The organism is Candidatus Eisenbacteria bacterium (assembly GCA_018831195.1).
Classification (GTDB): domain Bacteria; phylum Eisenbacteria; class RBG-16-71-46; order CAIMUX01; family JAHJDP01; genus JAHJDP01.
On record JAHJDP010000065.1, the window covers coordinates 57,672 to 115,342 of the forward strand.

Consider the following 57,671-nt stretch of genomic DNA (forward strand, 5'->3'; position numbering starts at 1 on the left):
GCCGGTCGGTGGTTCTGGGGATGAGTATCCGCGTTAAATTGCTTGGACTGATACTGACCCTGGTTCTTGCTCTTGGGCACGCCATCACGTTTCAAGCGAGGCATGCCGTCGAGAAAACCCTCCGCTCTCACTTGGCCGTGGAGGGCTCATCCATCGCTCAAAATGTGGCGGCCCGGGCCACCGATCTCATCCTCGTCAATGATTTGTTTACTCTCAAGGAATTGTTAAAGGATATTCGGGGAGGTTGTGAGAATATCCGCTATATCTTCATCCTGGATCCTTATGGGTATATTTTGGCGCACACCTTCGGTGAGGGTTTCCCGGTGCCCTTGATAAACGCCAATGAGCCGACCGCCGCCGGCTTTGATCGGACCGTTAAACTGAAAACAACCGAGGGATTGATTTGGGATACCGCCGTGCCGATTTCCAACGGCCGTGTCGGTGTCGCCAGGGTCGGGATTTCCGACGCCGATCACCGGCGCGACATTACGCATCTGACCTTGCGCCTCATCACGACCACTTCTGTGGTTGCATTCATTGCTATTCTCAGCAGCAGTTTCCTTGTCTGGTTTATTACACGCCCGATCCGCTCTCTGGCCGCTGCGGCCGAGGCTGTCGGACGGGGGGATTTTTCCCACCGAACGGGGATACGGACGCGTGATGAATTGGGCGCCCTGTCCAAGACCTTCGATCAAATGACCGCGGAGTTGGCTAAAGTTCGGGCGGAACGCCTGGCCTGGGAACGCTTGCACAAACAGTTGCTCGAGAGGGTCATCCGGGCTCAGGAAGAAGAACGCAAACGGATTGCGCGGGAATTGCATGATGAAACGAGCCAATCTCTGACCTCGCTCATGGTCGGTCTGCAAAGAATTCAGCAACTGCATCCAACTCCGGAAATCCAGGCTCAGATGGAGGAATTGAGGAGTATTGCTGTAAGCACCCTCGACAACCTTCACAATTTAGCCCAGGAGCTTCGTCCTTGCGTGCTGGATGAGCTGGGCCTGGTCGCCGCTCTGGAAAAGTATGTAAACGAGTATCGAAAACGATATATGCTCGAAGTCGACTGCGTCACCCGTGGTATTGATGATCAGCAGAGCCTGCCTTCTGTTATTGCGACAGCCATTTACCGTATCGTGCAGGAGGGCTTGACGAACGTCGCAAGGCATGCAAATGCTGCTTCGGTGAGCGTGCTCTTGGAAAAAACGAAGGATCGGACACGCATTTTTATTGAGGATGACGGATGTGGTTTTATGCCGGAACAGATCGATGGATCGGGTGATCATCTCGGCCTGTTTGGCATCAAAGAGCGGGCGGAGTTGTTTGGTGGAAGGTTCATCGTGGAATCCCGCCCCGGCGCCGGGACGTGTTTAAGGGTCGAGATCCCCATAGATATGATTCCCTTGGGTCGCATCACATGGAATCCGAACGAGTTCAAAGGCGACAAAACACCAGAGGTTTGAAGTGGCTGAGACAAGCATACTTATCGTGGATGACCACGCCGTTCTTCGCACCGGCATCCGGCTGATGCTCCAAAGCCAGCCTGACTTCCGCATCGTGGGAGAGGCGGTGGATGGTGAGGCTGCGATCAGTTTGGCCCGGAAGCTGAAACCCGATGTCATCCTGCTTGATCTCAGCATGCCGCGACTGAGCGGCCACAAGGCGCTGCCGGCCCTCCGGAGGGCTTCGCCTCAAAGCAAGATTCTTGTTTTAACAATGCATGACGACAAAACCTATCTGCAGGCCGCGTTCAAGGGGGGGGCCAGAGGGTATATTGTTAAGAAGGCCGCTGATATCGAGCTCATCTCGGCCATTCGGTCCGTTTCCCGTGGAGAGATCTATCTTCACCCCTCAATGATGGGCGATGCCCTGGATGATCTCCTGCCGCAAGACCAAACCGCTCAGACCGAAGAGAAGGGCCAGTGGGAGAACCTGAGCATTCGTGAACGAGAGGTTCTGCAGTTTGTGGCTCTGGGCTATACGAATGCGGAAATTGCAGAAAAGATCTTTCTCAGCATTAAAACCGTCGAAACCTACCGGGCCCGCGGCATGGAGAAGCTCAACCTACGAACCCGTGCGGCGTTGGTCAAGTTTGCCCTCACCCACGGCCTACTGGATGATTAACCTGTAAACGAATCCTTCATTCTGCCTTCATCCTACCTCCGTACTATGATTTTGGGGGTTTTCCCTGACAAGCAATATGCCGGGGTAGGGGTTCTCCTGCTACCGAAACCGGCCTGTGATCGGCAAAATTAATGATGAGGAAGTTGAAATATTAGGCGGATAACTACCGGGCCGCTTTTTTCGCGCCGTGGGGCCGTGAACTCAGGATGGCGGATATGATGAATTCAAAGGTAAAGACCGGCGGATGGGCATGGCTCTGCCTGCTCATGCTCTGCCATCCGGTCGTTTCTCATTCCGTCATGATCCTTGAATATGAAACGTTATTGACCGGGGAGCCGGAGGCGGTCCGGCCCGCTTCGGTGACCCTCGATCTCCATTCCGGCGGAATTTGTATAACCGATGAGGCCTCCCGCGTCATCGATATCTTTGATGACCGCGGCTTTCATCTGTACCGGACGGATGCGACCTCGAACATCTCAACCCCGAAAGATGGGTCCATCGATTCTCATGGTGGTTTTGTATTTACCGATATCGCGGCTGATGGTACGCGCACGATCGAGCGTCTCAACTATCTGGGAGAGCCCGTTGCCTATGAACCCGAGATTCCCCGTGCGGGGTGGGCTCCGCAGCACTTGATCATTGCCGGTGACGGGCACTACATCACCGTCGACCGGGCCGGACTTCTGGCCAAGCATGATTCCCAATCCGGCTCCTTGATCTGGATGCTGGAGCTGGTTGATCCCCAGTCGGAAAACGCGGACATGCTCGGCCGGCCTTCAGAAGCGCCGGACCACAGGCTTTACATTCCAGGCAGCAAGATCCGGACAATCTTTGTTGTCTCGCCCGACGGCAAGTTATTGGACTTCTTCGGTAGGCGTGGGACACAAAGAGGTGAGTTCACTTTTCCGATCGGAGTCGCCTTTGATCCGGTGGGGCGTGTGCTGGTTCTTGATCGGATGCGTCACAAAATCCTTCTCTTCACATCCGCGCATGAGTTTGTGGATGAGTTTGGAAGGATGGGCGATGGACCGGGGTATCTGTATCACCCGCTGGCGATTGCCTCCTCACCGGACGGCCGCGTTTTTGTAGCACAGGGCTTCGAGGGACGGGTACAGATTTTCCGTCTCTCGGATACCGCATCCGCCCCGAGCGCTTCAAACCTATCGAGGCCATCAGCGGAGAGAGAGAAGACACCTGCTGGAGAGAGGTGAGCTTTAAGAAGTTAGAGAGCCTTGGCTGCGTGTAAGGGTGCATGCAGCATCAGCCACTAACAAAACACAACAGGAGAGAGGAAAAGATGAGATTAGTCCAGATACTCGCGGTGGCGCTATTCCTCGTTGCATGCGTGACGATGAATGCGCTTGCCTTCCACGATGGTGGTGTGGCGGAGTGCGCTGGTTGCCATACCATGCACAACAGCCAGGATGGTGCGCCGATTGATGCCGATCATCCAGCAGGCAATCCGTATTTGCTGAAGTTTGCGAACTCTACGGACATGTGCCTTTCATGCCATGCCGATTACGGACAGTTTTACAGCGGTGAGGGCTACGGCCCTGGTGGGGATTTCTACTGGGTCACCAAGACATGGGAATGGTCGGCTCACGGGCATGCTAATGCCAGCACCGGCGACAGCCATGGCCACAACGTCATCTCCCCCGCCGGAGGCATTTCCGCCGACGCGACTTTGTCAATGGCGCCCGGTGGTGATTTTGACAGCGATTACCTGACCTGCACGAGCTGCCACGATCCCCACGGCAACCAGAATTTCCGTATCCTCTATGGCTCGGCTATTGGACCCGTCTATGACGGCGGACGTTACAACTTCACCGAGGAAGCCCCGATTGCCGAGGGCAACTCCCGGAGAACGTATGTCGGCAGTGGTGGGGAAGAGACACACACCCAGCATACGATCTATAAATCCGGCATGAGTGAGTGGTGCGCGAATTGCCACGAGACATTCCACGCCGGCAACACAACCAACTTTGTTCACCCGACCGGCGAAGATATGGGTACCGCCGCCTCCTCCACTTACAACGCCTATATCAGCTCCGACGAACCGACCGGTGGGAATGCCTCGACCGCATATAACGGTCTCGTTCCTTTCGAGGCGGTTAACGTTGTCTTTGATGATGTCGATCCCGGTGATTACACCCAGGGCCCGACCTCCGCTGATCAGGTGATGTGCGTCACATGCCACCGTGCCCACGCCACCCCGTTTGCTGACATTGGTCGCTGGGACTTTGGCACGACCTTCATTGCCGAGTCACACCCGCTTGCCACTGACACGGGTGCCTCTACCGAGGATGTTGCCAACAAGTATTACCAGTACACTTTCTCGACAAACCAGCGTTCACTCTGCAACAAGTGTCACGTGAAGGATGCGGGCGACGCTCCTCTCTGATATTGGTGATTCCCGGTCTGATCTCCGGGGCTTGAGCTGACCGCTTGAGTGAAGACGGCCTCCTCTTACGAGGGGGCCGTCTTCGTATCAGCCGGAGCCCCCATCCTCCTGTTTTGGGCCGTCATACCTTGGAATTTTATGGATCCTCTATGGCCGATTCCTGAATCTTTTGGCCCGCCATAAGGAGACTTCTTGACAATGGGCCGGCAAATTCGGATCATAAGCGGAGCTTTGATCATGATGTTCAGTTGGCAACGCATCGCCATGGAGAGGGAGGAAAGAGATGAGCAGGTTAGGTATCTTGGGGGTGGCGCTTATTGCCGTTACTGTAATCGGGGCTTTCTTCTGGACATCTGTCGCCGTTCAAGCGACCGATGCGGAAAAGAAGGAGTTCCAATATATTAGCTCGGCAAAGTGCAAGATGTGTCACAAGGGCGAGAAGAAGGGTGAAATTTTTGAGAAGTGGGAAGCAGGCCCGCACGCCAAGGCTTTTGCGTCCCTGCCGGAAGCATCCCAGAAGGATGAGAAGTGTCTTGGCTGTCACACGACTGGATTCGGAAAGGGCGGCTATGTCGCGGGCGCCGAGAATGCCGCTGATTTCGCCCATGTCGGTTGTGAGGCCTGTCATGGTCCGGGAAGCGAATACAAGTCAGCGACGGTCATGAAGGATCATGCTCTCTCGGTCGCGGCCGGAATGATCGAGGTCGGAGAAGCTCAGTGTAAGATCTGCCACACAGAGGCTCTCCCCGAGGCGTGTTGGGGCGAAGCGAAGGCCGCTCCCAAATTCGATTTCGCCGTGGCTTCAAAGAAGGTTGATCATAAAATCGCCAAGGCTGAGTAGAGACTTCCTCGCAAGGGCAAGGAGGCTGCCTGCTCCCTGGTGGGCCATCATAAAATAAGAGCAAGGCGTGTTTCCGTCTTTTCAAGTCTGAGCTCCCGATAATAATCGGGAGCTCTTTCTATCCTGCTGAGCAAAGATAGTTAACGCGTTTAATAGATATGATTATGCTATCTTATTCGTATTGATATGGAGTCTCTTCATCCTGGAGGGGTTGTTCCGAAGCTTGTCCGTCCCTTGGGCTGAAGCGTCCCACCATCACTCACATTATCCTGTGCGAGTCCCTCTCATATCTTGACCCTAAAAAGGGTATTTGATAATTTTAGAAAATCTGATTCGCATTATTAGTCCAACGACCCAACGACCCAAAGGCACCGGGTTTCTAGCAAAGGGCCACGGTTGGCAAAAACAAAATGGCGACGATCATAGAAATTTTCGGTAGTGTGCGCAACTACTTCACGAGGGCGCTGCGTCATCCCTTGGGTTTCCTCGGGCTCAATGGGGCGTCTCTCAGCGGGGTGTTGCTGGTGACGCTGCTTGTGTTGGATTTTACCGGCTATCATGGAAATCCCTATCTTGGAATTTTAACATTTCTCATTCTGCCGATAGTCTTCGTCTGCAGTTTGCTTCTCATACCCATTGGAGAGTTCCGGTACAAGAAAAGGCTTCTTCGTAGAAAGCCATCCAAAGAGCTCCCGCTTTATCTGTCGCTGGATCTCAATAATCCTCGGCACAGGAACCGTTTTACGGTCATCGCCATTCTGACACTTGTGAACTTTACCATTCTTGGAATTGTCTCTTTTCGAGGTATGGAGTTTATGGATTCTGTTCATTTTTGCGGCGAGACCTGCCATCAGGTTATGAATCCCGAGTGGGTTGCCCATCAGAATTCCCCCCACGCGAGGGTGCTCTGCGTCGATTGCCATATCGGCTCCGGCGCCGATTGGTATGTGAAAGCAAAATTGTCGGGCGTGCGGCAGGTTTTTGCGACCCTATTCAATACCTTCCCGCGGCCGATACCGACCCCCATTCACAACCTCCGGCCCGCCCGCGATACATGCGAGCAATGCCATTGGCCCGAAAAGTTTCATGGGGACAAAGTCAAAGTCATCCCGCATTTTGAGGATGATGAGGCGAATACCGAGCTAAAAACCGTTCTTTTACTGAAGGTCGGGGGCGGTGTCGCTGGGAACCAGGACCGGGGTATACATTGGCATGTACTGAATCATGTCGAGTATGATTCGGATGAGTCCCGGGAGAACATTTATAATATCCGTGTTATACAGTCTAATGGCGACACACTTCGGTATGCTTGGAAGGGTAAAGAACCTCCCAAGAACGAGATTCTCGAACCACGCGTCATGGACTGCGTCGATTGCCATAACCGGCCCACGCATATATATTCTATGCCCGACGCAGCATTGGATAATGCATTGTTCTGGGGTGTCATACCCCAAAGCCTGCCGAATATCCGGGGGATTGGGTATCGGGTTTTGACGACCAAGTATGCTTCGAGGGAGGACGCCGCGATTCGTATTCCCGAACTTCTGCGGGCAGGATACCAGGATAAACACCCGTCGGTTCTTCAGGAGATGGATCCGGAATTGAGCAGAACCGCCCAAACACTGGTCGGGATATATAATAAAAACATCTTTCCCAGCATGAATGTTGATTGGGGCACCTATCCCAATCATCTGGGACATGAAGACTTCCCTGGTTGTTTCCGGTGCCATGATGAGGAGCATGTCGCTGAGAATGGAGATGCCATAAGCCAGGATTGTTCTACATGCCATACTCTTCTTGCGATTGAGGAACAGGATCCAAAGGTCCTGGAAGTGATCTTTCCAAAAGAGTAATTGAGAAAGAAAAGGCGCATCAAATATGAAGCCGTTCAAAATATTCAAGATCCTGGGTCTTTTGGGTGTTGTCTATTTTGCCGGCTTTGCAGTAACCGGTATTCGGCTTGAGCCCGATGCGCAGGCGCAGGAGCTCGCTGTTGAGGAAGACAATTATTGTTTTGAGTGCCACAATGATCCGACATTTCTTTCTGATAATGAAATCGGCATATCGCTGTACGTCGATCCGCAATCGTACAGCCATTCGATCCATGCCGGGAATGGATGCGTCTCATGCCATCAAGATGTCGATCCGGAGGATCTTCCGCATGAATCGGGGCTGGAACCCGTCGACTGCGGTGGTTGCCATGATGGTGTAGCCAAGATCTACGCCGCCAGCTCTCATGGTATGGCGCATGCGCAGGGTGATCCGGATGCTCCCCTTTGCAGCGATTGCCATGGCAAGCATGATATCCGCTCTTCAGATGATCCATCATCAATCACTAATATCTCACAAATACCAAGAATGTGCGGATCCTGCCACCGGGAAGATACTGACATGGTTACCCGGCATGATATCGATCAATCGAATGTCATCCAAAATTACTCAATGTCGATTCACGGGGAAGGCCTTTTTGTGCGCGGTTTGACAGTGACTGCAGTTTGTACAAGTTGTCATACGGCGCACAATGTCCTGCCTCATGAGAACCCCGCGTCGACGATCAACCGTAAGAATATCGCCGCGACCTGTATGAAATGCCACGGGCGTATCGAGGATGTTCATCTCAAAGTCATTCGCGGGGAATTGTGGGAAAAGGAGCCACACGTCATTCCCTCCTGTGTTGAATGCCATTCTCCCCATGATATCCGGCGTGTGGTCTATGAAGACGCGCTTAATGATGGTTATTGCATGGGTTGTCACGGGAGCCACGATCTTGTGCGCACCCGCGAAGGCCGAACGGATACGCTTTTTGTCGACACTTCCGAAATTCTGATTTCGGCCCACGGGCCGCATACACCCTGCGTGCGGTGTCATGTCGGGGTCGATATCCGCCTGAATCCCGTCTGTAAAGACTCCGGTCCTGTGGACTGTTCGATCTGCCACGCGAAGGAGGTCGAGAGCCACTCAAAGAGTATTCATGGCCGGCTCAAGGCCGAAGGTGATCCCAATGCGCCCGGCTGCACTGATTGTCATGGAGAACATAAGATTCTCCCCAAGGAGAATCTCGATTCCCCCATATTCGCACGGAATATTCCGCAACTTTGCGCCAATTGCCACCGGGAAGGACAGAAGGCCGCGGCCCGGCTTCACGCTTCACAGACTGAGGTTGTTGAACATTATAACATGTCCATTCATGGAAAGGGTTTGAATGAGAGTGGATTGATGGTCACGGCAATGTGCACCTCCTGTCACACGGCGCATGACATCTATCCCGCAAAAGATCCCGCGTCATCGGTAAATGCCACCAATATCGCGAAGACCTGCGCCAAATGCCACCTGGGCATCTATGAGCAGTTTAAGAAGTCCATTCACAGCCCGGAGGTCTCGCATACAGATAAAAGACTGCCGGTATGTTACGACTGCCACCAATCCCATACGATTGAGCGAGTGGATGGAGAGGATTTTCGGCAGATTATTACCACCCAATGCGGCCAATGCCATGAGGAGGTTACCGAAAGCTATTTCGAAACCTATCATGGCAAGGTGTCCAAGCTCGGGTATGCTTCGACGGCGAAATGTTCTGATTGTCACGGGTCCCACAATATTCTTCCCCCTGATGATGTCAAATCAACATTGAGCCGGGCCAATGCCGTGGCGACCTGCGCGAAATGCCACCCCGAATCGAATCGTAAGTTCACCGGCTACCTGACCCACGCGACGCACCATGACAAGGCGAAATACCCGCTGTTGCACGGCACCTTCTGGTTCATGACGATTCTCCTGGTGGGCACCCTCGGATTTTTCGGCATTCATACCTTGCTCTGGATACCCCGTTCTTTCCGTGAACGCCGGCGTCTCAATCGGCAGAAAAGATCCGGGCCTGAACAACAGATCCTGAGGTTTGAAATCTTCCCACGTGTCCTGCACATTATCGTGATCATCAGCTTTATCGGTCTCGCTATGACCGGCATGATTCTCAAATTCGCCAATCAAACATGGGCGTCGGGGCTGGCCAGGTTTCTGGGAGGATTCGAATCGACGGGAGCGATCCATCGCTTTTGTGCGGTTTTGACCTTCGCCTACTTCCTGCTCCATTTCGTTCACCTACATCGTAAAAAGAAGGAATCGGGCCTGTCCGCCTGGAAATTCATTTTCGGTTCCGGAAGCCTCTTGCCGAATAAAACAGACCTGAAGGAATTCTGGCAAACGACCCTGTGGTTTATCGGTTTGGCCAAGCGGCCGCGTTACGGTCGTTGGACCTATTGGGAGAAGTTTGATTATCTTGCCGTTTTTTGGGGCGTCGCCATGATCGGCTTCACGGGACTTATGCTGTGGTTTCCTGAATTTTTCACCAGGTTCCTTCCCGGACGCTTTATCAATGTGGCAACGATCATTCATAGCGACGAGGCTCTTTTGGCCACCGGTTTTATCTTTTCTGTACACTTTTTCAACACTCATTTCCGGCCGGAGAAATTTCCCATGGATCCGGTCATCTTCACGGGCGTCGTCTCTTTGGAGGAGCTGAAAAATGACCGTCCGCGGGAATATGAAGAGCTCGTTGAAAGCCGGAGACTAAAGACATTGGAAGTGCCGGAGCCACCGCGGTGGCTCCGCATAGCCGCCAGGGTTTTCGGGTTTTCAGCCCTTGCTTTCGGGCTTGCCCTGATCGGTTTGATCATCTGGTCTATGTTGTTCCAGTATCGCTAATCCTTCTGGGGTTCTGTCATGAGGAATTGTTATATTGGCGGGATCGTAGCGTGAGCGCCGAGAATCGTACCTTGCGATGAGACCGGCGATCATCTAACTTGAGGGGTTGATCGTGTGGAATGGCAGCTTAGGTCCGATCCGCCACAGGTGTGGAGTCCTTGGAACTTATCCCGGCTGATGCAGCTAGTTAGGTTATTATATGCGTGAAAAATCTAGAGCTCACCCCATCATAAAGATCCTCAGCTCGATGTATTTGACGGTGGCCCTCCTCTTTATCTTTGCCGCCGCCATCGCCATCGCAACATTCATTGAATCCGCCCAGAGCACCGATGCGGCGCGGGCCATGGTCTATGGCGCAAAATGGTTTGAGATTCTACTCGCCTTGCTAGGTCTCAATCTGGTCGTTTCCCTCGTTTCAGGATTTCCTTTTCGAGCCAACAGGTTGGGATTCGTCATCGCGCACATTTCGATGATCGTGATTCTCATCGGCGCCGGGATTACCCGTTTCTTTGGATATGAGGGCGTCATGTCCATCCGTGAAGGATCATCCACGGATTATATGTATTCCAGAAAAGAGCACATTGAAGTCCAAACCGGAGGGCAATCCGCTTTTATTCCCGTATTTTTGTACAAGTCAGGCCAAACACTCCACCGCAAGGTGTCGGTCGGATCGCAAGAATTGGATATCTCGATCGCCGATTACTGGCCGCACTTTGAGAATTTAGTTGTGGAAGGGGAGGGTGGGGTCCCCACGATTAAATTCAGCGCCACCGGCTCGCGGGGAATGGAAATTCAGACATTGAGCCGGGGCGAAAGATTGGCCCTGCCCGGCGCTGAGGCGCGGTTTTTAAATGGCGCGTTGAACGATTCCCCTCCGGCATCGCCCTACGGAAGGCTCGAGGTCATCTTCAACGGTGAAACCCGCACTATGGATGTTCCAAGGACCCCCCCCGCAGAGATGACCATCAGCGGCTACCGGTTTCTTATTTCTGAATTTCACCCCAGTTTCAGGGTCGGAGCATCCCCCTCCGCATCGGATGAGATGGAGAATCCGGCGATCCGTGTGGAAATCGAAGGGCCTGATGGGGAGAAGGGCCGGCGATTGCTGTTCGCCTTCCATCCTGATTTTGATATGGGGCATGCCGGCGGCGAGGCCTCTTTCTCTGAAATTGAAATGAAGTACCAATACAACAGTGAGCTTTACTTTTCTTACGAACCCGGCGGCGAACTCGCGGGCCGGGCGACTTTTTCCCTTGAGATTCGCCCCAAGAATCCTTCCGAGCCGCCCCGGAGCGTCGCGGCAGGAGAGGATTTCACCCTGGCTCCCGATGAGACGATACGATCGGCGACCTTCGTCCTCGCGCTGATGGAGGTTTGGCGGTCCGCCGTGACCCGGCCCGGCCTCAGTGATGACGAGAGTAAAATGCCGGCGTCCAGGGTTGCGGTGACGGACCATGCCGGCAACCGGGCCGAAACAATTTTGAGCCATGGCGATGATTTGACCTGGCTTGATCTCAGCGGACATGAGGTCGGAATTAGGCTGGGAGCAAAGATTATAAAACTCCCCTATACCATTCACCTGGATGATTTTGTGTTGGTCACCTATCCCGGAAGCTCCAACCCGGCGAGTTACGAAAGCCGCGTCCGGGTATTTGATGAGGAAGCCGGTGTCAACGGGCGGGCGGAACGGATTTATATGAACCATCCCTTGACATTCCGGGGATATAAACATTTTCAATCGTCCTATGACCAAGATCGCCGCGGAACGATTCTATCGGTCAATTACGATCCCGGGAAAACGCCGACATATATCGGGTACCTTTTTCTGGGCATTGGATTTCTCATCACACTTTCACGCAAACTCATCTGGCCGAAGATGAAAGAAGAGTAGGAGATTATTTCATGGCAGCAGCCGGCAGGATTCAATGGCTTCTCGTTCTTCTCTTGGTTCTCCTTGTTGGGACGATCCAGGGGCAGACTCAAGATGTTCCACCACCTCCACAGCGCGATTTCCTCTCAGATGAAGCCAGGAATGCTTTGAAGGTCCTCATGGTGCAGGATTATCAGGGCCGTATGAAGCCCCTCGATACGTTATGCCGGGAGATGTCGTGGAAAATCAGCAAGCAGGCCAAAGTCGACGGCTGGGAACCGGTGGATATGTTTATGAGCTGGATGGTCAACCAGACCTATTGGGTGGATCAACCTCTGCTCGCTGTAAGAAATGACCAACTTAAGAGGACGCTGGGTCTTGATCCTGAACAGGCCGAAGGGAAGGTGCATATTGTGCCTTCCAGTCTCATTACCCAGACGGGGCAATATCAGTTGGAATCGATGGTGGAAGAGATCCATCGCACACCAGGTAATCTGCGCACGAAGATGCAAAGGAAACTGCTGCAATTCGATGACCGATTCAACCTCTTCTTTATGAGCCTGCGCGGCCAGACACTGAGAATATTCCCCTTGCCGAATGATGACAACAACAGCTGGCTCAGCCTGCGGGAGGTTCTTCCCTCTCTTGATGCCGCTACGCAGGCAGAGTACCAGCAGGCTTACACCGAATTGATTTCAGGTATTCAGTGGCAGGACAATGAGCGTGTCATCGCCGGCACGAAGGCGGTTGCAAAGATTCAAGAGAAGTACGGCGCATCGGTCATGCCATCGAAGCTGGCGGTCAGATCCGAACTTATACTCAATCAAACCGAACCCTTCAAGGTGGTGATCTTCCCCTATCTTGCCGCCTTCTTGATCCTGTTTGGCGGCTATTTCTATAGTCTTGCCCGGCACAAGGGGGCGAAGTTTCGCTTCAGGCATCCGCTCTATTTTATCGGAAGCATGGTCTTTTTGATCTCCATTCTTATACATCTTCTGGGTTATCTCATGCGATGGATCGCTTCAGGCAGGGCGCCGTTGAGCAATGGGTATGAATCGCTGATCTTTATCAGCCTGATGGTCGGTATCGTCGGCTTTTATTACGAGTTGCGCGACCGCCGCGGCTCCGTGGGGGGATTGGGAGCGCTGCTGACCCTTGTCATTTTGGGCATAGCCATGCTTCCCACTTTTGATCCGGCTATCAGCCCGCTTGTGCCGGTTCTGGCGTCCGTCTGGTTGATCATTCATGTGACGATTATCACAGCCAGCTACGGCTTTCTCAGCCTGGCAGCCCTCATGTCGATGACGATGCTCATTCTGCATTGGTTCAAAGGTCCGAACCGAAAGACGTTACGAGCGGCCATTCTCAATATGAGCCAACTGCACTGGAGTGTGATGATTGCAGGATTGGCCTTTTTAAGTGTGGGGACTTTTCTGGGTGGTGTCTGGGCCAACGAATCCTGGGGTCGATATTGGGGTTGGGACCCAAAGGAGACGTGGGCTCTTGTCACGATTCTCGTCTATGCCTTTGTTGTCCACCTTCGCTTTATTGATAAAACAAATAAACCCTTGCTCATCGCCGCCGGAAGTTTTATCTCGATATCGTCCGTTATCATGACATATTTCGGAGTAAACTATTTTCTCTCGGGTCTCCACTCGTACGCCGAGGGAGATGTATCCAGCGTTCCATCCTGGGTTTATTTAGGCGCCATCGCCATGCTGCTCATTGTCTTCATCTCGTTCATCAGGGATAAAACCCGCCATTGGGATGAGATAGCGGAGGGCTGATAGGCCCTCTGTCCGGCCTATTCCGGGGGGTGTCAGAATGAGTTCAAAACATCGAGTTTCCGGGCGGCGGCACATGCTTTCCCTCCTGCTGCCGGTTCTACTTCTCGCCCATGTTCCCGCTGCATTATCGCTGACGCCGGTTCGTTTTGCCGTGATCGGAGATCGATCTTCCGGCCATGTTCCGGGAATCTATGGACGGATCGTCCGTGAGATCGAGAGATTAAAGCCGGACTTCGTTATGACGGTTGGTGATATGATTGAGGGCGGTATAGAAGACTCGCTGACGATTGAACAATTGTGGGCGGATTATCTTGAGCTGGTTGAACCGCTTTCTATGCCCATACATTACGCCCCCGGGAACAATGACATCTGGAGCGATCTCTCCGAACGGATCTATCGGCGGTACGCCGGGGAGCCTTACTATTCATTCACTCACGAGTTCTTGCATTTCGTTATCCTTGACAACAGCCGGATCTCCAATAGTACAGAGTTTTCAAAGGGGCAGATTGAATGGCTGGAAGCGGATCTGAAACAACACCAGGATGCGCTGTACACATTGGTCTTCTTTCATAAGCCCTTTTGGAATGAAAGCATTGTCGTCGATGCTCCGGATCTTCTGCATGAGATCTTTGTCAAGTATGGGGTCGATGCCGTTTTTTCAGGACATTACCACCAGTATTTCAGCGGCCGGTATGATGAGATCATTTATACAAATATGGGAAGTTCCGGGGGCGGCACAACCCCATCCCCAAGCGGTCTGAAGTATCATTATGCATGGGTCACGGTCGATGAAGCCGGTATTCATATCGCCCCCATCCACATGGGTTCCGTCCTTCCATGGGATATCTTGACCGCCGAGGAGCGCAAACTTTGCCAGAGACTCGAAAGGGAAGGGCTCACCTTCAAAGAGCCTTTGCCTATCGATGAGAACCGTCAATCCGTCGACGGGCGAGCGGTTCTGGTTGTTAACAACTCCTTTTTGCCGCGCCCCGTGAAACAGATGATCAAATGGACGATCCCCGCGGGATGGCAGGTATCCCCTGAAATGGTGGAGATCGATCTGCCGGCCGGCGATTAAGCCGCCTACACATTCAAGCTCTCCTGCGCCGGGCCTCCTTATCCCGTGCCCGCGGCGTCGCTCGAGTTTACTTATGCCGAGAACAAGTCGATCCCGATCTCAGCCGGCGTGAATTTGATTCGTTCGGCGGATTGCATGAAGGTTTCTTCGGCTATTGCGATAGACGGGCGCGTGCTGGAGCCGTCTTGGAAGAATCCGGCGGCGGTTCTCTATCATCCGCAAGGAGGTGCGGCAACGATAGATCCCGTTGAATTCTATTTTGCATATGATGAAGCCCATCTATATCTGGCGGCGGTCTGTCATGACGGCCAAATTGATTCCCTGATCGCTCAGACGACGGAACAGGATAGCCCTGTCTATCTCGAGGACTGTGTCGGCTATTTTATTGAGCCGGATCCTGAGGAAGGGGCGATCTATCAAATCTATATCAATCCGTTGGGTACGGTTTACGATCAGCTCATCCGATGGAACAAGGACGGATATGCGCAGAGTGACCGGGATTGGAATGGTGTCTATGAGATACAAACATCCATTGAAAATTCAAAATGGACCGTCGAGATTTCAATCCCGCTGGAACAATGGAATGTTAAAGCAAAGCGCGATGATATCTGGAGGGTTAACTTCCGCCGGAAGCAAAAACGGTTCAATGATGCAGCGGATTGGCAGGTTCCGATTGATTATAATCCAGAGACATTCGGGAAACTCATTATGAGAGTGGCGCCATGATTGTATCCGCCTTTGCAGGCGGCATGGTTATCGGGGAGGCCGCCGTGATGGGTGGTATCTAATGGATTCGACACAAAACCCCTCATATTCCACCCATCCGTCCGCGGATCAGCGCACCCATGTCATTCATATCGAAAAATGGGGAAAGCCGGATGTCCTGGTGGGAAGAGACATCCGTCTTCCCGCTCCCGCTCCCGGTGAGGTTCACCTAAAGGTAAAGGCCGCCGGTGTCAATTTCGCCGACTTGATCATGCGGATGGGACTCTATGGAACCGTTCCGCCCCGCCCCTTCAGCCCTGGTTTTGAGGTGGCCGGGGAAATCGTTCGAACCGGTGGTCAAGTTGAAGGCTGGAAAGCGGGCGATCGCGCTATTGCCCTGATGCGCCACGGCGGCTACGCGGGGGATGTCATCGTGCCGGCCGATCAGCTCTTTCCCTGGCCCGAAGGGATGACAGCGATCGAAGCCGCCGCCATCCCGGTGACTTTTCTGACAGCTTGGATCTGCCTGTTCCGCGCGGCCTCTGTCCGCAAAGGGGAGAAAGTGTTGGTTCTCGGAGCGGGCGGTGGTGTGGGCACAGCGGCGGTTCAGCTGGCCGTCAAAGCCGGATTGGAGGTCATCGGGACCGCCGGATCGGAAGCCAAGCGGCGCTTTGTCCGTGAACGGTTGGGTGCGAAGGCCTGTTTTGATTCACGGGGTGACTGGGAAACCGGTGTGCGGGGAGTTGTCGGCAAACGGGGTCTCGATGTGGCATTGGACCCGGTGGGAGGGAGATCGACCCGCGCCTGCCGCAATCTCCTATCCCCCCTCGGCCGGTTGGTTTTTTATGGAATGAGCCGGGCGGTGCCCGGCAGCCGGCCCAATAAGCTTCGCGCCGCGCTCGCCTGGTGGCAGACACCTCGTTTTCATCCCATGGATCTTATCCGGCCGAATCTGGGTCTTCACGGTGTTCATCTTCTTCATCTCGGCGGGAAGGAAGAGATTCTTAGGGAGGCCTACATGGAAATGCTTCCCTCCTTTGAGACCGCGGAACTGGCGCCGGTTCTGGACAAGAGTTTTCCTCTTACGCGGGCCGGCGCGGTCGATGCCCACCGGTATCTGCATGCGCGGAGAAATTTGGGGAAGGTCGTGCTCGAAGCCTGAGTCACTTGATGCCGTGCTCTCTTTGAGATCTTGCCCGGCGCCCCAGTATACGATTAAAGTTATCTTGTAACGGGGTGGCACTGTATCTCATTGAAGATGAAAACGGCAGTCCTGGGAGATGAAATCACGATGGAGAAGAGCTCTTCCCAAAATGATTCCGCTGTGATCGGCAGGATCTTTCAGTTCAAGATCATATTGGATGGAATCAAGCCGCCGATATGGCGCAGAATTCAGGTATCGGAGAGGATAACCCTCCACACCCTGCATATCGTTATTCAAAACGTTATGGGATGGGAAGACAGGCACCTCTATGAATTCAATCACGAGGGCGCCCGTTTCACGGCTATCGAGGTCGATTCCGAAGAGGAGTCCTTGGCGGCCAACACGGAGTCGATCCGTCTAAAGGATCTTCATTTAAAAAAAGGAGCCACAATCTCATATGTCTATGATTTTGGTGATTATTGGAGTCATGAAATCATCCTCGAGGAATTCCCTTCAATAGATCCAGCACAGGCTTATCCCGTCTGTATTTCCGGCGCCCGGGCTTGTCCGCCGGAAGATTGTGGAGGGTTGCCGGGATATGAAGAACTCCTCGAGGCGCTCAGTCATCCCAAACATCCCGAACATGAAGAGATGAAGAGAAGGCTTCATCGGAAATTCAATCCCGAACTGTTTGAAACCGAGAAGGTCAATCAGGAATTGAGGAATGAATTTACGCCGGGTGTATAAAGAGGCATTTCGAGTATTCAGGCGGCCTTGTCAAGAAATGAGCTTTCGACCGTATCAAACCGGGCTGTAAAGTAGAAGGTGCTTCCCCGGCCGGGAGCACTTTCAAACCAGAGATTCCCGCCCATCAATTTCGCCATGTGTGAAGATATGGCCAGACCCAGCCCGGATTTTGAATGGTTATGAGTTGAGGAAGAGCTGACTCTGTGGAAGGGCTCCAAGATCCTCTTTTGATAATCTTCGGGGATGCCGATCCCCGTATCCTTGATGGAGAATTGAAGAGCAACGATGCTGGCTGGAGCAATTTGAGGCATGGTGACACTGAGTTCAATATAACCTTCTTCCGTAAATGTCACGGAATTATCCATAAGGTTCTCGAGTATTTGCTCCAGGTGCTTTGCATCTCCGGCGGCGGCGATGGGAATCTGTGGATCAATATCGATTTTCAGAAGGAGGCCTTTTTTTTCAGCGCGATTGCGGAAGGATTGAAACACCGAATTGACAACATCGCGAATGACAAATGGGGCGGAATGGAGATGTACTTTGCCGGCCTCAATCTCCGCCGCATCGAGAATCTCATTAACTAAATTCAACAGGGATTGCGCCGATGACTCCACAAGCTGGAGCTGCGTCCTCTGCGAATCCGAAAGATCCGTCTGCAGTAGGAGACCGATCATTCCGAGGATGCCGTTCATGGGCGTACGGAGTTCATGACTCGTATTGGCTAAAAATTCATTTTTTGTTCTATTACGAGCTTCCGCCTCTTCCTTGGCCCGCAGGTATTCAGCGTTTTCCTTTTCCAACTTGGCGGTTTTTCTCTCGAGGCTATGGAGGCGCTCCCTGGTATACTCCTCGAGAATATCGTCGGGTAGTTCAGACCAATCGGCGCCGTGTCCCGGCTGCAGACCGGTCTTGGGGCGCTCCCGCGGCGACACGCCGGGGCGTTCATTCGGAAGTGGGATATCCATCATGATGGACCTTCCTTGATTTCTCTCACATCCTTCTTCACTCTTTTTATTTTCGGCCGCAAAGAGCCTTTTCTTTAAGAATCCTTGTTGTGTCCTAACTTATTTGTTTTCAAGTCATTACAATGTTCTGGCCCCGGGGGAGGGGGACATGCGGCCGTGAAATGAATATTTGGTGATTCTGTCGGTATTCTTATCCGAAGAGGCTGTGCGAAGGGTCTGGAATCCACACACGGGGACGTCGGTTTTCTGAAACAGTCGCAGGAAAGGTTACGTAACTTAGGGCAGCCGGGTCTAATTCCTACCGAGGTTTCCCACTGCCGGGTACACTGAGGAAATGCCCATCGCGTTCCGGGATGGGTGGTATAGGGGGTCAACGTCTCGGAAAGGAGAGTTTGATGGAATCGGTGATCAGTGCCGTACGCTGTCATATCAACCACAATATCCACCGCCAAATCCACCGCCACGCACACATCCGGGGGGCCATCCTGTGTCTCATCGGTGCTGCCATTCTACTGACTCCAAGCTTGGCCCGGCCCGAAGAAGAGGCCCTTGTCAACGGGGTTGTTCATATCAGGAACGGATCCACACCCCAGAAGGGGATTGATACATATCACCTCGAGGAACTCTGGCGTCTCGGCGGCGCGGATGATGAAACCATCTTCGGATTGATTTCACAGGTCATCTCGGACAGCGAAGGCAACCTCTATCTTCTCGATACACAGCTATCAGAAATCCGGGTGATCTCGCCGGATGGAGCGCCGCTCGGGACCTTGAGCCATGAAGGAGACGGGCCGGGAGAAGTCCGCCAACCCTTTGATCTGGATTTCATGCCGGACGGCACTCTCGGCATGGCGCAGATGTTTCCGGGGAAAATCGTAAAGGTCGACAAGGAAGGCCATCCCGCAGGTGATCTTGCGGTCGGTGGGCAGGATCCGACGCAGGGAGGTTTCGCGGTTTTACTCGATGTCAGCGTCAAAGGTGGAAACCTCTTCCTTGCAGGTATTAATATCACGATGGCGGAAGGTATCCAGAATTTAACAAGTTTTTTGTCTAAGTATGCGGAAACAGGTGAGGAAAAAGTTCGATATCTGGAGAAAGCAACCACGCTCGATTTTAGCAACATTGAAATCATCGAACGTGACCGGTATTTTGTCTTTCCCCGCCGCTGGGATGTTGACGCGGAAGGTAATGTTTATGCCGCCGCCGAGCGGGATCGCTATGCCATTCATGTTTGGACGCCGGATGGCACGCTTAAACGTGTCATTGAACGCGAGTTCCAGCCGTGGAAGAGAAACGAGAAGGACCTGGGGCGGATACAGGCGGTCATGAACGGCCAGACAAGCCGCTTTCCAACGGAGGTCAAGACCGAGATCGAGGAGTATGAGGTTGCGATCAATACAATCCACATCGACGGGGATGGGATGATTTGGGTCATTTCCAGCCGAGGAAATCACGATCAACCCGATGGAATCATGCAGACCTATGATCTCTTCTCACCCGAGGGGCATTTTGTAAGGCAGGTTGCCATCGCCTGCGAGGGGCGCGGCGAGGATGACGGATTGATCTTTGTGGAAAACGATAGGGTCGTTTTGGTCAAGGGATTGATCGACGCGGCGGTCAGCCTTCAAGGCGGTGTCGGAGCGGGCGAGGACGATGAAGCTGAACCGATGGAGGTTATCTGTTATAGAATCCAAAAATAGGATTCTGAAGAATGAGGTTTTAGGATTGAATGAATCCCGAACCACCAATCGGGGCGGAATTTCAGCTAGGAGAGCCAAGGGGTCTAAATTCAGGGGGTGTCGTCCATGATCGGGTTACGGAGTAAATTTGTGATTATGCTGCCGTTGTTATTGGCGGGGGTCGGTCTATCATTGTTCTGGACTTCCAGTCAGGCCGGCGAAGAAGTCAAAATTGACGGTGTGATCCACGTTCAAAACGGGGACAAGCCTGAAAATGGTATCGAGACGATTCAGTTGAAGGAACTATGGCGGGCCGGCGGCGAGGACGATGAGGTTTTCTTCGGCACGATAGGACAGGTCTTGTCCGATCCCGATGGAAATATTTATCTGTTGGATAGCCAGCTATCCGAAGTTCATGTCTATTCCCCGGAGGGAGAGTTCCTCAAAACGGTAGGCGGGGAAGGCGACGGCCCGGGAGAGGTGAGAAATCCGAGCGATATCTTCTTCCTGCCCGGCGGGAAAATGGGAATAGCTCAGCAGTTTCCCGGCAAGGTCATTATGATCGACCTTGATGGCAATCCGGCAGGATCATTTTTGATTGGTGCGGGGGATCCCGGTGAGGGGAACTTCTCGGTTCTGATACGGGGGCGATCCACGGGGGACGAGGTGGTGCTGGCCGGGATCCATATGACCTTCCAGGGCCAGGGTGTGAACAATCAAACCTATTTCCTGTCCCGCATTGATTCGGAGGGAAAAGAGCTCCAGCGTTATCTCAGCAAAGAATATGCTGTCAATTTTGCGGACTTCCGGCTGGATGAAATGGGAATGCACTTCGCGTGGGGACTCTACGATATCAGCTCCGATGGGAAATTGTTCGTAGCCCCGCACCGGAATACCTATGAAATCCAACAGCTCAATGCTGATGGAAAACTCGAGCGGATCATCGAGCGGAAATATACAAGTTTAAAGCGTAATGATAAACAGACCCACGCGGCGGAGCTGATCTTGGAGGGAGTCGCCCAGAACTATCGAGTTCCCGTTCTAGGGATCAGTGTCGAGGATACCGAGCCGGATATATCTTCTCTTCAGCTTACTTCAAATGGTGAGCTGTGGATTCGTACGAGCCGGGGTGACAACGATCTGCCGGAAGGTGTTCTGACAGTCTATGACGTCTTTGATCCCAAAGGAAATTATGCGAAACAGATCCAATTGAGCGCACCGGGCGATGCATCGCAAGACGGCGTGTTTCTTTTGGACGGCGGAAAGGTCGTTGTTGTGACGGGTATTCTCGGAGCCTTTCTTTCCCAGCAGGGCGTGTCCGGCGGGGATGAGCTGACGGAAGAGGAGGCGCATCCGTTGCAGGTGATTTGCTATACAATGTAATTTGTACTAGTGATGTATACTTGAAATTTGTGCCTGCAATTTGTCTTTGAAAGGGTTCGTTGATTAGAGAGGTCTTGAATGTTCAATATAATTCAGTATTTGTACCCAACCTCCCGGATGTTGAAACCCCGGGTTGTCGTTGTACTCTGTCTGTTTTTGGGGCTGTGTCTGATGACCCCCTCTTTTATGGGATGTGGGGGCGATAAGACGTCTGAAACCAACGGAACAGATAGCACGCAGGCTTCAAGCGAGGCGGAGGCCGACACGACCGGTGACAGCGAATCGCTGCAAAAAAAGGAAAAGGAAATCACCGTCGATGCGGGGGAGGTCCGGCGGGCTGAAATGGTCATACCGATCTATGCCGACGGTGTGATACGAACCCCCCGTTTTGTTGAGATTCGGACCAAAGTCGGCGGCGAATTGATCAAAATGCTCGTTCAAGATGGAGATCGCGTCAGAGCAGGCCAGCTCATCGGCAAGATTGATCAGCGCGAGTACTCAATCAATCTAGATGAAAGCCGCTACAGCCGGTTTAAGGCCCTATCCTCAATTGCGGCGGAATCGGATACTTTTACAGTCAACAAACAGGCCCTCCAGGAATTCATTCGAGCAAGGGAAGAACTCGATAATCAATTCAACAACAAACAAATTTCCCAGGAGGAGTACCGCGTCCGCCGTTTTGAGCTTGAGGTCGAGGCTCTTCAAAAGGGTGCTTTCCGGCAGGAAGTCTTTGAACAGAGGACAGGTTTGGCCGAGGCGCGGCTTGCGGAGGAACGGGCAACGTTGAATCTTGAAAACACAGAGATACGCGCCCCCTTCGACGGCGTGGTGCAAGGTCTATCCGTCGTTCTCGGTGAAATCGTAAGTGCCGGGACGCCCATATGTACAATTTATAACAATGATCGCTTGGAGGCTGTCGCGAATGTTCTCGAGGCCGATCTGGGCAATCTTGTCGAGGGGCGGCCGGCATTGCTTGTTATTCCAGCGACGGGAGACACTCTGCAGACTCGAATCGCCGTCATCAGCCCCAATCTCGATGAGGCGAGCCGCACCTGCGAAGTGATTATACGATTTGATAACATCGGGGGCCGGCTCCGGCCCGGGATGTTTGTCAGGGCGCAAATCGCCGGCTGGATTCATCCCGACAAATTAATGGTCCCAAAGGAAGCCATACTGCTTCGGGACAATCGCCCCCTGGTCTTCAAGGTCATGGAGGATCGGGCTCAATGGCTCTATGTCGATACCGGTCTGGAAAACGACAGCTGGGTCGAAATCCTCAAAGTCCATAGTGGTGGTTCACTCGCACCCGGCGACCGCGTTGTCGTCAGTGATCATTTGACCCTCGCGCATGAGGCCAGAATCAAAATCCGCAAGACAAGACCGCCCAAAGACCGGTGGGATTTTGCGATCGGCATGACGGAGCAACCCTCAAAATGATTAAAGCAGCGGTAAATCGTCCGGTAGCCATTCTGATGCTATTTATCGGCTTGGTCCTTATCGGTTTCCTTTCCCTCCGACGACTTCCGGTTGATCTCCTCCCATCAATCAATTATCCCAATCTCACGGTCATCACGAATTATGAGGATACCCCCGCTGATGATTTGACGCGGTTGGTGACCCAGCCCCTCGAAGAGGTCATCACGGGTCTGGCCGGCGTGCGACGGGTCATTTCAAAAACGAGGGAAGGGGTTTCCACCATCACCGTGCAATACGAGTGGGGCACGGAGATGGATTTCGCCAACCTGCACCTGCGTGAAGCAATTGACCGCGTATCGTACAACGAAGATTTTCCGGATGACGCCGACCGCCCCTTGATCCTTCGATGGGATCCCAGCGCCAGACCGATCGCCATTCTCGTGCTTTCAGGAGATGGCGCCCTCGCCCGCATGACGGATTTCGCCCGCGATGTTGTTAAACCGGCTATCGAGCAGATACAGGGCATCAGCCAGGCCGAAGTGATCGGCGGGGCGGAGCGGGAAATTCTTGTCCGGCCCAATTTCGAAAAGCTGAGATTGTACGGTATCACGATGGAGGACATCCGGAGGGCCCTTCAGATTTCCAATGTGAGTTTTCCCGGCGGCCGGATACGCCGGGGACCCTTGCATCTCCCGCTGCGAATTCTGGGTGAATTTGAAAATTTGGAGGAGATCGGCGAAACGGAAATCCCGACGGCCGGCCCGGGCGTGACGATAGGTGATGTGGCTGAGGTGGTGGACACAACAAAAGAACCTGAGGGGATGACCTTGATCTCGACCCATGAGGTTGTATCCCTTCATCTCTACAAAGAAGTCGGCGCCAATACGATAAAGTCAACGGAGGAAGTGGATAAGATCCTTGGAATTGTAAAGGACGAGTATCCCGACTTTGAATATCAATTTGTCTATCGCGATGCGGACTTTGTGAAAGAATCATTCCGAGGGCTCCGGGATTCACTGCTCTATGGAGCGCTGCTGGCCTTCTTTGTGTTGTTTTTCTTTCTTATGGATGTTCGCAGCCCGATTGTTGTCGGATTGGCGATTCCTGTCTCGGTGTTCGCGACCTTCGCCTTTCTCTACTTTGCGAAGGTGAATCTGAATCTTATGTCATTGGGTGGATTGTCGTTGGCGGCTGGTATGCTTGTGGACAACTCAATTGTCGTACTGGAAAATATAAACCGGCATATCAAGGACCGGAAACCGGGTGTAAGCCTCACAGAGATCGCCATCAGGGGTACGCAAGAAGTCGCATCCCCCGTCATTGCCGCAACCCTGACAACGGTGGCCGTCTTTTTCCCCGTCATCTATGTTCCGGGAATCGCCGGGGAGTTCTTCAGGGATCAGGCGCTGACGGTCACCATCTCACTCCTTATTTCCATATTCGCCGCCTTGCTGCTGCAACCCATGCTGTCCGCCCGGATTTTATCCGACCAAATCGCACAGCCTCGGGGATTTTTTAAGGCGTCGGATGTGATGTTCCGAAGACTCATGAATATTTACCACACGGCTCTGGTCTGGGTTTTGTCTCATAAACGGGGTTTTCTTGTCGTATTGATTCTCTGTATGATTGTTTCCGGCTGGATCGGCGTTCAGATGCGCAAGACATTTTTGCCCGAGCGGAATCGCGGCGATTTTACAATAGCCCTTGAGCTTTCCGCTGGATCACCTTTGGAGCAGACTGAAGTCATTGCTGAGGAGATAGCCGGATTCCTCTCCAATATGAAAGAAGTTGATACGGTCTACTCACAGGTCGGGGTTACGGAACGGACATTGGCGGCGCTCAAGGAGTATACCGCCGCCAATACAGCCAGGATTCGTGTTTTGCTGCATCCGCGCCGGGACAGCCGCCAAGAGATGGAGAGCGTCAAGGAACGATTAAAGGAATATCTCGAAGGTTTGGGCGGCGTACTCTATGTCTTCCGCGATGAGGGTATCGGATTGCGCGAGATACTCGCCAGCGGGGAAACAGCGTTCACATTGGGGATTGTCGCCGATGATCCATCCGATGCATTGAATATGGCTGAGGGTCTTCTTCCCCGTCTCCGCCGGGTCGAGGGATTGACCGATGTGGAGATGGATCGGGTCCTGGGTAATCCTACCGTGGAGGTCTCGATCGATCGGGAGAAAGTTCTGCGGTTTGGATTGGAGCCGGATGTGCTGGCCCGTGAACTTCGAGCGCGAATTCAGGGTGTTGTCGCGACGACCTACAACGAGGTTGAGCAGAGAATTGATATCGCGGTGCGTTTGCCTTTGGATCAACGTCGCGATCTTGATGAGGTCTTGGCCTCGCCGGTGAGCGTAGCCGAAGGGAAGACGGTGCCGATCGGTTCTTTCATATTGTTGTCGGAAGATCGTCCGGTGCGGGAGGTTGTCCGTCACAACCAACGCCGGCAAATTACAATCAGCGGTGATGTCAGCGGCCGCCGGCTTTCGCAGATTTGGGAAGATGTGCATCTCATCATTAACAGCCTGAGTGTGCCGTCCGGCGTCAGTTTTATTTCGGGGGGTGAGCAGGAGGAAATCAACCGATCCTTCCGCGATCTGGGCTGGGCTTTGCTGTTGTCGGGTCTCTTGGTCTACATGATTTTGGCGGCGCAATTCGAATCGCTTCTTGACCCCCTGATTATTTCCGCGGTTCTTCCGATCGGCGTCATGGGGGCCGTTCTGACGCTCTTTCTCAGCGGGCATTCAATAAATGTCATTTCGCTTATCGGGTTGATCGCCCTGCTGGGTATCTCCGTCAACGACGCCATTGTCAAAGTCGCGACGATACGCAGGCTGCGTGAGGACGGGATGCCGGGCCGCGAGGCGATTCTTGAGGCAAGCCGGCTCAGGTTCCGGCCGATTCTCATGACGACCCTGACGACTGTCCTGGCGATGGTGCCCATGGCGATCGGTATCGGGACAGGAGAGCAGATACAGAGGCCTTTGGCCATAACCATCATCGGCGGTTTGAGTCTGGCGACCATCCTAACGCTTTTCCTGACACCCGTAGCGTACGAGGGATTGCATCAGCGGATAGACCGCGCCTATGACAAATCAACGGCCGGTTCGAAGGGTAAAGAAAAATAGGAGCCGGGGGCTGGAGGTGACGCATGATACGGTTTTTTATCAACCATCCCGTCGCTACCTGGATGCTCTTCGCGGCGCTGATGATATGCGGCGCCTACGCATTGCCGCGCTTGAACATCGAAGCGATGCCGGAGACGGAATTGCCTTCATTGACCATACACACTCGATGGAACGGCGCCTCCCCCAGCGCCGTCCAGCGATCCATTACGATTCCGATAGAAGAAGCGGCCCGCAAGGTGCATGGTATCGAGGAACTCACCTCAAGGTCATCTCCCGGCCGCAGCCAGGTTACGGTATCTTTTAGACGTGATACAAATTTGGAATTCGCCCGGCTTGAAATTTCAGAACAACTCGGTGCTGTGCGCCGCAACCTACCATCGACAGCAGGGCAGCCGGTCATTGAACCCTACGTTCCAGAAGAGTTTCGAACCGAGGATTTCTTCACTTTCAGTCTGATATCAACGCTCACAACGAATCAGTTGAGGGAGGAAGCCGAGGCTTGGCTTGTTCCCCGCCTCTTGTCGATTCAGGGCGTGGCCGATGCAGAGATGCAGGGCGGTTCCCGGCCGCTTGTAAAGGTGCTTCTCGATTTGGAGCTGATGGAACGCTATAATCTGACGGCAGATGGAGTGTACAGCCGGATCGAGGCGCTCGATGATATTCTTCCGGCCGGAGCGATAAGGCGCTCGGGGCTGGAGCTCAGTGTCAGTGTTAAAGATTCAATCACACTGGCGCGACTCAGCCGGACCACCTTGCGCACCATCCGCGGCCAGCCGATCACCCTGACCCACATAGCTGAGATAACGCCGAGTTTCGAGGATCCGGCTTATTTTGTGCGCATCAACGGCAAGAATGTTATACAGGCGGTTGTCGCAAAGCGGAGTGGACAAAACGCCGTGAGTGTGAGCCGGCGTCTAAGAAGTGCGTTGCCCGATATCGAAAAGGAGCTGCCCTTTCCCGTGACCTTCGAGATCGATGAGGATCAAGGAAAGGCACTGGAGGGCAAGCTTCATGAGCTGGTCTATCGGTCATTGATTATTTTGGGGCTGCTCTTTGTCCTGCTGGCGATAGCCCTTCGCCGAGTTCGTTTGACGGCAATCGTCATCTTCTCGATTCTTCTCGCTATTGTGATTTGCCTCTCGCTCTTCTACTTCTTCGGCATCTCTGTCAATTTCATCACCATCAGCGGATTGACGGTCTGTTTCGGCATGCTTCTGGACAACAGCATTTTGGTGCTGGACGCCATTCACCGGCGTCTCGCCGGACTGACCAACGGCAAGAATGCACGGGAGGCTCTGGTCAGCGGAACACGCGAGGTCGCGTTTCCAATACTCGCCACGACATTGACAACGGTCGTAGCGTTTCTTTCTTTTATTTTCCTATCCGGCCGGCTTTCCCTTTACTATGTACCCCTTGCCGTGAGCATCGGCATCGCGATGCTGGCGTCGATCTTTGTAGCCTTCTGCTGGATTCCTGTGGCTCTGAGGAATGAAGCTCAAAAAGAGATCGGCAAGGCGGGCGGCCCTTCTCCGGAGTCCGAGAGCGGCGGCGGACGTCTATTGTTGCGTTGGTGTGTCGGTGTGCTCGGTCTGTCGGTCATCGGCTGTGTGATTTTCGCGATCCTGAAAGATGTCGGAACGTTGATTGATCATTGGGCCTGGTGTGCCGGAATCCTCGGTGTTTTATTCATTGTCGGCGCCTTCGTCAGCTACGTGGAAAAAATCACCGCTTTTCACCTGCGGTTCTGGTGGTATCCCATTGTTTTGATGCTCGGTCTTTTTGCCGGGGGTTACTATATCTTTAGAAACGAAATCCATCAGGGCGGTTTCTGGCGGCAGGGCGAGGAAGAACAACTGGGTGCCTATATCGAGCGTCCGGTCGGCACGGATGTTCTTCTTTCTTCCGAAACCATGAAGTTGTTCGAGGCCGAGTTGCTTCCCGTGCCTGAAGGGGTGCACATGAAATCGTGGAGTTGGGAGAACCGCGGCTATCTGGAAGTTAAATTCGAGCCGGAACTCCTTCGGTCTGAATACCCCGAGCTGTTCCGTAACAGGCTGATCCTGCTCGCCGAGGAGCTGGGCGGCATGTTCATATGGATTGACGGGTTTGGAGATCCATATCTGAAAGGTGGTCGAGGGGGGGGGCTTGGCAATTCCCGGATCAAGATCACCGGGTATAACAGCAAGGTCCTGGATCAGATTTGTGACGGAGCCATGACGCGCTTGAATCAAAACCGCCGTGTGCGCAACATCCGGATTGCCAGCGGCGACCGGTTTGACCGGGCCGCCGCGGATGAATCGGTGATTTTCATTCACCGGGACCGCCTCGTCGCCTATCACCTCAGCGTTGGAGAAGTCCTGGGCTATCTGCGCCGGCTCCTCGGAATCGAGACTCCGTGGCACATGATCGTCGGCGGAAAAGATCAGCGGCTGATGCTGTCCTTCTCCGATGCCGAAAATATCCAATATGAGCAGGTTATCGGCAAAACGATGACGACACCGAACGGGGAAAAAGTCCGGCTGGCGGATCTCATTACCCTCGAAATGCGGCCCGTCATCGGATCGATCAACCGCGAAGATCAAAAATACTCGCGCATGCTCAATTGGGAATACATTGGAACAGATAGGATGCGGCAGCATTACATTAACGATATTCTCGATGGCATCGAGCTTCCTTATGGTTATACATCGGAAGATGTCTCCGGTGTCAGGATGACCGAGGAGGAAGAAGAGCAGATGCGGACGGTTCTAATATTGACGCTTGTCTTTATTTTTATGACGCTCGCGGCTCTCTTTGAAAGTGTTACACTGCCGATGCTTGTCATTATTTCGATACCGATGGCCCTCACGGGCGTGGTCGGGCTTTTCTGGATCACCGATTCTACATTTGACTCATCCGCAAAGATTGGTCTTGTCTTGCTTTTCGGCATCGTGGTCAACAATGCTATCCTGCTGATCAATCGATTCAGACTTCAGCTCCGCGAGTTGGTGGAAGAGAAAGGGTATGGTCCGGATCTGGTTCCCGCGAAAAACAGGCTTGGAGCCGTCGATCTATGGCGGCTGCCGGCCGTTGAGCGAAAAGAGCTGCTGCGCCGGGCCATCTGTGACGGCACGCGGATTCAACTGCGGTCAATCCTCCTAACAAGCGGCACCACCATTGCGGGTTTGCTGCCATTATTGATAAAGATCACTGATACGTCGGAAGGCAAAGATATTTGGGAAAATCTTGCGCTCTCCTCCATCGGTGGATTAACCAGCAGCACCGTCCTGATCATCAGTGCGATCCCCGCCATTTACTGGGTTATGTCCCGGTTTGGATGGGTCGTTATCCGGCTTTGGCACAGAGTCCGCAAAAAGGCACTTCCAGAGGCGCCATCGGCGGAACCTGAACCGGATTCGGTGACCGGGTAAAAAGCGGGTTCCCCTATTTGTGCGGCTCCACACGGCCGCCAAGGTGTTTGCCGAGGAATTCCTCCATAGCCCGGTAGAATTCGAATCGATTCTCCTCGTTCATGAAGCCGTGGCCTTCATTGTCTTTTAGCATATATGGCACATCGATGCCTTTGGCTTTGAGGGCTTCAACAATCTGATCGGCCTCGGCCTTCTTTGCTCTCGGATCATTGACCCCCTGCGCGACAAAGAGAGGGGCTTTGATCTCATCGGCGTGGAAAAGGGGTGAGGCCCCTTCCAATAACTCCTTGTCTTTTTCGGGATCCCCGATCATCTCATAGAACATTTGGCGTCCCAGTTCCCAATAAGGTGGGATGGAACTGAGTGTTGTGAAGAGATTGGACAAGCCGGCCATGCTGACACCGCAGGCATAAAGATCGGGTGTAAAGGCCAGACCGGCGAGCGCGGCATATCCACCGTAGGATGTGCCATAAATACCGATCCGGGTGGGATCCGCGATCCCTTGATCTATTAGATATTGGACACCGTCGGTGATATCGTCCTGCATTGTCAGGCCCCACTGTTTGAAACTCGCGGTCCAGAATGCTTTTCCATATCCCGTGGATCCGCGGAAATTCATTTGAAGTACGGCATATCCGCGGTTAACTAAAAATTGCAGTTCCGGATTGAATCCCCACCGATCACGGGCATGCGGTCCGCCGTGCGGATATACAACCACCGGCAGGTTTTTGGGTTCTTTCCAGCTCGGAATTGTCAGATAGCCGTGAATCGTCAGGCCGTCGCGGGACTTATACGAGATAGGTTCCATCGAACCCATCTCCTTCTCATTAAGCCACGGACTTATATCGACAAGCTTTTGAAAGTCACCTGAGGAGCGGTTATAAAAGTAGTAGGCGCCGATTGATTTGTCGCTGTAGGTCCGGACCAGAACCTTTGTCTCGTCTTTGCTCGCGCTTACAACATTGACTTCGTATCCGGGCAGCTTGGCTTCCAGCGTCTCTTGCAGTTCACGCCGATCATCATCAAGAAAATGGAAATGGCGTTTTTCGGTAGTATATGTGGCGGCGGTGATGACCTTGCGCGCCTTGGAGTGCATCAGGTAGTCGACATCAACATCCGGGTTCTCATAGATGAGATCCAAAGGCTTTGCATTGGCAATGTCGTAGCTGAAGATGGCTGACTTGTCCCTGTCGATATTGGAGCGCACATAGAGATTCTTGTTGTCAAAGGTAAAAAAGAGGGGGGCGATCGTATCCTTGAAATTCGTTGTGACGGCTACATGGAATGGATCGGATTCTGTCTCCCGGTAAAGGATGCTCTCATTCACGCCGTCGGAGGTCGTTGCAACTCGAACCTTTCCTTCATGATCGGTGAGCCATAAGGAGATATTGCCGGGGTTTTCGGCGGCGAGGGCCATATCGCCCGTATTGATGTTTATCCGGTATACATCAAAGACCCTGGGATTCCGGCGATTCATGGAGATGAGCATCTCATCATCGATATCTTCCAGTTCGTCGACAATGCTCACCCTGACATTTTCAAAGGGTGTCAAGTCTTTTGGATTTGAGCCGTCGATATCCACCGCATAGGCGCGGAAATTTTCATCTCCCCCGGTATCCTGTATGAAGATGATCCGGGAATTATTGGCCCAAGCATATCCCATGATGTCGCGGGCCGTGGCTTCGGTGATGCGTGTTATCTCTTCAGATCCGATCTTCTGGATATGTACATTCATCCGGTTTTCCCAGGGCATGAGAAAGGCGAGATGCGCCCCATCGGGTGAAAGTTGGAAACGCGCCTTTTGAGGATTCCTGAAGAAATCCTCCATAGGAATCAGCCGGACTTCTTTGTCGATCGTTTGGGTCGCGCATCCCATGATCCCCAGGAAAAGGATACTAAGTAGTCCGCAGAATATTATTCTTCGCAACATTGAATGGCCTCCTCATCGATTTGGAACAGTGGAACTCTATGAGAGCCTACCACGATTGCCGCGGGGCGCCAATTAATTGTGTGTCATGCAGACCCCACTCGTTTAATAGGTTATCGGCTATCGAGATGGATCCAGCCCTTGCCGGGCGGCCTGAACATTTCTTGACGAAGTCCGAGCGGCGGTGTTTATTCACTTCAGATCCATTGTTTTCTATTCCCGGGGGGGGCTATGTCTGAAAAGAGTTCCGCACCATTTGGCGGCTCCGCGCCGCTGCACCCCGACCAATGGGATGAGTCCTATTGGAAGGAGAATGTCTTCAAGGGTCGCCGGATGAATGAATTCACGCCCCGGGCCGTTATTGTGGGGTGTCTCATCGGCATTTTGCTTGTGGCGGTGAATATCTATATGGGGCTCAAGACCGGCTTTGGCGAGGGCGGTTCGATCATCGCGGCCATCATGGGGCTGATGATCTTCCGCGCCTTCAAGGCCAGATATACCCTGTTGGAAAACAACATCACACAGACAGCGGGTTCGGCGGCCGGGTCCATCGGCAATATTGTTAATGTCGTGCCGGCTTTTGTCATCATGGCCGCCGCCGGGACGATACCCGCCCCAATGACCTGGTGGCAGATCATGCTCTTCGTTTTTTCCACCTCATTGCTGGGGGTTTTCTTTGCGATTCCCCTGCGGAAGCAAGTTGTCGTTGTGGAGAAGCTCCGTTTCCCATCAGGGACCGCCTGCGCGGAGATCATGAAAAATCTGCATGACAAGGGCGATCAGGCAAAGCAACACGGCGGCGTGCTGGGGTGCTTCATTTTGGTGTCGGCACTGGTCAAGTGGCTTCAGGAGGGGGTGCCCCGTGTGCTCAGCGGGATATCCCTGCAGACCGGCGCCTGGATGGGGATCGCATCCGAGCGGCTGCTGCTCGGCATCGCCTGGGATCCGCTGCTGCTGGGCGCCGGCTTTCTCGTGGGGCCGCGAATCGGGATCTCCATGTTGCTGGGAGCGGTTGTCGCCTGGCCGGTGCTCGGCCCCATCCTTGTGAATGGCGGTGTGATCGCATTGGCCGAGGATGCTTCAGCCTATCGGACGATCATGGCCTGGACGATGTGGCCCGGGGTCATGATCATGATATCCGCCGGTCTGACGGCCCTGGTGATGAAGTGGCGCGTGGTTGCAGGCACTTTCCGCTCCATGATGGCGATCGGCGGCGGGGGGGGTGAATCCCAAATTGAAATGGGTTTCAGACCATGGCTGACCTGGCTGGGGTCGTCCACTTTAATCTGCCTGCTTGTCATGCAGTTCGTCTTCGGCATCCCCTGGTGGATGACCATCCTTTCGGTGATCCTCTCCTTTATCATGGCCGCTATCGCGGTGCGCTGTATCGGCCAGACAGAGGTGAACCCTGTTTCGGCCTTCGCCAGCATGAATCAATTGATAGTCGGGGCGATTATGCCGGCCAACATTACAGCCAACCTTACCATGGCCGGAGTCGCCGGCGCCGGCGCCTCCGAAGCCGGAGATATGATGCAGGATCTGAAAACCGGGTGGCTTGTGGGCGCCACACCGAAGAAACAGGTCTTTGCACAGATTATCGGAGTCTTGGTCGGCTCGGCCGTTGCCGTTCCCATGCTGCTGCTCATCTTCAGCACCTATGAATTGGGAACAGAGGCGATGCCCGCTCCGGCCGCTTTCCGATTCGCCGCCCTGGCGGAGCTCTTTGCCAACGGTTTTGGTGCGCTGCCGGGTTACGCGGTGATGGCCATGATCATCGGAGCGGTTTTGGGCATTGGGCTGGGCGTTCTCGAAAGCTCTCCCAAAACCCGCCGATGGGTGCCGTCGCCCGTCGGAATCGGTGTCGCGATGATTATTCCCTTCAGTTACTCCTTCGCCATTTTTCTGGGAGCGACAATCTATTTTATTCTGAAACTGGCAATGCCCGAGAAGATGGAGGAGTACCAGTTTGTCATAGGGGCATCGGGTATCGCCGGGTCGAGTCTCATGGGGATGATCATAGCCTTTCTTATTTGGCTGGGGATGCCGGGTTAAAGAAAAGAGTGATTCAAAATGACTCATCAAGAGTTTTCGCTAACAAGAACGGGCCGGCCGGCATGGGGCTTCATCTGTCTGATTTTGCTGTTGGTCGGGACGCTTTACGGGAGGTGTGTTGGGCGGGAGGACCTGCCGATAGATCTTTCGGCCCTTGAACAAATCCCAGAGGTTAGGGTTTCTTCCATCCATAATCTCTTTTCCCGCGAGCAACTCGCCATGGCCGTTCAGGGTGGGGAGACCGGACTCATTATCGATTTTTCGCATGTGCGGCTTCTGCTCGATGAGACCTCCATCGATCCGGCCAAGATCTATGGTTATGTCCACGCAGGACCTTATCCCTTTGAGGGGGGGGAAACAAAATTTAGTTATAAGCGTTTTCGTATATCGACATCGCTGATTGACGGCCGCTGTCTGTTGCCTGTCGGGCAGTTTTTGCTGACGTACAACAGTGAAGATTGGATCACTCGGGGTCAAATCGTTATCCGCTTTCAGCTCTTTCTCCAAACCGAGGAAAAAGATCGTTTCCTCGGTCTGTATGACATCTTTGCCGCATTCCACCAAACCGCTGAGGGTTTCGCGGTCGAGCCGTGGCTTTTGGAGGGGCCGTGCGTCAACCTGATCGAAAGCGGGCATCCCGATGAAATTCTTGTGTCCTTTGTGACAAACAGTCCGGTCGAGGCCGCCGTCCTTCTGAGTGACGGGAGAAGGTTTACCAGCAACCGCGCAAGTGATCATAATGTTAAGCTAACTCGATTGAAGCCGGATACAAAGTACCAATATCAGGTTAGGATCGGTGATCAATGGACCAAATTCTATTCTTTTAAAACAGCTGCTCCACGGGGCGCTTATCCGGTTGTGTTTGCGCTCTGCGGCGATAGCCGGTCGGGTCACGGCGGCGGGTCCAGAAATTTCATGGGAGTGAACTACATGACGCTGGAGAAGCTGGCGTCACTAGCCTATCAAAAAAATGCAGCCTTCTTTCTCATGGATGGCGACCTTATCACCGGATACACGACGAGTCCCGACGATTTCCGGATGCAGCTCTATGGCTTCAAGCAGGCCATGAGTGGATTTTGGTGTGAGCGCCCCGTCTATACGGCAATGGGAAACCATGAGGCGCTTTTAAAAACCTATGAGTCGGGTGGGCCCTATCCCCACTCAATCGACCGCTGGCCTTATGACAAATACAGCGCTGAAGCAGTCTTTGCCGAGAGTTTCCACAATCCGAAAAATGGTCCCGATCCGTCGGATCCCAGGCGCCCAACGTACAAGGAGAGCGTTTACTCATTTCAATATGGGGCGGCATTCTTTGTCGTCTTTAACAATAACTATTGGTATGGCGACGAACCGGAACTCTATGGTGGGTCGCCGGAAGGCTATTTATTTGACGACCAGATGAAGTGGATTGAGCGCGAACTTGAGCAGGCCGAAATCGATCCATCGATTCAATACGTCTTTTTGATGGCGCAAGAGCCGGTATTTCCCTGCGGGGGACATGTCAATGACGCCATGTGGTACGATGGGTCGAATAATATTCGAGCTTATGTGTACAGCCACGGCCGGCTCGAACCTGAGAAAGATGGATTGCTGGAGGTTCGCAACCGTTTCGCCCGGCTCGTCGCGCAGCATCGCAAGGTGGCCGCGGTCTTCTGTTCTGATGAACACTCATATTATCGGGTTATCATTGATAATGTAGTGCCGGTCGGAGATCCCTTGCAGGATGACCGGAATGAGGATGGCGTTATTGCCTGGGAGAGTGATGAGCCGGCATCCCCCTTGAAGGATTTGGGCCATCCGGTCTGGTATCTGACGTGTGGGGGGGGCGGCGCACCGTATTATTCAGAGCAGCCGACTCCTTGGAATCAATATTGGAAGTCGCGAGAGGATGGTAAATCGGGATATTACTATTCCTCGCAGGAAAATATCTTCATCGTCGCCGCCTATCAAAACCAGGTTTCGCTGGAGGTCTATAATCCGTACGGCGAGTTGATTGATTCGATTCCCAATCTTATGACCATAAAGAACCGCTGATCAATCGGTCAGCTGCGATTTCGGAACATCGGCGCTGCGCGGTTTCAGTTTGAATTGACCGGGGCGTTCGCTCAATACACGACGCAGCCATTCCTTGGGATATCCCATCTCTTCAGCCCGGCCCTCTTCGTTTTTTACATACCCGTCATTGTACTTTGTCATGAGATTTTCGCCTAATTGGCGCCAGCGGGTGACAACCGCTTCGGCATGCGTCAGTGAATAGTCAGTCAGATACGCCGTCAGAAGAGCGGGATCGGTCTTCTCGAGCTCGACCGCCGCCTTTTCAACGGCCGGCTGGCGGGAGAGAAAGCCGTTCTCCAATTCCCGTTGCACGGTCTGGATATCCTGAATCATGTAGGAAAATTTCAAACAGGCGAAATTCGAAACAAAGTTAAAGACCCACCACGGCGCATCCCAAGAAAACGACTTGTAATCACCGATTGTGAATGAGTGCGGCACCTGGTCGATTCCGCAATAGAGCGGCATATAGCAGGTCATGTAGGTGTCATCCAATCCATACCAGTAGATACCGCCGATCGGGTCGGGCAACCATGAACGGGATTGTGAGATGAACGAAAAGCCGGTCTGTTGTGTCGAAATGGAACGTTCCCACGCATACTCCTGTTCATCCACACTCCAGGAAAGAGGACGCCAGCGTTTCGGGCACGCATAGGGACCGGCGTCGATTCCCTTCGTCATGTCGTACGGAGTGCCCTCGTAATGGTCGCGCATCAGCTCGATGACATCTCTGAGGGAGATTTTTTTATCCGGATGAATCCAGAGGGGATAGGGTTCGGCGCCCTCGACGCCCCTGTGGTAATCGGCCGAAAAAGACTGGGAGGGCGCGGCGCGACGGAATAGGGACCAAACCCGGGCGCTGCAGTATCGTTTGTTTTCCGGCGTGGCGGGATCATAAGCGTCGCAGAAACTGAACGGCCGGCCTGACTGAGGATCGTAATAACCCATCTCAACGGCAAACGATATAACATTCTTCGAATAGTGGCAGTTTTCAGGATCATCAATGGGAAACTCACTGATCCGGGCCTTGTTGGCATGGGCTGAAATCGTCCCATCCGGGAGCCGGAGGGCGACCCAATGCGCACCCCTTCCGCCCTCCCCGGGCCCGATGATTTCAAGGATCCATGCTTCTTGCTTGTCGGCGATTGAGATCGATTCTCCCGTCGATCGGTAGCCGAATTCGGCGACAAGATCAGCGATCACATCAATGGCCTCTCTTGCCGTCCTGGCGCGCTGGAGAGCCAGAGACATCAAGTCCCAGTAGTTGAACAAGCCTTGGGGATTTTGGAGTTCCATGCGGCCGTCAAAGGTCGTTTCGCCGATGGCGAGTTGATGCTCATTCATCAGATCGACCACGGCATAAGTATGGGGAACCTGCGGAATTGCACCCCGGAGTGCTCCTTCCCAATCGCTGATTTCCAAAGAATCCCCTTCCTCGTAATCGGCGGCGGGTGTGTAACCGAGATGAGGAAGGAAGCGCCCATCGCATGTATAGGTGATCATCACCGACCCGTCTTCAGAGGCGCCCTTTGTTACGAGCAGGCTCGAACAGGCCATGAGTGGCGAAGCCAGAGCGGCAAGAACGAAAAAGACCGGAAAAACGATGAGAAGATCTTGGCGTTTCATGAATCCACCTCGCACCGGCTCCCGCCGGGAATGGGACTGATTCCGAGTCATTCTGTGTCTTATCCCATCGGACACGATCTTATGTTAGCGGATAAATACAGCGCTGTCCCGCACCGGGAGGCGCCCCGTTGTCTGGATGCTTGAAAGAATGAAAACATAGGCCGCTTCGGATGATTTCGCGTTGTGCCTGATGAGGTCCATAGATAGAATATCAGTGGAGACTTGAGAAGCGCGTATACTCATATAAAGAAGTAAAGATTACCAGGCAGGGACGTCCAACAGACTGTTGCAGAATGCGTTTCGGCCTGTCATCAAAAAGGGCACTCTCTCGCTGGGGGAAAGCTGTGACTGCAGAAAATTGCCGGCATGCTTGGGAGATTATCAATCTCCGCAATGGTTATCTTGTGACCGAAGGATGCACTCATTGCGGCCGCCGGGCGAATTTCTTTACGCTCGAAGATCGCAATCATATGGACAGCTACGTTGAAGGGAAACATATCTGGGGATTCTTGGGGAGCAGCCAGGCTGTCAAGTTTGATTTCAAGTGCACATTGTGCGGCAAGGAGATCAAATTAGATAAGGTAATGGCTTTGATGGCCTGTCTTGATTGCAAGGAAGATTGTCTCGCGCCGAAGAAGGGCCGGGAAAAGTCGGGGGATGAAGATTCCTGGGTCTATCTTGCGCTTTGCCCCGATCCTGGGCATGAGAACGAAGAATGTATTGGTTCTGAAGAAATCAAGGCGCTCAATAGTTACTTTAACAGCCGTATAAAAACGCCCGGGAAACGGATCACAATCATACCCTGTCTTTACCGCGGCAAGATTGACACCTGTCAAGGTGAGATCATCGCCGACGTCGGTATGAAGGATCTATTTTAGGGTTATTAATTGCAAGTGTAGAACCTCAAGCAAGGGAGAGGATAGAACGATGAAGATCTCTGAAGCCGCGGAGAAACTTAATCTTACACTTCTGGGTTCCCTTTTTGATAAGGAAATCGAAGGAGTCTATATTTCGGATATGGTCAGTGATATCGTTGCCGGCGCACCGGCAAACAGCCTTCTGTTGACCATTCAGACTCACAAGAACCTGATTGCCACGGCGAATCTGGTCGATGTGGGCTGCATTATTTATGTTCGCGATAAAAAACCTTTGGAGGATGTCATTAAACTGGCGGAGAGAGCGAAAATCAGTCTGTTCTCTACCGAGTTGGATGCCTGGGGCATGGCGAAAAAGCTGAGCGCCATAGGCATCATGTAGGAAGCGAAGTAATGACATCATTATGGGCCGCACACACGGGATTCATCATAGCTGAATAACAGGGCAAAATTTCAATTTGAATGGATGGGAGGTTTTATGGCGGGTTCCACCTCACGATCAACTGCGCCCATTCTGGAAAAGTATGCGCCGCAACGAGAATACCTCATTCCCATCCTTCAGGATGTTCAAGCCGCCGAAGGTTATCTCTCTCCCGCGTCAATCAGAGAAATCTCACGCCGTCTGCGCATAACCGAAAATGATATTTATGGGGTCGCCACATTCTATTCACATTTTCGATTTGTTCCTCCCGGAGAACATTCAATTCACGTTTGTATGGGAACGGCCTGCCATGTGCGCGGAGGGCAGCCGATCGGCAATATGCTGGAAAGAATGCTTGGCATCAGGCAAGGGCAAACGACGCCGGACGGAAAATTTGAGCTGCATCATGTCAATTGCCTGGGGTGCTGCGCCATAGCCCCGGTCATCAAAATTGATGAGACGATCCATGGCAAAATGTCGGTTCTTAAAGTCGGGAAGGTGATGGATGAGATCAAAAAATAAGCCTGTGCCGTCACGGAAAAACGGCGGAGGAGCGCTTCATCGTTTTCATCGTGTGAATGATCTTGAAAAACGCCGGGAAGCGGCGATCAAAGCCAAAGCGGCTATCAAGCGCACCATCCTGATCTGCGGCGGCACAGGATGTCTCAGCAATGGGGCCGAGGGAGTGGCGCAAGCATTCCGTGATGAGCTAAAGAAGCGGAAAATCGATATGAAGGTCGAGCTCGCTGTCAAGACAACGGGTTGCCAGGGTTTCTGTGAACGCGGCCCACTCGTTGTTTTTCAGCCCGGCGATTTGATGTACGAACGCGTTACCGCAGAGGCGGTTCCGCTTATTGTACAAAATACGGTGGTTGACGGCGAGGTTGTCAAGAGATTCATTCATCGCGACCTTAAAACGAAGGAGTATATCCCCAAATTTACCGATATCCCTTTCTATGCAAGGCAGACACGAATCGTCCTCAGGAATATCGGCACCATCGATCCCAGATCTCTCGATGACTATTTATCCGTCGGCGGTTTCAAGGGTCTGATAAAAGCTTTGAGTATGAAGCCCATGGAGATCATCGATACAATCGAGGCAAGTGGGTTGAGGGGGCGGGGCGGCGGAGGGTTCCCGACAGGAAAGAAGTGGCGGGTTTGTGCAGGGATGAAGAGCGATAAACGGTATCTTGTCGCGAATGGAGATGAGGGTGATCCGGGCGCCTTTATGGACGGCTACCTCATGGAAGGGGATCCATTCAACGTCATCGAAGGGATGTTGATTGCCGCCTATGCCATCGGGGCCGATGAAGGGTTTATGTACGTCAGGTTGGAATACCCGGTCGCTTTGAAGAGCCTGCAAAACGCGCTCGATATATGCTATGACGTCGGCCTCCTGGGCGAGGATATTCTGGGCAGCGGTTTTAATTTCAATGTTAAGATTTGCCGCGGCGGCGGGGCTTTTGTCTGCGGCGAGGAAACGGCGCTGATGACTTCGATCGAAGGGGGGCGGGGGATGCCTCGCAGCCGGCCTCCGTTCCCGGCGGAAAAAGGACTCTGGGGAAAGCCGACGATCATCAACAATGTTGAGACTCTAGGAACTCTGGCTCCCATTATCGAAAAGGGCGCCGATTGGTTTTCAAGTTTCGGCACGGAGACAAGCAAAGGCACGAAAGCCTTCTCGTTGGTCGGCAAAGTCAATAATACCGGTCTTATTGAAGTGCCGATGGGTATGACCCTGAGAGAAATCGTTGAAGAGATCGGCGGTGGAGCGCCGGGCAATAAAGAGGTGAAGGCGGTTCAGACCGGGGGGCCTTCCGGCGGTACGATCCCCGCCAGAATGATGGATATCCCGGTGGATTACGAATCATTGAAAAGCGTGGGATCGATTATGGGTTCCGGCGGCCTCATTGTAATAGATACCGACACCTGTGTTGTTGATCTGGCAAAATTCTTTCTGAATTTCACAATGTCTGAATCTTGTGGGAAATGCGTTCCGTGCAGGGTTGGGACACGGCACCTGCATAGCGTGCTGACCAAGATCACCAAAGGAGAAGGGAAACCGGAAGATCTCGAGAAAATCGCCACTCTCGGCCGGGTGATTCAGGGAGGGGCTTTGTGCGGACTCGGGAATACAGCACCGAATCCAGCCTTGTCAACTTTGAAATATTTTGAAGAAGAGTACTTGGCCCACACGCGGGATCACCGCTGTCCAGCCGCTGTGTGCCAGGATCTCGTTCAGTTTCGCATTCTTCCCGAAAAATGCACCGGCTGTATGTCCTGTGTCCGGGTTTGTCCAACAGGGGCGATTACTGGACCGAGATCGCAGCCGCACAACATTGATGAAAGCAAATGTATAAAATGTCGAGCTTGCTATGAGATCTGCCGGTTCGATGCGGTGGCCGGAGACGCCATCGTCATCACCTCCGACACATCTGGCAATGGAAGATGATATCGGCCATGCCTTTTAGCCTGCTAACCCCCCTTCCATCTTTGGAGAGGTGATATGGCAAAGAATAAAACGATACGGATGGATTTCAACGGCCGCACCGTCACCGCCCCTGAGGGGAGTACCGTTCTAAGAGCCGCGGAATTGAACGGAATCTATATTCCGACGCTCTGCTCGCACAAAGATCTATCACCCTTCGGTGGATGTCGGATGTGTATTGTCGAAATCGAAGGAATCCGCGGTTATCCGCTCTCCTGTTATACAACCGCCGCGGAGGGCATGAAGGTCAAGACCGACACCAAAGAGATCGTCACGATCCGCAAGGAAATCCTTCAGCTCATTCTCAGTGAGCACCCATCGACCTGCTTGGTTTGCGATGAACGTGTTGAATGCAGAAATTTTATGGGGACCGTTCGAAAATCGGGGGTCACCACGGGCTGCCATTATTGCCCTTCCGACCAACAATGCGAGCTTCAGACACTCGTTGAAAAACTTGGAATTGAAGAGCTGGAGTATCCGATTCTCTATCGTGGGGACGTTCAGGAACGCGGCGATCCTTTCTATGACCGCGATTACAACCTTTGCATCCTTTGCGGCCGTTGCGTCCGGATGTGTCAGGAGATGCGCGGCACATCGGTGCTCGCATTCACACATCGAGGATCCAAGGCCATTGTCGGTCCCGCCTTCGGCCGGAATCATCAGGATGCGGGATGCGAATTCTGCGGCGCTTGTGTCGAGGTTTGTCCCACTGGGGCGCTGGCTGAAAAGGCCTGCAAATGGGATGGAAAACCGGATGGAGCTGTCACCTCGACTTGTCCGTACTGCGCTATCGGCTGCCAGCTCGACTTTCACTCAAAGAGCGGGAGATTCATGAAAGCGCTTCCCGTTGCTGAATCCGATGTGAATGATGGACAGGCATGCCTGAAGGGGCGATTTTGTATCGGCGAACTATCGCACCACTTCGGACGGAACCGCAAACCCTTTGCCCGGGAGAACAACTACTGGAAAGAGAAACCCTGGACGGAAGCGCTCGATATCGCCGCGGAGAAGCTAAAGGGAGTCAAATCATCTGAATTCGCCATGTTGGTTTCTTCGGATTGTACAAATGAAAGCCTGTACATGGCTCAGAAGTTCGTCCGGTCCGCCATGGGCGCCAATTCGATTGACAATACGGGAAGGCAGACGCTGGGGGGGGGATTGAAACTCTGGACCGAACTGCTCGGCCGGCCGATTTCCATCCAGGATATCCGTTCCTCATCGCGCATTCTCGCCGTCGGCCTGGATACCCGCTTTAACTATTCTATTGTCGGTGTTGAGATCCGCAAAGCGATGCAGCATGGAGCAGGCGTTGTCACCATTGGACCGCGGGAATCAAATCTGGCCCGATATGCGGATATCTGGCTGCAATCGCCCCCGGGATTTGAAGGAACGGCGCTGAAGGCGATCATCAAGGGAACGGCCGCCGCCCTCGCTGAAGGAGCAAAGGCAACGAAGCTGGATCTGCAACAGCTCGGGAAAGCTGCCTCACTCTTAAAGTCGGGTGAGGATCTAACCGTTATTCTCGGGCCCAGCCTCTTCCGGTATTCCGTGTTGGGAGATCTGGTGGATGGACTCAGAATGCTTCTCAGCAGAAAGAATGTCAAAATCCTGCCTCTCTATACCGGAGCCAATACACGGGGCGCTTTGGAGATGGGCGCCTTTTCCGAGCTGTTGCCGGGACCCGCGGGGATCAAGGACAAGGATGCGAGACTGAAGCTGGAGAAGAGATGGAATCAGTCGATCCCGAGTGATAATGGATTTACCGCTGCGCAGGTTCTTGAGGGGAAGAAAAAATACAAGGTTTTGTATATGATCGGTTCCCAGCCGGGTTTCGATCGCCCCAATTGTGATTTCCTCATTGTTCAGGACATCTTCGAGCCCAACTATCCGTGTGATCTGTTTCTGCCGGCCGCAAGTTTCCTGGAATCCGCCGGGACCCTCGTCAATATTGAGGGACGGGTTCAAGATGCTCCCAAGATCGAGAGTCCGCCGGACAGCGTGATGCATGGAAGGACGCGGCCTGATTGGTGGATCCTTTCAGAAATCGCCAAACGACTTGGAGCCGTGGGATTTGATTATGAGGCGGTCGGCGACATTCAAAGGGAAATCGCCGCGATGATACCCGGTTATCCAAAAGGTGGAAAGACGGATAGAAGCAGGCGGGTTCTTCCGGAGCTCAAGGGGTTGAGTGAAACACCGCCTGCCGATGGCCGTGTGGCGAGGGCCGGAAAGAAGCTGGTTTTGGCGCTCCGCCCGATGGGTTATACGCACCGCGGTGTCTCGTTGACTGCGAAGGTCGAAGGACTCCAGATTCTCAATCCGGAAACCGGTTTCTTTCTGAGCCGCGAAGACGCGGAAAAGCTGGGTATCACGGCGGGGGATCACATTACCGTCAGGGCGGGTTCTATACAAGGCGCGGCCCCGGTCAAAATCGAACCGGAATTGCAGCAAGGAGCAATTTACCTCTATATCCCGGAAGCCGTGGGCGGGCTCATGGAAACCAGCGATCTAGCGGCGCTCTACCGATTGAAGAAAAACCCATGCCCCGTGGAGGTGATAAAGAATGGCGTATAAAGTGATCGAACGCAGGATGATTGTGCCGAACATCCACGAACTCGTCATCGAAGCCTCCGCCGGCGGCCTTGTCAAACCAGGGCAATTTGTCATTGTGCGGCCGGATGAAAAGGGGGAGAGGATTCCACTCTCCGTTTCTGATTTTGATCCGACACGCGGCGTGGTGACATGCTTCTTTCAAGAAGTCGGCGAGACAACGTCAAAACTTGCACTGCTCAAGGCCGGAGACACGATCCCGACGTTTGTCGGTCCATTGGGTGAAGCCAGCGAAATCGCCCATTTCGGAACGGTTCTTCTCATCGGCGGATGTTTTGGGATCGGCAGCATCTATCCGATTGCCAAGGCGATGAAGGCGGCCGGGAATACGGTGCATGTTCTCATTGAGGCGCGTTCGTCTTTTCTCCTCTATTGGGAAGACAGGTTCGAAGAGCTTGTCGACGGCTTCCATGTGATCACCAGAGACGGGACAAAGGGATACAAGGGCCACATCAGCAAGCTGCCCCAGATATTAAAGAACGAGGAGCTGAAGCCGGATCGTGTCATTGTTAATGGGTGTACATTTTTGATGAAGCGAGCATCTGATATGACACGCGAGCTTCAGATTCATACCATGGTGAACATGAATCCGATCATGATCGATGGAACCGGGATGTGTGGTGTCTGCCGTCTGACGGTGGGCGGGCAAACGAAGTTCGCCTGCGTCGATGGCCCTGATTTTGACGGCCATTTGGTGGACTGGAAAGAGTTCCTTATGCGCCGGAAAACCTATTATGAGGAAGAGGTTACGCCTCTCCGTAAAAGCGGAGTGGGCACCGAGTTCCATCTCTCGGGCAAGCATAAGCACAAATGTCTCGAAAAAAACTAAGGATTAATCATGGCAGAGAAGAAAAAAATGATCCCCCATAGGTTCCCGATGCCGAAGCAGACGCCCGAGGAACGGATCTTCAATTTTGAAGAGGTCGCGTTGGGATTCACACCTAAATTAGCGATGCAGGAAGCGGAAAGATGCCTTGATTGTAAAAAGCCGCAATGTATCGACGGGTGTCCTGTGGAGATAAACATTCCCGGTTTTATTATGAAAATCAGAGAGGGCGATTTTGGAGGGGCGGCTCGAATCCTGAAAGAAAAGAATGCCCTTCCGGCGGTTTGCGGCCGTGTTTGCCCCCAGGAAGAACAGTGCGAGAAACACTGTATCATGGGCAAAAAAATGGAACCGGTGGCCATCGGCCGGTTGGAGCGCTTTGCCTCTGATTGGGAGTCGAGCCAGGGGAAGATCGAGATGCCCGATATCGCACCTCCGACAGGCAAAAAAGTCGCCGTTGTCGGGGCTGGGCCGGCCGGCATTACCGTTGCGTCAGACCTTGCCGTTCTGGGGCATAAGGTCGAGATATTTGAAGCGCTTCATGCACCGGGTGGTGTTCTGATTTACGGCATTCCGGAGTTCAGATTGCCGAAGGCCATTGTGCAGAGAGAGGTGGAGTATGTGCAGAGCCTGGGCGTCGATCTGCACCTTGATTTTGTTGTCGGTAAAACGCGGAGTATCGAAAGTTTCCTCAAGCAATTCGACGCCATTTTCGTCGCTTCAGGCGCAGGACTCCCCTGGTTCTTGGAGATACCCGGTGAGAATCTGAATGGGGTCTACTCGGCAAATGAGTATCTGACCCGCTTGAATCTAATGAAGGGATACCGATTCCCCGAGTATGATACGCCGATCAAGAGACCTCACAAGGTAACCGTTACAGGCGGCGGTAATATCGCCATGGATTCGGCCCGTACGGCTATCCGTCTGGGCGCGGATGAGGTTCATATCGTCTATAGGCGCTCCCGGTCCGAGTTGCCGGCCAGACTTGAAGAGGTGGAGAATGCGGAGGAGGAAGGCGTTATTTTCGATTTCTTGACGCTGCCTGTGCGCATGATCGGCAATGATCAGGGTTGGTTGACTGGCATGGAGTGCCTGAAGATGGAGCTTGGCGAACCCGACTCCTCGGGCCGGCGCCGGCCTGTACCAATCGAAAACTCAAACTTTATTCTGGAAACAGATGCATCGGTTTGTTCTATCGGCAATAGTCCCAATCCTCTCATTCCGCAGACGACGGAGGGCTTGGAAATCGGGCGAAAGGGTAATATCGTTGCCGATGAAGAAACCGGGAAAACGTCACTCGATCGGGTCTGGGCGGGGGGTGACGTCGTCACAGGAGCGGCCACGGTTATTATGGCCATGGGCGCCGGGCGGAAGGCGGCGCGCTCCATGCAGGAATACCTATCCGGCTGACAGATGGTGGGTCAATATTGGGAGCTTCATGAAACTTAGCGAAGTGAAAAAATTGTTGAATTGCAAAATGCTCACGAAGTATGTGGAGAATGAGCCCGATGTCACGGCCTGCATGGGGACCGATATGATGAGTGATGTCCTTGCTTTTGCCGAGCCGGGGGCCTTGCTTGTCACGGGACTCATCAATTCGCAGTCGGTTCGTACGGCCGAGATCGCCGATGCGGCCGGAATTGTCTATGTCAGAGGCAAGGAACCCGACGAACATGCCATTGAACTCGCCATCGAATTATCAATACCATTATTTACCACAGAGCTAAGCATGTTTGAAACTTGTGGAATTCTCTGTGCGGCCGGTATGAAGGGAATCTGCTGAGATGGCTGAGGAAGTGTTGTACCAGAAGTCCTTTCCCGTCGGGGGCGGAGACTTCGATGTTGCGGGAGAGGTTTCAACGAAGATCAAAGCGATTCTCAAAGAAGCCGGGCTCGACAGCAAAATCATCCGGCGTGTCGCCATTGCGAGCTATGAGGCGGAACTGAATGTCGTGATCCATGCCGAGAGCGGCGAGGTGGATTTTGTCCTGACGCCGATGGAGATCCGGATCACCGTCAGCGATAAGGGACCCGGGATCAAGGACATTGATCTCGCGATGCAGGAAGGGTATTCAACGGCGACCGACGACATGCGAGAAAAGGGATTCGGCGCCGGCATGGGGCTACCGAATATCAAGAGAACGGCGGATGATTTGAAGATAGAATCAATCGTCGGGGAGGGCACGACCCTTCACATTACTATTCGGATTGAAGAATAGGGTCGCACTGCTCTACAGCGAAGGAGGAGATCATGACGACATTTCTCCATGCCTTGCAGATAGACAGTGATAAATGTCGAGCTAAACTCAATTGTTTGAGGGTCTGCCCGACGAATGCCATTAGAGTTCGCCAGGGCAAGGCTGAAATCAATTCCACATTATGCATTGATTGCGGCGAGTGTATCACCGCCTGCAAAGAAGGCGCCATCCAGCCTTTGACCGACACCTGGGATACGGTCGAAAAGTATCCTTATAAAGTCGCCATTCCCGCCCCGACGCTCTATGGACAATTTCCCTTGGCCGTCTCTCCGAAGGATATTGCGGATGGACTTCTTGCCATCGGCTTCGATGAAGTCTATGACCTTTCGGTCGAGACCGAATTGATCAATAGGGCGATTCGAGATTACTTGAAGGAATACAAGGGCCCTCTGCCGGTGATATCCTCAACATGCCCGGTTATTGTTCGTCTTATCCAGGTTTCATATCCGGATATGGTCCGTCAAATCCTTCCCATATTCCCCCCGCGAGAAATCGCCGGGTGGGAAATGAAAGCGAAAGTCTCAGCGGAAAAGGGGATCCCCCCGGAAGATATTGGAGCGATCTATATTTCGCCCTGCCCGGCGAAGCTGGTTTCCATTAAGCAGCCGGCGGAGGATGCCAAGAGCTATCTTGATGTTGGAATCGGCATCAAAGATATTTATAATCCCCTTCTTGCAGCGATTACAAAACGCCTCAACCGCAAAAATGGAGAGCCGTCGGGACGGGATGCACACTTCAGCATTAGGAGCAGAAGTTATCTCAGAATGGCTCATACCGGCGGAATCAGCCGGGCGGTGAGGCAAACTCATAGTATCTCTGTTGCGCAGTTGCAGCATGTTATTCATGTTTTTGAGGATATTGAGAAGGGAAAAATCAAAAACGCTGAGTTTTTGGAATGCTATTCCTGCACAAGCGGATGTGTCGGCGGTCCGCTGACAGTTGATAAACGCTTCGTTGTTCGAAGCAAAATTCAAAGTCTTATTAATGAAATCAAGAAAACCGACAAGGAACTGGAGGAAGAAGTCGCCCGCCGCTATGTTAAAGGGCGATATCTTATCTCCCAGCAAATCAAGCCCCGCCCGACCTCAAAGCGGACCGGTGATCTAAGCGACCGGATCAAGCAGGTCAAAACACGCGAGATCTACCGAAAAATATTCCCCGGTATCGATTGCGGTCTCTGTGGCGCTCCGACTTGCGAGGAATTTGCCGGTGATGTGGCTGTGGGGGACGCCAAGCCGACCGAATGCATCTTTGTGTCGGATGACCGGTTGAAGGTCCTTCGGGAGTTATATGACCTGAATGAGGGATCCCTTCCCGAAGACAAAAACTCGTAACTCACCATGTTGCTAGACCATCTATGATCTTCTCAAATTGACATCCCGTCCTCATGGTTTCGGATCGCAGGCAAAAATAGGTAGGGTTAAACCAATGGCAGTCAACCGGCGGTTTCACATTCTCGGTCCCCTTCTTGTTGTGATTGTGATGATTGTCATCATGGCTGTTTTTTTAAATCTTCGGAAGAAGCCTGTGATTACGCCTCGGAACGGTGGTGGCGCTCTGGTGGAGGTGATCGAAGCGAAAATCGCCGACCGCCGAGTCGTCATTGAAGGCGCCGGCACCGTCGCGCCTCGGTATGAAGTTACCGTGATGCCGCAGGTCAATGGCAGGGTGAATTGGGTCAGTCCGAAACTCGTCGCCGGAGGAGAATTCCGGGAGGGCGAGGAATTTCTGCGCATTGAGGCGGCGGATTACGAACTCGCTGTTCAGCAAGCGGAAGCGCAGGTTGCACAGGCGGAATTCCAGCTTGATGTCGCCCGGGCCAATGCCACGATCGCTAGAGGAGAGTGGGATCTCATCGTGTCGACTCGGAAGAATTCCGGAAGTGGATCCACCGGGTCGCAAGAACCGAATCCCCTGGTGTTGCATCAGCCGCAGCTTCGGCAGGCGGAAGCCGACCTGGCCTTGGCCCATGCGGCCTTGTCAACCGCACAATTGAATTTGGACCGGACGCATCTATATGCGCCTTTTGATTGCCGTGTCCGGCGGCAGTCGATCGCCCCCGGGCAGGTGGTGGGTCCGGCCAATGCCGTGGCGGTGTTGTACGCAACCGATCTTGTGGAGATAGAAGTTGGATTGCCGATAGCGGACCTTGAATGGATACATGTGCCCGGAGACACCGCTCTGGTGACATTGGACACGGGACAGAAAAAGTTTACCTGGAAAGGTATTTCACATCGGGCGCGTGGTGTTGTGGATGAAATCGGCTGTTTGGAGCGTCTGGTGGTGCGCCTCGAAAATCCGTCTCATCAAATGGATGATCATGCGCCGGAGTTGAGCATCGGCAGCCCTGTCACGGTGCAGATTCAGGGCCGGATGCTGAAGAACATTATCCCGATCCCGCGCAGCTCGATTCGGGAGAACTCAATGGTTTGGATCATGACAGCAGAGAACACCCTGGAGATACGGCCCGTCACAATTCATAGAATGACTCCCACAGAGGCACTGATAGCAGATGGGTTGGCTCAAGGCGAGAAGGTGATCCTGACTCCGCTTTCAGGTGCGGCACCCGGGATGCGCCTGCGCACCATCTCACCGAAGGAGCGCTCATGAGGAGCCCCATCGCATACGTGACCCGAGATCATAATGCGGCGGTTGCCTAATCCGGTTTATCTCTCCCCGATAACGATATCGCCGCTGAAGGTCTCGATCCGCACAGTGGCATCTCCAGAACCCATAGTGAAATGCAATTCCCTTCCCGGTGTGTAGTCGCTTGTCCGCCGCCCGTTCGCCCCGAAATCGTTCTCGATCGAGCCGCTGAATGTGCTCACTTCGAAATCGGCGCTGGCGCTCTTCGAGAGAGCAAGAGTGATGTCGCCGCTGTGGCTATTAAGGTCGCATGAGCACCGATTGTTCAGATCTCCGTTAAAGTTGATATCTCCGGAAACGGATTCGATGCCCACATCGGTAAATTCACCACCTTCGATGCGGATATCACCGCTGACCGTTTCGCAATCCAGCTCGCCATCGATATTCTTCAATTCTATGTCGCTGCTGACGCTGCTGATATTAATTCGATGAGTTTCGACCTGAAGATCCATATCGCCGCTGACCGATTCGAGATCCAGCAATTCAGGTTTGCCGCGAACATCAAAATCTCCACTTACGCTTTCCAGGAAGAGCTTTCCGCTGACTTTATCGACATCAATATCCGCACTGACGGTGGAAATATTGACGCGGCAGTTCTCGGGTAGGTGAATTTCCAGAAAGGTGTCTCCGACCCGGTTGGCATGCCTGGGGATCACCACTTCAATATCCAACTGGTCCTCATCGCCCTTGATATCGAGCCGTTCAACCTTTTCCCCCAATTCCCCGGTTATATGGATTTCATTCTTGCTCCAACCGGCGACAGTGACAGATCCGCTGATATTGCTGATCGAAATTTCAGCTTTGGAGGAGACCTTTCTTGTTTCATCCACACTCTTTTGCGCAAAGACCGCACTCGAAATGAAGATGAGTGACCATACCATTGTGACCAGGACAGGTAGTGCATATTTTTGAGTTTTCATTCTTGCGTCCTCCCCGCTGATGAGTGCAGGATCCTATATATCCGGATTCTCATGTCTGTGCTGCAACCCGCATGGCCCGGTCCTGTAGGGCGACCTTGGCGCGGTACGCCGCCGCCAGCAATCGAGCGAGATGAGGACTCTCAGGATCTGAGAGCCAGGCATCTTTGGCCTCTGCCACCGCTTGATTAATGGCGTGGAGATTGTCAGCGATCACCCTAAAAACAGAGGATGCCTCGCCATCGGCTTCCGCGCTCCCATCGGGCATGAAATGGGCTATTTCCCGATCCGATAACCGGCATTCCGCTTCCAGCGCCTCAATGACGGCGATAGAAGCCGGATCTGATACGGAGGCCCGGCTTGCTTCACCGGTCGTAGAGGGATTAGCAGAGGAATCAATGCTGCCGGAATCCCTCATCTCCAGTGCAATGATCAGAAGCACCGCCGCCGCCGCCGTGGCGATGACAGGGGTCCAGAAACCCCGCCATGACCGGGCCATTAGAATGAACCGCTGAAGCGGCCCTGTTGTGACCCGAGCCTCGGACGCAACCTGGGTTCTCGCCGCGATTCCGGGCCAGAGATCCCGTTTGGGTTCAATGCTCTTAGGCAAAGCTGCGGCCTGTTTTATCAAATCTCTGATCTGATCCGCATCGGAACGACAGATTTCACATTCTTGAATGTGGAGTTCAATGTCGATCTTTTGCGGCTCGGACAGAATGCCGTCAATGTAATCATGGAGGAGTTCTTGAGCCGATTTGTGATTCATCCTCAGATCTCCTTCGGACTCTTCAGAACTTGTCTGAGTAATGTTCTGGCTCTGTGACACTGAGCCTTGACCGTTCCCTCCGCCGTTCCCACCATTTCCGCGACCTCACTGTGGCGGTAGCCGTAGACATCATGAAGAAGGAATGCCGCCCTTGCCCCTTCAGGCAAGGTTGCTATCGCCTTTTCAAGATCCATGGCATCATCGATCGGCTCCGGTGGAACGGCGCCGCTGGATTCATCCAACTCACCGGGATCAAGCCACTTCGCCCGGCGCGCCCCGCTTCGTCGGTCTTCGATGATAAGATTGACCGCCACCCGGCGAAGCCAGGCTCCAAAAGCTCCTGTCCCGCGGAATGTATGGATTCTCTCCCAGACCTTTACAAAAATATCCTGGGTGAGAATCTCCGCCTGAGTCGGATCTCCGACCCATCGGAGGCAGAGGGCGAGGGTGGAGCCCACATGTCGTCTGTAGAGTTTCTCGAAAGCCACATGATCTCCACGTTGGGCATCGGCGACGAGTTCTGTGATTCCGGTTTCAGTTGATTCCAGGACCCGGATTGTCTCCGCCGATGTCATTGACTCTGCCAAGATCCCCTCCTCAGACCAGGAAGCCTTTTCCTGGCCTCATACCCTTGACGGTCGAAACGAACCAAGGGTTTAAATTGGATCACCGTTGTCGATCCGGTTTGTAACTTATTGAGACAGCGGGTCATAGAATGCACTCAGGCGAGGTGGATTCTGACCCCTATCTTGGACCTGCAGGCCTTTTCCTTCAAGGCTCCTGAGGTGGCCTCATTCCGGGTCCAAAAGAAAAGGGGGCGGTCAGCGCCCCCTTCCCGAGAATCTTTGGCGTCTCGATCTCTATCGGATCATGGAAACCCGCCGGCTGAGAGCCTGATCACCCGCCAGAACCCGAATCCAATAAATTCCGGAGCCGGCCGGATCGCCGCTCCCCGTGGTGCCGTCCCATACAAGGGTGTGGCGCCCCGCGCGGGTCAGGTCGAATCCCTCTTTCAATATTTGTATCTGACGCCCAGCGGCATCATAGACGCCGGCGGTGAGATGCGCCGCTCTGGGCAGATCGAGGAGCAACCTGACGGCACCCTGGGATGGGTTGACCGGGTTCGGAGTCGGTTCGGACAGATTAATGCGGACAAACTCCGCAACCCCGACATCCGATCCTTCGGGGGTCATTGAGACATTCAGCTCAGTCTTGTTTTCGTGCGTGACAACGACATTGTTGACCGTCACATTGTTATACCCCTCGGCCGCGAATTGAAAAGTATACGTTCCGGGTTTGAGCAGCCGGCAGTAATCGCCCCAATCGGGATCGGTTCTTATGGTTCTCCCTGTCTCGACCACATCAATCGTGGCGTTCACCGGGAGTCCGGTTCCGGAATTGGCAACAATACCCTGAACACCGTAGAGAACCTCGTCCATCATATGGAGCATCGCCGCGCGGTTCTCGGACCAGAAGGTATCCATCTGGCTGTAGGGCGGCCATTTTGTATTGGAGAGTTCCATTGTATAATGAAGCTCCTTGCGCCACTCATACCACCAGTCCTGTTGACCGCCGTGAATGAGATACCATTCAGCGCCGTGGGTCCATCCATGATAGAATTCGGTGCTGTTCCACAACGGTGGATTCAGATAGGTGTATCCCTCGGCAATTTCGATAAACAAATCATGATCCGGCGTATGGTCATAGCGGCAATCCCAGGGGAAATTGAGGACCTCGGCGCCGCCATGCATGTTTCCGCCCAAAACAAAAGTATGATCATAGCCGAAGTACATCAGATGCTGAGTTTCAGGCTCCCGTCCGGCGGGATTATCATTCGGATCGGAAACCGGATCGGGAAAATCGCGATTGCAATCTACGCCGTGGGCGTTGTAACGAGTCCCGTTTACGTACCCGTCGGGATTGTGAAGGGGGATAAACCAGATTTCAACATTGTTGACCAGCTCGGTGATGCTGGGATTAATGCCATACCAGTCGGTAAGGTAGTGGAGCATGCGAAGGCACATATCCATTCCGGTCACCTCATCGCCGTGAATTGTGGAGCTGAACAAAAACTCCGGCTCGGCCTCTTCGATGGTCGGATTGTCGGATATTTTGAGAGCCCAGATGTCCCGGCCCTGTACGCTTTGTCCAATCGAAATTTTTTGGATAAGATCAGGATTGTCATTGGCAAGGGCTTGCAGGTCACCCTCGAGCTCAGCAAATGAATACCAGTAGGTCCACCGGTCGCCTTTGTCCGGAAGGGTGACCGGAGCTTCCAGCGCGCCGCGGGCTTCCCATTCCTTTTGAACCTTCTCCCACATCTCCTTGCCTTCATTGGGTATCTGGGTAATTGTATAACCCGCCGTCTCAAGGGTGGCGCGTTCATCGTCATTGATATAGGCTCGAATGGTCCCCGGATGATCCGGTCCGCCGTTAAAATCGACACGGTCGAAATCAATAGAGAGATCCAAAAGTGTGAGCAAAGCCTCCCCACTGGAGGCGGCTATCTCCACCGGATATCGGTCGGAGAAGGCGTAAGTGGGATCCATGCCGATGTTTTCCGGTGCGGCGGTGACCGGCGCCGCCAAACCCAGGGAGAAGACCAGGGCAGCCAAAAATACCGCGACAGAACTCGAGAGGGTATTCATCCTATCCTCCTCATGCGAAAACCAAAGTTGCCTCACGGCGGATGTGAGGCTGCGACGCTGCGACGCAGAAAGTGTCAATCTATCTATATGATAGCAGATTCAGCGGCATTTCGGGAGGGTGGAGGGTGTGGTATTTCCCGCCTCGGCAGGGAGTCTGGGGCCATGCTGGGCCCGGCAGGACACGGGTAATTTGCTCTTACTGTTTGATATTCTTAGGGTTACAAAGATCCCGTGAATTGCATCCCCCCTCGTCCCGCAGGTCTCAGAGGGACACGCATAATCCGGGGCGCTTGACTCCGAACGCCTACGGGGACAATGTTTTGACAAGCAGCTTCAGAGACTGATACGAGCCCCGAGCAGGAACAACCCAGATACTCGATCATCCGAGGGGAAGGGCCTTCTTCAATGAACGATCACTCGCGACCGCCGGAGGAACTCCATGGCGAGCTTCAAGCGCTCCGTCAAAGAGTCGCTGATTTGGAGCGCACCGCGGCGGAATACAAGGAGGCCTATCAGAAGCAAACGGAGAACCAGGAAAACCTTAGAATTTTTACCGAGACAACGCCCGCCTCCGTTTGCATTTATCAAGGAACTCGTATTGTCTATGCGAATCCCGCGGCCGAAGAAACAACCGGCTATACAAAAGAAGAGCTGATTGGCCGGGAATTCTGGACGATGTTCCATCCGGAAGATCAAGACTTAATGAAGGAACGGGGAATGGCGCGGCAGCGTGGTGAGGATACCCCCACCCGTTATGAACTCCGGCTGATCTCCAAGGATAAAAGGACTGTCTGGTTTGACTTTCTTGTCCGTCCCATCATTTTTGAGCAAAATCCCGCCATCATGGTTACGGCTTTTGATATTTCTGACAGGAAAAGGATTGAAGAAGAACTTCGAGTCAGCGAGGAAAAGTTCAGGTTATTGGCGGAAACAATCGATGCGGTTATTGCCATTACACATGATGAGGTTCTTGTCTATACAAACACCGCCACAGTAAAGATATCCGGATACACTCGGGAGGAATTGATCGAGAATAGTATTCTCAAGGGAATCCATCCCGATTTCAGGGCGATGGTCAGTGAAAGGGCAATTGCCCGCCAGCGCGGAGATACTGTTCCTTCACATTATGAATTAAAGTTATTAACAAAAGCGGGCGAGACACGCTGGGTCGACGCTCATTTTTCCCGAATTGAGTATGCCGGGCGAACATGCGTTCTCATGACGGGCTACGATATTACCGAGCGCAAAATCGCCGAGGAACGCCATCTAAATCTCAGCCGGACACTGGATAAACGAGTCCGGGAACGCACGCTGGAATTACAAGAGGTTAATGAGGCGTTGAGAAGAGAGATTCAGGAGAGGGAACGGGCTGAAACAGCGCTTAAAGAAAATGAAGCGATCCTGCGGATTTTATTAAACGCCATGCCTGATTTGGCGATTCTCGTCAATCGGCAGGGCATAGTGACAGCTATCAATGAAGCGGCGGCCGCCGCGAATAAGAGCACGGGGGAGAGGTTATTGGGCAAGTGCATCTATGATAACTTCCCTGCGGAATTGGCGAAAGACAGACAAGCCCATACCGATTTGGTTTTTCAAACGGGCCGATCTATCCACTATGACGAGATGCATCGGGACTCGATTTATAGTGTCGATATCTATCCTGTTTACAGTAACAAGAATGAAGTTGACCAGGTCGCCGTCTTTTCTGCTAATATAACGGAGAAAAAAAAGGCGGAGTATGACTTAATCGAATCGGAAGAGATGTGGCGTTCTCTTGTGGTGAATAATCCGGAGCATGTGTTTATTCTTGATGCCGGCGGGAAAATCCGTTATGGAAACAGAGTGCTTCCCGGCCGCCGGATCGAAGATTTCCTGGGAAAGATTGTTTATGAATCCTTCCCGCCCGAGGAGCAGATCAATTATAAGAAGGCGTTGAATAGGTTGTCCAGCACCGGCAAGACCCAGACTTTTGAGATACTCTATGTGGATTCAGACGGCTCGAGAATCTGGTTCGATAACACTATTGCAAGGATACTTTTCCGAGGGGATAAAAATGCAGTTCTCGTGATGGCGCGGAATATCACAGAGCGTAAAAAGGCCATGGAAGAGCTGCAGAAAATCCAAGAAGAGATAACGCATGCCCAGCGCGTCTTGTCCATGGGAGAGATGGCGACAGGTCTGATTCATGAATTGAATCAGCCGCTTTGCGCTATTGTCAATTATACCGGAGGGTGTCTCGAGAGATTGGAAGCGGGAACCATACAGCAGGGAGATCTTGCCCATGTGATGGAAGAGATTGCACAGTTGGCAACACATGCCAGCAATATTATTCGGAACCACTGGAACTTTGTCCGAAAGAATGAAACGAAACGGCCGAATGTCAATCTCAATCAATGTATTGGAAGGGTGATTCGCCTTCTGGAGGCCAGTATCGATGCGGAATTGATCACCCTGCACAAGGAGCTTGATGAGTCATTGCCGGCAATTACGGCGGTTTCAGCGCAAATTGAACAGGTTCTGATGAATCTCTTGCGAAATGCCATCGATGCTATCACTGAACTCGGAACCGGTGTGGTGATCGTGCGGACATTCATGAATCAGAATGATATGTTAGAAGTGGTCATCATCGATACGGGGCAAGGGATCTCGCGGGAGATACAGAAACATATGTTTGATCCCTTTTTCACTACCAAGGCGGATGGCTTGGGGATGGGTTTATCGGTAAGTGCTTCGATTATTGAATCCCATAATGGCCGGCTCTGGTTGGAGTCCGGATCGAAGCAGGGAACGGAATTTCACTTTACATTGCCGGTGACTCAACCTGACGCTTGATGGAGTGGCGAAAGACAAGCCATATTAAGCGGCAAGGAGGTTGATAGTGAGCAGCGACCCAACAGTCTTTGTTGTTGATGACGATCCTGATGTGCTCCGCTCCATCAAGTTTCTTGTAGAATCGGTGGGGCTTTCGGTGGAATGCTACAAGTCGGGCCAGGAGTTTATGGATGCCTACGAACCGGCACGATCGGGGTGCTTGATCTTGGATCTTCGGATGCCGGGTCTGAGCGGTCTTGATGTTCAGAAAAGACTCAACGAATTCAAGATTCAAATTCCGATTATCATCGTGACGGCGCATGGAGAGGTGGAAACAGCTGTCCGCTCAATGCGGGAAGGGGCCTTCGACTTTATAAATAAGCCCTACAGCAAGCAGCTGCTGCTGGATCGCATCCAGCAGGCATTAACAAAAGATCGAGAGGCCCGGAGAAACTCGGCGTTGTTGGATGAGCTGTCAAATCTTGTCGCCCAGCTCTCCGTTCGGGAGAGACAGGTGATGGAGATGGTGGCCCATGGGAAATCCAACAAGGATATCGCCGGAGCGCTGGGCATCAGCCCGAAAACCGTCGAATTCCACAGGGCGCGGCTGATGGAGAAACTCAAGGTCGGGTCTTTGGCCGAATTGGTGCGGCTGGCGGTAAAGATCGAGGGGTCGCCGGGTCCGAAGCGGGGATCAGGGGAGTGACGGTTTAGCAACGCCTTGCATAGCAATGAGTTAAAGACCCCCGACGCGGGGACGTTCAGGCAACAAGCTCCACCCTTTCCAATAATCCAGAAAAATCGAAACATAGTTGCTTGACCTGGGGATTTCCATTGGCTATGCTAGGGTTAATTCTAAAGATCGGCTCGCAGTCGCCGATGAAGACCCTAGCTGATATAGCGTTCGTTTTCGGTAAGGGGGAGGGGCGAATATAACGTCCCCACGATCGTTCCAGGGACAGCGGAGCGCTGTGGAAAGGCGCTCAAGGCGACAGTGAAACACGACCGCAGTGGACGTTAATTTCGCCCCAGTACCCCTTTCAAGAATCTCGCCGGCGGCGGGTTCCAGTTTGGATCCCGCATTCTTTTTAATTGATCCCATCCACTCTTTATAATCACTCCATCGCTTGGTTCTGTAGGTCCCAACGTTTTCATGCAACTATTTCTATTCCCGGCCTGTCACACAGGACAGGAAAGAGGTCGTGGAGAGTGGTGTGGAAGAACAGCGACTCATAGCGGATGTCATAGCCGGGGATGCTGCGGCCGAGCGGCGGTTGTACGATGCCCATGTCGATCGAGTCTTCCGCTTGGCCTACAGGATGGCCGGTGATGAACAACTGGCGGAGGATTTTACACAGGAGACCTTCCT

General features: G+C 53.2%; 40 protein-coding genes and 1 pseudogene (2 of these 41 cut by a window edge). 34 read left to right on the top strand and 7 right to left on the bottom strand.

Features of this window, described 5'->3' with window-relative positions; all coding sequences use genetic code 11:
- The 13 genes and pseudogenes from KJ970_11360 to KJ970_11420 form a co-directional block, all read left to right on the top strand.
- On the top strand, positions 1 to 1,460 hold the 3' portion of the coding sequence (locus KJ970_11360) for a HAMP domain-containing protein (GenBank protein MBU2691515.1). It extends 43 nt beyond the left edge of the window; 1,460 of the gene's 1,503 nt are visible here — the last part of the coding sequence; its start codon lies off the left edge, out of view; it ends in the stop codon at positions 1,458 to 1,460.
- Between the two features lie 10 nt (positions 1,461 to 1,470).
- Positions 1,471 to 2,121 (top strand): annotated as a pseudogene (locus KJ970_11365) (response regulator transcription factor).
- 215 nt (positions 2,122 to 2,336) lie between these two features.
- Complete coding sequence (locus tag KJ970_11370) at positions 2,337 to 3,332, top strand: NHL repeat-containing protein (GenBank protein MBU2691516.1); 996 nt, start codon at positions 2,337 to 2,339, stop codon at positions 3,330 to 3,332.
- Between the two features lie 86 nt (positions 3,333 to 3,418).
- Positions 3,419 to 4,522 carry a hypothetical protein gene (locus tag KJ970_11375; protein ID MBU2691517.1) on the top strand — a complete coding sequence of 368 codons (1,104 nt, stop codon included), beginning with the start codon at positions 3,419 to 3,421 and terminating at the stop codon, positions 4,520 to 4,522.
- 283 nt (positions 4,523 to 4,805) lie between these two features.
- Complete coding sequence (locus KJ970_11380) at positions 4,806 to 5,363, top strand: cytochrome c family protein (protein MBU2691518.1); 558 nt, start codon at positions 4,806 to 4,808, stop codon at positions 5,361 to 5,363.
- Between the two features lie 410 nt (positions 5,364 to 5,773).
- Entirely contained in the window at positions 5,774 to 7,216 is a 1,443-nt protein-coding gene (locus tag KJ970_11385) for a NapC/NirT family cytochrome c (protein ID MBU2691519.1), read from the top strand.
- 25 nt (positions 7,217 to 7,241) lie between these two features.
- A complete protein-coding gene (locus KJ970_11390) occupies positions 7,242 to 10,064 on the top strand; it encodes a cytochrome c3 family protein (GenBank protein ID MBU2691520.1) in 2,823 nt (940 codons plus the stop codon).
- 199 nt (positions 10,065 to 10,263) lie between these two features.
- Positions 10,264 to 11,955, top strand: a complete 1,692-nt coding sequence (locus tag KJ970_11395) for a cytochrome c biogenesis protein ResB (GenBank protein ID MBU2691521.1) — start codon at positions 10,264 to 10,266, stop codon at positions 11,953 to 11,955.
- An 11-nt stretch (positions 11,956 to 11,966) separates the two neighbouring features.
- Entirely contained in the window at positions 11,967 to 13,721 is a 1,755-nt protein-coding gene (ccsA, locus tag KJ970_11400; GenBank protein ID MBU2691522.1) for a cytochrome c biogenesis protein CcsA, read from the top strand.
- Between the two features lie 37 nt (positions 13,722 to 13,758).
- On the top strand, positions 13,759 to 14,799 hold the full coding sequence (locus KJ970_11405) for a metallophosphoesterase (protein MBU2691523.1): 1,041 nt from the start codon (positions 13,759 to 13,761) through the stop codon (positions 14,797 to 14,799).
- A 45-nt stretch (positions 14,800 to 14,844) separates the two neighbouring features.
- Entirely contained in the window at positions 14,845 to 15,525 is a 681-nt protein-coding gene (locus KJ970_11410; protein ID MBU2691524.1) for a hypothetical protein, read from the top strand.
- A gap of 61 nt (positions 15,526 to 15,586) precedes the next feature.
- Positions 15,587 to 16,666 (top strand): zinc-binding dehydrogenase, encoded by a 1,080-nt coding sequence (locus tag KJ970_11415; protein MBU2691525.1) that lies wholly within the window; start codon positions 15,587 to 15,589, stop codon positions 16,664 to 16,666.
- 96 nt (positions 16,667 to 16,762) lie between these two features.
- Positions 16,763 to 17,395, top strand: coding sequence for a plasmid pRiA4b ORF-3 family protein (locus KJ970_11420; protein MBU2691526.1), 633 nt, complete (start codon positions 16,763 to 16,765; stop codon positions 17,393 to 17,395).
- A 17-nt stretch (positions 17,396 to 17,412) separates the two neighbouring features.
- On the opposite strand, the gene KJ970_11425 is transcribed toward KJ970_11420, so the two are convergent.
- Positions 17,413 to 18,363: a hypothetical protein gene (locus tag KJ970_11425; GenBank protein MBU2691527.1), complete on the bottom strand. Its 951-nt coding sequence runs from the start codon at positions 18,361 to 18,363 to the stop codon at positions 17,413 to 17,415.
- Positions 18,364 to 18,755: 392 nt separating this feature from the next.
- Between KJ970_11425 and KJ970_11430 the strand changes: the two genes are divergently transcribed.
- The 5 genes from KJ970_11430 to KJ970_11450 all read left to right on the top strand — a co-directional run bounded on the left by KJ970_11430 (position 18,756) and on the right by KJ970_11450 (position 29,379).
- Positions 18,756 to 20,060, top strand: coding sequence for a hypothetical protein (locus KJ970_11430; protein ID MBU2691528.1), 1,305 nt, complete (start codon positions 18,756 to 18,758; stop codon positions 20,058 to 20,060).
- A gap of 105 nt (positions 20,061 to 20,165) precedes the next feature.
- Positions 20,166 to 21,422 carry a hypothetical protein gene (locus KJ970_11435; GenBank protein ID MBU2691529.1) on the top strand — a complete coding sequence of 419 codons (1,257 nt, stop codon included), beginning with the start codon at positions 20,166 to 20,168 and terminating at the stop codon, positions 21,420 to 21,422.
- Between the two features lie 117 nt (positions 21,423 to 21,539).
- The gene (locus KJ970_11440) at positions 21,540 to 22,859 is read left to right on the top strand and encodes an efflux RND transporter periplasmic adaptor subunit (GenBank protein ID MBU2691530.1); all 1,320 of its coding nucleotides are present in this window, start codon (positions 21,540 to 21,542) and stop codon (positions 22,857 to 22,859) included.
- Positions 22,856 to 25,969: an efflux RND transporter permease subunit gene (locus tag KJ970_11445; GenBank protein ID MBU2691531.1), complete on the top strand. Its 3,114-nt coding sequence runs from the start codon at positions 22,856 to 22,858 to the stop codon at positions 25,967 to 25,969. Before KJ970_11440 ends, KJ970_11445 begins: the two co-directional genes overlap by 4 nt.
- 23 nt (positions 25,970 to 25,992) lie before the next feature.
- Positions 25,993 to 29,379 (top strand): efflux RND transporter permease subunit, encoded by a 3,387-nt coding sequence (locus tag KJ970_11450; protein MBU2691532.1) that lies wholly within the window; start codon positions 25,993 to 25,995, stop codon positions 29,377 to 29,379.
- Positions 29,380 to 29,392: 13 nt separating this feature from the next.
- Here KJ970_11450 and KJ970_11455 read toward each other — a convergent pair whose 3' ends face one another.
- Positions 29,393 to 31,309 (bottom strand): S9 family peptidase, encoded by a 1,917-nt coding sequence (locus KJ970_11455; protein MBU2691533.1) that lies wholly within the window; start codon positions 31,307 to 31,309, stop codon positions 29,393 to 29,395.
- Positions 31,310 to 31,537: 228 nt separating this feature from the next.
- On the opposite strand from KJ970_11455, the gene KJ970_11460 reads away from it, so the two are divergent.
- The gene (locus KJ970_11460; GenBank protein ID MBU2691534.1) at positions 31,538 to 33,358 is read left to right on the top strand and encodes an OPT/YSL family transporter; all 1,821 of its coding nucleotides are present in this window, start codon (positions 31,538 to 31,540) and stop codon (positions 33,356 to 33,358) included.
- Between the two features lie 18 nt (positions 33,359 to 33,376).
- Positions 33,377 to 35,392 (top strand): metallophosphoesterase family protein, encoded by a 2,016-nt coding sequence (locus KJ970_11465; GenBank protein MBU2691535.1) that lies wholly within the window; start codon positions 33,377 to 33,379, stop codon positions 35,390 to 35,392.
- Here the strand turns inward: KJ970_11465 and KJ970_11470 are convergent, their stop codons facing one another.
- Positions 35,393 to 37,036: a C69 family dipeptidase gene (locus KJ970_11470; protein ID MBU2691536.1), complete on the bottom strand. Its 1,644-nt coding sequence runs from the start codon at positions 37,034 to 37,036 to the stop codon at positions 35,393 to 35,395.
- Positions 37,037 to 37,380: 344 nt separating this feature from the next.
- On the opposite strand from KJ970_11470, the gene KJ970_11475 reads away from it, so the two are divergent.
- The 11 genes from KJ970_11475 to KJ970_11525 all read left to right on the top strand — a co-directional run bounded on the left by KJ970_11475 (position 37,381) and on the right by KJ970_11525 (position 49,124).
- Positions 37,381 to 37,914 carry a hypothetical protein gene (locus KJ970_11475; protein MBU2691537.1) on the top strand — a complete coding sequence of 178 codons (534 nt, stop codon included), beginning with the start codon at positions 37,381 to 37,383 and terminating at the stop codon, positions 37,912 to 37,914.
- A gap of 49 nt (positions 37,915 to 37,963) precedes the next feature.
- Positions 37,964 to 38,293 (top strand): serine kinase, encoded by a 330-nt coding sequence (locus KJ970_11480; protein ID MBU2691538.1) that lies wholly within the window; start codon positions 37,964 to 37,966, stop codon positions 38,291 to 38,293.
- A gap of 96 nt (positions 38,294 to 38,389) precedes the next feature.
- Positions 38,390 to 38,854, top strand: a complete 465-nt coding sequence (gene nuoE / locus KJ970_11485; GenBank protein ID MBU2691539.1) for an NADH-quinone oxidoreductase subunit NuoE — start codon at positions 38,390 to 38,392, stop codon at positions 38,852 to 38,854.
- The gene (locus tag KJ970_11490) at positions 38,838 to 40,784 is read left to right on the top strand and encodes a 4Fe-4S binding protein (GenBank protein ID MBU2691540.1); all 1,947 of its coding nucleotides are present in this window, start codon (positions 38,838 to 38,840) and stop codon (positions 40,782 to 40,784) included. Before nuoE ends, KJ970_11490 begins: the two co-directional genes overlap by 17 nt.
- A gap of 54 nt (positions 40,785 to 40,838) precedes the next feature.
- Complete coding sequence (locus tag KJ970_11495) at positions 40,839 to 43,394, top strand: molybdopterin-dependent oxidoreductase (protein MBU2691541.1); 2,556 nt, start codon at positions 40,839 to 40,841, stop codon at positions 43,392 to 43,394.
- Positions 43,384 to 44,259: a sulfide/dihydroorotate dehydrogenase-like FAD/NAD-binding protein gene (locus KJ970_11500; protein MBU2691542.1), complete on the top strand. Its 876-nt coding sequence runs from the start codon at positions 43,384 to 43,386 to the stop codon at positions 44,257 to 44,259. The genes KJ970_11495 and KJ970_11500 overlap by 11 nt, the downstream gene beginning before the upstream one ends.
- Before the next feature lie 9 nt (positions 44,260 to 44,268).
- Entirely contained in the window at positions 44,269 to 45,666 is a 1,398-nt protein-coding gene (gene gltA / locus KJ970_11505; protein ID MBU2691543.1) for an NADPH-dependent glutamate synthase, read from the top strand.
- A gap of 28 nt (positions 45,667 to 45,694) precedes the next feature.
- A complete protein-coding gene (locus tag KJ970_11510) occupies positions 45,695 to 46,039 on the top strand; it encodes a transcriptional regulator (GenBank protein ID MBU2691544.1) in 345 nt (114 codons plus the stop codon).
- Between the two features lies 1 nt (position 46,040).
- Positions 46,041 to 46,475, top strand: coding sequence for an ATP-binding protein (locus KJ970_11515; protein ID MBU2691545.1), 435 nt, complete (start codon positions 46,041 to 46,043; stop codon positions 46,473 to 46,475).
- 32 nt (positions 46,476 to 46,507) lie between these two features.
- A complete protein-coding gene (locus tag KJ970_11520) occupies positions 46,508 to 47,848 on the top strand; it encodes a 4Fe-4S binding protein (GenBank protein ID MBU2691546.1) in 1,341 nt (446 codons plus the stop codon).
- Between the two features lie 94 nt (positions 47,849 to 47,942).
- Positions 47,943 to 49,124, top strand: coding sequence for an HlyD family efflux transporter periplasmic adaptor subunit (locus tag KJ970_11525; protein ID MBU2691547.1), 1,182 nt, complete (start codon positions 47,943 to 47,945; stop codon positions 49,122 to 49,124).
- Positions 49,125 to 49,180: 56 nt separating this feature from the next.
- On the opposite strand, the gene KJ970_11530 is transcribed toward KJ970_11525, so the two are convergent.
- From KJ970_11530 to KJ970_11545, 4 genes are all read right to left on the bottom strand, one after another.
- The gene (locus tag KJ970_11530) at positions 49,181 to 50,080 is read right to left on the bottom strand and encodes a DUF4097 domain-containing protein (protein ID MBU2691548.1); all 900 of its coding nucleotides are present in this window, start codon (positions 50,078 to 50,080) and stop codon (positions 49,181 to 49,183) included.
- Positions 50,081 to 50,129: 49 nt separating this feature from the next.
- Positions 50,130 to 50,843 carry a zf-HC2 domain-containing protein gene (locus tag KJ970_11535; GenBank protein MBU2691549.1) on the bottom strand — a complete coding sequence of 238 codons (714 nt, stop codon included), beginning with the start codon at positions 50,841 to 50,843 and terminating at the stop codon, positions 50,130 to 50,132.
- Positions 50,844 to 50,845: 2 nt separating this feature from the next.
- Positions 50,846 to 51,430, bottom strand: a complete 585-nt coding sequence (locus KJ970_11540; protein MBU2691550.1) for an RNA polymerase sigma factor — start codon at positions 51,428 to 51,430, stop codon at positions 50,846 to 50,848.
- Between the two features lie 273 nt (positions 51,431 to 51,703).
- Positions 51,704 to 53,491 (bottom strand): carboxypeptidase regulatory-like domain-containing protein, encoded by a 1,788-nt coding sequence (locus KJ970_11545; protein MBU2691551.1) that lies wholly within the window; start codon positions 53,489 to 53,491, stop codon positions 51,704 to 51,706.
- Positions 53,492 to 53,896: 405 nt separating this feature from the next.
- Between KJ970_11545 and KJ970_11550 the strand changes: the two genes are divergently transcribed.
- The 3 genes from KJ970_11550 to KJ970_11560 all read left to right on the top strand — a co-directional run.
- Complete coding sequence (locus tag KJ970_11550) at positions 53,897 to 56,323, top strand: PAS domain S-box protein (protein MBU2691552.1); 2,427 nt, start codon at positions 53,897 to 53,899, stop codon at positions 56,321 to 56,323.
- A 46-nt stretch (positions 56,324 to 56,369) separates the two neighbouring features.
- Positions 56,370 to 57,008: a response regulator gene (locus KJ970_11555; protein MBU2691553.1), complete on the top strand. Its 639-nt coding sequence runs from the start codon at positions 56,370 to 56,372 to the stop codon at positions 57,006 to 57,008.
- A 508-nt stretch (positions 57,009 to 57,516) separates the two neighbouring features.
- Positions 57,517 to 57,671: the 5' end (the start) of an RNA polymerase sigma factor gene (locus KJ970_11560; protein ID MBU2691554.1), read on the top strand. It continues 382 nt past the right edge of the window; 155 of the gene's 537 nt are visible here — the first part of the coding sequence; its start codon is at positions 57,517 to 57,519; its stop codon lies off the right edge, out of view.

Excerpts from the sequence above, each read along its gene's own strand:
- ccsA (MBU2691522.1), top strand. The coding sequence starts at position 11,967 with ATGGCAGCAGCCGGCAGGATTCAATGGCTTCTCGTTCTTCTCTTGGTT.
- gltA (MBU2691543.1), top strand. The coding sequence starts at position 44,269 with ATGGCAGAGAAGAAAAAAATGATCCCCCATAGGTTCCCGATGCCGAAG.
- KJ970_11460 (MBU2691534.1), top strand. The coding sequence starts at position 31,538 with ATGTCTGAAAAGAGTTCCGCACCATTTGGCGGCTCCGCGCCGCTGCAC.
- KJ970_11510 (MBU2691544.1), top strand. The coding sequence starts at position 45,695 with ATGAAACTTAGCGAAGTGAAAAAATTGTTGAATTGCAAAATGCTCACG.
- KJ970_11450 (MBU2691532.1), top strand. The coding sequence starts at position 25,993 with ATGATACGGTTTTTTATCAACCATCCCGTCGCTACCTGGATGCTCTTC.
- KJ970_11435 (MBU2691529.1), top strand. The coding sequence starts at position 20,166 with ATGATCGGGTTACGGAGTAAATTTGTGATTATGCTGCCGTTGTTATTG.
- KJ970_11440 (MBU2691530.1), top strand. The coding sequence starts at position 21,540 with ATGTTGAAACCCCGGGTTGTCGTTGTACTCTGTCTGTTTTTGGGGCTG.
- KJ970_11405 (MBU2691523.1), top strand. The coding sequence starts at position 13,759 with ATGAGTTCAAAACATCGAGTTTCCGGGCGGCGGCACATGCTTTCCCTC.
- KJ970_11395 (MBU2691521.1), top strand. The coding sequence starts at position 10,264 with ATGCGTGAAAAATCTAGAGCTCACCCCATCATAAAGATCCTCAGCTCG.
- KJ970_11430 (MBU2691528.1), top strand. The coding sequence starts at position 18,756 with ATGGAATCGGTGATCAGTGCCGTACGCTGTCATATCAACCACAATATC.
- KJ970_11445 (MBU2691531.1), top strand. The coding sequence starts at position 22,856 with ATGATTAAAGCAGCGGTAAATCGTCCGGTAGCCATTCTGATGCTATTT.
- KJ970_11385 (MBU2691519.1), top strand. The coding sequence starts at position 5,774 with ATGGCGACGATCATAGAAATTTTCGGTAGTGTGCGCAACTACTTCACG.
- KJ970_11480 (MBU2691538.1), top strand. The coding sequence starts at position 37,964 with ATGAAGATCTCTGAAGCCGCGGAGAAACTTAATCTTACACTTCTGGGT.
- KJ970_11370 (MBU2691516.1), top strand. The coding sequence starts at position 2,337 with ATGATGAATTCAAAGGTAAAGACCGGCGGATGGGCATGGCTCTGCCTG.
- KJ970_11500 (MBU2691542.1), top strand. The coding sequence starts at position 43,384 with ATGGCGTATAAAGTGATCGAACGCAGGATGATTGTGCCGAACATCCAC.
- KJ970_11520 (MBU2691546.1), top strand. The coding sequence starts at position 46,508 with ATGACGACATTTCTCCATGCCTTGCAGATAGACAGTGATAAATGTCGA.
- KJ970_11375 (MBU2691517.1), top strand. The coding sequence starts at position 3,419 with ATGAGATTAGTCCAGATACTCGCGGTGGCGCTATTCCTCGTTGCATGC.
- KJ970_11525 (MBU2691547.1), top strand. The coding sequence starts at position 47,943 with ATGGCAGTCAACCGGCGGTTTCACATTCTCGGTCCCCTTCTTGTTGTG.
- KJ970_11465 (MBU2691535.1), top strand. The coding sequence starts at position 33,377 with ATGACTCATCAAGAGTTTTCGCTAACAAGAACGGGCCGGCCGGCATGG.
- KJ970_11545 (MBU2691551.1), bottom strand. The coding sequence starts at position 53,491 with ATGAATACCCTCTCGAGTTCTGTCGCGGTATTTTTGGCTGCCCTGGTC.
- KJ970_11550 (MBU2691552.1), top strand. The coding sequence starts at position 53,897 with ATGAACGATCACTCGCGACCGCCGGAGGAACTCCATGGCGAGCTTCAA.
- KJ970_11415 (MBU2691525.1), top strand. The coding sequence starts at position 15,587 with ATGGATTCGACACAAAACCCCTCATATTCCACCCATCCGTCCGCGGAT.
- KJ970_11425 (MBU2691527.1), bottom strand. The coding sequence starts at position 18,363 with ATGATGGATATCCCACTTCCGAATGAACGCCCCGGCGTGTCGCCGCGG.
- KJ970_11515 (MBU2691545.1), top strand. The coding sequence starts at position 46,041 with ATGGCTGAGGAAGTGTTGTACCAGAAGTCCTTTCCCGTCGGGGGCGGA.
- KJ970_11535 (MBU2691549.1), bottom strand. The coding sequence starts at position 50,843 with ATGAATCACAAATCGGCTCAAGAACTCCTCCATGATTACATTGACGGC.
- KJ970_11470 (MBU2691536.1), bottom strand. The coding sequence starts at position 37,036 with ATGAAACGCCAAGATCTTCTCATCGTTTTTCCGGTCTTTTTCGTTCTT.
- KJ970_11380 (MBU2691518.1), top strand. The coding sequence starts at position 4,806 with ATGAGCAGGTTAGGTATCTTGGGGGTGGCGCTTATTGCCGTTACTGTA.
- nuoE (MBU2691539.1), top strand. The coding sequence starts at position 38,390 with ATGGCGGGTTCCACCTCACGATCAACTGCGCCCATTCTGGAAAAGTAT.
- KJ970_11390 (MBU2691520.1), top strand. The coding sequence starts at position 7,242 with ATGAAGCCGTTCAAAATATTCAAGATCCTGGGTCTTTTGGGTGTTGTC.
- KJ970_11530 (MBU2691548.1), bottom strand. The coding sequence starts at position 50,080 with ATGAAAACTCAAAAATATGCACTACCTGTCCTGGTCACAATGGTATGG.
- KJ970_11490 (MBU2691540.1), top strand. The coding sequence starts at position 38,838 with ATGAGATCAAAAAATAAGCCTGTGCCGTCACGGAAAAACGGCGGAGGA.
- KJ970_11495 (MBU2691541.1), top strand. The coding sequence starts at position 40,839 with ATGGCAAAGAATAAAACGATACGGATGGATTTCAACGGCCGCACCGTC.
- KJ970_11420 (MBU2691526.1), top strand. The coding sequence starts at position 16,763 with ATGAAAACGGCAGTCCTGGGAGATGAAATCACGATGGAGAAGAGCTCT.
- KJ970_11455 (MBU2691533.1), bottom strand. The coding sequence starts at position 31,309 with ATGTTGCGAAGAATAATATTCTGCGGACTACTTAGTATCCTTTTCCTG.